The 57671-nt window shown below is 65.6% G+C and carries 46 protein-coding genes and 1 pseudogene (2 of these 47 running past the window's edge); 19 read left to right on the top strand and 28 right to left on the bottom strand.

The window, feature by feature from the left end; genetic code table 11:
• Positions 1-25 (top strand): annotated as a pseudogene (locus tag CR156_RS22575) (DEAD/DEAH box helicase) (its annotated part extends 1037 nt beyond the left edge of the window); the annotation flags it as partial.
• A gap of 41 nt (positions 26-66) precedes the next feature.
• Here CR156_RS22575 and rfbD read toward each other — a convergent pair.
• Genes rfbD through rfbB form a run of 4 tightly spaced genes read right to left on the bottom strand, consistent with a single transcriptional unit; the run spans position 67 to position 3474 of the window.
• Positions 67-966 carry a dTDP-4-dehydrorhamnose reductase gene (rfbD, locus tag CR156_RS22570; RefSeq protein WP_100554681.1) on the bottom strand — a complete coding sequence of 300 codons (900 nt, stop codon included), beginning with the start codon at positions 964-966 and terminating at the stop codon, positions 67-69.
• Positions 963-1520 (bottom strand): dTDP-4-dehydrorhamnose 3,5-epimerase, encoded by a 558-nt coding sequence (gene rfbC, locus CR156_RS22565; RefSeq protein WP_100554680.1) that lies wholly within the window; start codon positions 1518-1520, stop codon positions 963-965. Before rfbC ends, rfbD begins: the two co-directional genes overlap by 4 nt.
• Entirely contained in the window at positions 1517-2404 is an 888-nt protein-coding gene (gene rfbA, locus CR156_RS22560) for a glucose-1-phosphate thymidylyltransferase RfbA (protein WP_100554679.1), read from the bottom strand. The genes rfbC and rfbA overlap by 4 nt, the downstream gene beginning before the upstream one ends.
• Positions 2405-2418: 14 nt before the next feature.
• A complete protein-coding gene (gene rfbB, locus CR156_RS22555; RefSeq protein ID WP_100554688.1) occupies positions 2419-3474 on the bottom strand; it encodes a dTDP-glucose 4,6-dehydratase in 1056 nt (351 codons plus the stop codon).
• 279 nt (positions 3475-3753) lie between these two features.
• On the opposite strand from rfbB, the gene CR156_RS22550 reads away from it, so the two are divergent.
• From CR156_RS22550 to CR156_RS22530, 5 genes are all read left to right on the top strand, one after another.
• On the top strand, positions 3754-4500 hold the full coding sequence (locus CR156_RS22550; protein WP_019660968.1) for an electron transfer flavoprotein subunit beta/FixA family protein: 747 nt from the start codon (positions 3754-3756) through the stop codon (positions 4498-4500).
• The gene (locus tag CR156_RS22545; RefSeq protein ID WP_100554678.1) at positions 4500-5441 is read left to right on the top strand and encodes an electron transfer flavoprotein subunit alpha/FixB family protein; all 942 of its coding nucleotides are present in this window, start codon (positions 4500-4502) and stop codon (positions 5439-5441) included. Before CR156_RS22550 ends, CR156_RS22545 begins: the two co-directional genes overlap by 1 nt.
• Positions 5442-5585: 144 nt before the next feature.
• Entirely contained in the window at positions 5586-6944 is a 1359-nt protein-coding gene (locus tag CR156_RS22540) for a phosphohexomutase domain-containing protein (protein WP_100554677.1), read from the top strand.
• Positions 6945-6958: 14 nt separating this feature from the next.
• Positions 6959-8368, top strand: a complete 1410-nt coding sequence (locus tag CR156_RS22535) for a mannose-1-phosphate guanylyltransferase/mannose-6-phosphate isomerase (protein WP_100554676.1) — start codon at positions 6959-6961, stop codon at positions 8366-8368.
• Between the two features lie 3 nt (positions 8369-8371).
• Complete coding sequence (locus CR156_RS22530) at positions 8372-9802, top strand: UbiA family prenyltransferase (protein ID WP_279324091.1); 1431 nt, start codon at positions 8372-8374, stop codon at positions 9800-9802.
• 45 nt (positions 9803-9847) lie between these two features.
• Here CR156_RS22530 and CR156_RS22525 read toward each other — a convergent pair whose 3' ends face one another.
• The 15 genes from CR156_RS22525 to CR156_RS22455 form a co-directional block, all read right to left on the bottom strand.
• Positions 9848-10984: a glycosyltransferase gene (locus CR156_RS22525; protein WP_100554674.1), complete on the bottom strand. Its 1137-nt coding sequence runs from the start codon at positions 10982-10984 to the stop codon at positions 9848-9850.
• Between the two features lie 2 nt (positions 10985-10986).
• Positions 10987-11337, bottom strand: coding sequence for an EamA family transporter (locus CR156_RS22520; RefSeq protein ID WP_100554673.1), 351 nt, complete (start codon positions 11335-11337; stop codon positions 10987-10989).
• A gap of 62 nt (positions 11338-11399) precedes the next feature.
• On the bottom strand, positions 11400-13640 hold the full coding sequence (locus CR156_RS22515; RefSeq protein ID WP_133120135.1) for a hypothetical protein: 2241 nt from the start codon (positions 13638-13640) through the stop codon (positions 11400-11402).
• A gap of 54 nt (positions 13641-13694) precedes the next feature.
• A complete protein-coding gene (locus tag CR156_RS22510) occupies positions 13695-14597 on the bottom strand; it encodes a GDP-mannose 4,6-dehydratase (RefSeq protein ID WP_100554671.1) in 903 nt (300 codons plus the stop codon).
• Positions 14581-15618, bottom strand: a complete 1038-nt coding sequence (gene gmd, locus CR156_RS22505; protein ID WP_100554670.1) for a GDP-mannose 4,6-dehydratase — start codon at positions 15616-15618, stop codon at positions 14581-14583. The genes CR156_RS22510 and gmd overlap by 17 nt, the downstream gene beginning before the upstream one ends.
• Positions 15615-19295, bottom strand: a complete 3681-nt coding sequence (locus tag CR156_RS22500) for a glycosyltransferase (protein ID WP_100554669.1) — start codon at positions 19293-19295, stop codon at positions 15615-15617. Before CR156_RS22500 ends, gmd begins: the two co-directional genes overlap by 4 nt.
• A complete protein-coding gene (locus CR156_RS22495) occupies positions 19292-20713 on the bottom strand; it encodes an FkbM family methyltransferase (protein WP_100554668.1) in 1422 nt (473 codons plus the stop codon). The genes CR156_RS22500 and CR156_RS22495 overlap by 4 nt, the downstream gene beginning before the upstream one ends.
• A gap of 9 nt (positions 20714-20722) precedes the next feature.
• A complete protein-coding gene (locus CR156_RS22490; protein ID WP_100554667.1) occupies positions 20723-21985 on the bottom strand; it encodes an ABC transporter ATP-binding protein in 1263 nt (420 codons plus the stop codon).
• A complete protein-coding gene (locus tag CR156_RS22485) occupies positions 21982-22776 on the bottom strand; it encodes an ABC transporter permease (protein WP_100554666.1) in 795 nt (264 codons plus the stop codon). Before CR156_RS22485 ends, CR156_RS22490 begins: the two co-directional genes overlap by 4 nt.
• A gap of 37 nt (positions 22777-22813) precedes the next feature.
• Complete coding sequence (locus tag CR156_RS22480; protein ID WP_165781038.1) at positions 22814-24073, bottom strand: glycosyltransferase family 4 protein; 1260 nt, start codon at positions 24071-24073, stop codon at positions 22814-22816.
• A gap of 47 nt (positions 24074-24120) precedes the next feature.
• Positions 24121-25293, bottom strand: coding sequence for a cystathionine gamma-synthase (locus CR156_RS22475; RefSeq protein ID WP_100554664.1), 1173 nt, complete (start codon positions 25291-25293; stop codon positions 24121-24123).
• A 123-nt stretch (positions 25294-25416) separates the two neighbouring features.
• Positions 25417-26787: a pyridoxal-phosphate dependent enzyme gene (locus tag CR156_RS22470; RefSeq protein ID WP_100554663.1), complete on the bottom strand. Its 1371-nt coding sequence runs from the start codon at positions 26785-26787 to the stop codon at positions 25417-25419.
• 303 nt (positions 26788-27090) lie between these two features.
• Positions 27091-27327: a YdcH family protein gene (locus tag CR156_RS22465; protein WP_025878453.1), complete on the bottom strand. Its 237-nt coding sequence runs from the start codon at positions 27325-27327 to the stop codon at positions 27091-27093.
• Between the two features lie 323 nt (positions 27328-27650).
• Positions 27651-28535, bottom strand: coding sequence for an OmpA family protein (locus CR156_RS22460; RefSeq protein WP_100554662.1), 885 nt, complete (start codon positions 28533-28535; stop codon positions 27651-27653).
• Positions 28532-28897: a DUF4398 domain-containing protein gene (locus tag CR156_RS22455; RefSeq protein ID WP_089238584.1), complete on the bottom strand. Its 366-nt coding sequence runs from the start codon at positions 28895-28897 to the stop codon at positions 28532-28534. Before CR156_RS22455 ends, CR156_RS22460 begins: the two co-directional genes overlap by 4 nt.
• Before the next feature lie 121 nt (positions 28898-29018).
• Between CR156_RS22455 and CR156_RS22450 the strand changes: the two genes are divergently transcribed.
• The 3 genes from CR156_RS22450 (at position 29019) to CR156_RS22440 (ending at position 33015) form a co-directional block, all read left to right on the top strand.
• On the top strand, positions 29019-30146 hold the full coding sequence (locus CR156_RS22450) for a PilT/PilU family type 4a pilus ATPase (protein WP_100554661.1): 1128 nt from the start codon (positions 29019-29021) through the stop codon (positions 30144-30146).
• A 132-nt stretch (positions 30147-30278) separates the two neighbouring features.
• The gene (locus CR156_RS22445) at positions 30279-31562 is read left to right on the top strand and encodes a putative DNA modification/repair radical SAM protein (protein WP_100554660.1); all 1284 of its coding nucleotides are present in this window, start codon (positions 30279-30281) and stop codon (positions 31560-31562) included.
• A gap of 1 nt (position 31563) precedes the next feature.
• Positions 31564-33015 (top strand): UdgX family uracil-DNA binding protein, encoded by a 1452-nt coding sequence (locus CR156_RS22440; protein WP_243382195.1) that lies wholly within the window; start codon positions 31564-31566, stop codon positions 33013-33015.
• Positions 33016-33048: 33 nt separating this feature from the next.
• Here the strand turns inward: CR156_RS22440 and maiA are convergent, their stop codons facing one another.
• Positions 33049-33717, bottom strand: coding sequence for a maleylacetoacetate isomerase (maiA, locus tag CR156_RS22435; RefSeq protein WP_100554658.1), 669 nt, complete (start codon positions 33715-33717; stop codon positions 33049-33051).
• Between the two features lie 14 nt (positions 33718-33731).
• Positions 33732-34721 (bottom strand): fumarylacetoacetate hydrolase family protein, encoded by a 990-nt coding sequence (locus CR156_RS22430; RefSeq protein WP_100554657.1) that lies wholly within the window; start codon positions 34719-34721, stop codon positions 33732-33734.
• Between the two features lie 962 nt (positions 34722-35683).
• On the opposite strand from CR156_RS22430, the gene CR156_RS22415 reads away from it, so the two are divergent.
• On the top strand, positions 35684-37105 hold the full coding sequence (locus CR156_RS22415) for a DEAD/DEAH box helicase (RefSeq protein WP_089238573.1): 1422 nt from the start codon (positions 35684-35686) through the stop codon (positions 37103-37105).
• Positions 37106-37646: 541 nt separating this feature from the next.
• Here CR156_RS22415 and CR156_RS22410 read toward each other — a convergent pair.
• Both CR156_RS22410 and CR156_RS22405 read right to left on the bottom strand, forming a co-directional pair.
• Entirely contained in the window at positions 37647-40241 is a 2595-nt protein-coding gene (locus CR156_RS22410; RefSeq protein WP_100554654.1) for a M14 family zinc carboxypeptidase, read from the bottom strand.
• Between the two features lie 64 nt (positions 40242-40305).
• The gene (locus CR156_RS22405; RefSeq protein ID WP_100554653.1) at positions 40306-42933 is read right to left on the bottom strand and encodes a TonB-dependent receptor plug domain-containing protein; all 2628 of its coding nucleotides are present in this window, start codon (positions 42931-42933) and stop codon (positions 40306-40308) included.
• Between the two features lie 195 nt (positions 42934-43128).
• On the opposite strand from CR156_RS22405, the gene queD reads away from it, so the two are divergent.
• Entirely contained in the window at positions 43129-43491 is a 363-nt protein-coding gene (queD, locus tag CR156_RS22400) for a 6-carboxytetrahydropterin synthase QueD (protein ID WP_100554652.1), read from the top strand.
• Positions 43492-44060: 569 nt separating this feature from the next.
• Here the strand turns inward: queD and asnB are convergent.
• Positions 44061-45962: an asparagine synthase (glutamine-hydrolyzing) gene (gene asnB, locus CR156_RS22395; protein ID WP_100554651.1), complete on the bottom strand. Its 1902-nt coding sequence runs from the start codon at positions 45960-45962 to the stop codon at positions 44061-44063.
• 345 nt (positions 45963-46307) lie between these two features.
• On the opposite strand from asnB, the gene CR156_RS22390 reads away from it, so the two are divergent.
• Together CR156_RS22390 and CR156_RS22385 are read left to right on the top strand one after the other, a co-directional pair.
• Positions 46308-46997, top strand: coding sequence for a winged helix-turn-helix domain-containing protein (locus CR156_RS22390; protein WP_099821602.1), 690 nt, complete (start codon positions 46308-46310; stop codon positions 46995-46997).
• The gene (locus tag CR156_RS22385; RefSeq protein WP_100554650.1) at positions 46994-48337 is read left to right on the top strand and encodes an ATP-binding protein; all 1344 of its coding nucleotides are present in this window, start codon (positions 46994-46996) and stop codon (positions 48335-48337) included. Before CR156_RS22390 ends, CR156_RS22385 begins: the two co-directional genes overlap by 4 nt.
• On the opposite strand, the gene CR156_RS22380 is transcribed toward CR156_RS22385, so the two are convergent.
• A complete protein-coding gene (locus tag CR156_RS22380; RefSeq protein ID WP_100554649.1) occupies positions 48334-49806 on the bottom strand; it encodes a sensor histidine kinase in 1473 nt (490 codons plus the stop codon). The genes CR156_RS22385 and CR156_RS22380 overlap by 4 nt on opposite strands.
• Positions 49803-50522, bottom strand: coding sequence for a response regulator transcription factor (locus CR156_RS22375; RefSeq protein ID WP_100554648.1), 720 nt, complete (start codon positions 50520-50522; stop codon positions 49803-49805). The genes CR156_RS22380 and CR156_RS22375 overlap by 4 nt, the downstream gene beginning before the upstream one ends.
• 144 nt (positions 50523-50666) lie before the next feature.
• Between CR156_RS22375 and msrB the strand changes: the two genes are divergently transcribed.
• The 4 genes from msrB to CR156_RS22355 all read left to right on the top strand — a co-directional run bounded on the left by msrB (position 50667) and on the right by CR156_RS22355 (position 55419).
• Entirely contained in the window at positions 50667-51242 is a 576-nt protein-coding gene (msrB, locus tag CR156_RS22370; RefSeq protein WP_100554647.1) for a peptide-methionine (R)-S-oxide reductase MsrB, read from the top strand.
• A 2-nt stretch (positions 51243-51244) separates the two neighbouring features.
• Positions 51245-53011, top strand: coding sequence for a cytochrome c biogenesis protein DipZ (locus CR156_RS22365; RefSeq protein ID WP_100554646.1), 1767 nt, complete (start codon positions 51245-51247; stop codon positions 53009-53011).
• 14 nt (positions 53012-53025) lie between these two features.
• A complete protein-coding gene (msrA, locus tag CR156_RS22360; protein WP_100554687.1) occupies positions 53026-53763 on the top strand; it encodes a peptide-methionine (S)-S-oxide reductase MsrA in 738 nt (245 codons plus the stop codon).
• Positions 53764-53976: 213 nt separating this feature from the next.
• On the top strand, positions 53977-55419 hold the full coding sequence (locus tag CR156_RS22355) for an aminotransferase-like domain-containing protein (protein ID WP_100554686.1): 1443 nt from the start codon (positions 53977-53979) through the stop codon (positions 55417-55419).
• An 82-nt stretch (positions 55420-55501) separates the two neighbouring features.
• On the opposite strand, the gene bioD is transcribed toward CR156_RS22355, so the two are convergent.
• Positions 55502-56188: a dethiobiotin synthase gene (bioD, locus tag CR156_RS22350; protein WP_100554645.1), complete on the bottom strand. Its 687-nt coding sequence runs from the start codon at positions 56186-56188 to the stop codon at positions 55502-55504.
• 67 nt (positions 56189-56255) lie between these two features.
• Between bioD and CR156_RS22345 the strand changes: the two genes are divergently transcribed.
• Positions 56256-56738, top strand: a complete 483-nt coding sequence (locus CR156_RS22345; protein WP_100554644.1) for a GAF domain-containing protein — start codon at positions 56256-56258, stop codon at positions 56736-56738.
• Entirely contained in the window at positions 56735-57097 is a 363-nt protein-coding gene (locus tag CR156_RS22340; RefSeq protein ID WP_100554643.1) for a TfoX/Sxy family protein, read from the top strand. Before CR156_RS22345 ends, CR156_RS22340 begins: the two co-directional genes overlap by 4 nt.
• A 33-nt stretch (positions 57098-57130) precedes the next feature.
• Here CR156_RS22340 and CR156_RS22335 read toward each other — a convergent pair whose 3' ends face one another.
• Positions 57131-57671: the 3' portion of a histidine phosphatase family protein gene (locus tag CR156_RS22335; RefSeq protein WP_089238474.1), read on the bottom strand. The gene runs 38 nt beyond the window's last position; 541 of the gene's 579 nt are visible here — the last part of the coding sequence; its start codon lies beyond the right edge, outside the window; it ends in the stop codon at positions 57131-57133.

Below are 57671 nucleotides of genomic sequence, written 5' to 3'. Positions count from 1 at the left end.
GCGCAGGGTACTGCGCAGATCCTGAGTTGCAATCCCGGCAATGCAGGCAGACAGGGCTGAAATTCTTCAGGCTGGCGCAATCTCCGCCATTACCCGCTTCAGGCCGTCCTGCCACGTCGGCAGCGCGATGCCGAAATCCTGCTGCAGCTTGCGGTTGTCCAGTACCGACCATGCCGGGCGCTGAGCCGGCGTCGGATACTCGGAGCTGGGAATCGCCTCGACGGCCGGCACCTTCGCCAACACGCCGGTAGCCAGCGCTTCGGCGAAGATCGCTTCGGCAAACCCGTGCCAACTGGTCTGCCCATCGGCCGTCAGATGCCAGGTACCGGACAACGATCCCGGATGCTGCAGCGCTTGTGCGGTGACATCGGCGATCAACGCCGCAGGGGTCGGCGTACCGATCTGGTCGACCACCACCCGCAGCTGATCGCGTTCGGCACCCACGCGCAGCATCGTGCGCAGGAAGTTCGCACCATGCGAGGCATATACCCACGCAGTGCGGAAAATCAGGTGGCGGCCACCGGCAGCGCGCACGGCATCCTCCCCATCGCGCTTGCTGGTGCCATACACGCCCAGCGGCGCGGTCGGCTCGTCTTCGCGGTAAGGCACACTACCCTGGCCATCGAACACGTAGTCGGTGGAGTAATGCACGAAAGGCACGCCATGCGCCGCACACCAGCGCGCGATCACGCCGGGAGCCTGCGCGTTGGCCGCGAACGCGGCCTCCACGTCCTGCTCTGCGCGATCGACAGCGGTGTACGCGGCCGCATTGACCACGACCGACGGCTGCAGGCGATCAAGCAATGCTGGCAGGCTGTCGGGCTGGCTGAAGTCAGCCACTTCGCAGGCGCTGCCATCGGGAAGCTGGCCGCTACGGGTCGTCGCAATCAACGGGCCCAGCGGGGCCAGCGCGCGCAGCAGTTCCTGACCGAGCTGGCCGTTGCCACCGAACACCAGCATGCTCATGGCATGTACACCGGCAGGCGATCTTCGGTGATGTCCTTCAGGAACGGTGCGTTCTCGTCCTTGGCTGACAGCGTCGGGGCGCTGAGCGGCCAGTCCACGGCGATGTCGGCATCGTTCCAGCGTACGCCGGCGTCCACTTCCTTCACGTAGACATCGGTGCACAGATAGTGGAACAACGCCGTATCGGACAGCACGGCAAAGCCGTGCGCGAATCCTTCCGGAATCCAGAACTGTCGTTTGTTCTGCGCACTCAGGACCACCGCCTCCCACTGGCCAAAGGTCGGCGAACCGCGGCGGATATCCACGGCTACGTCATAGACCTCGCCTTCCAGCACGCTGACCAGCTTGCCCTGCGGTCGCGGCCACTGGTAATGCAGCCCCCGCAGCACGCCCTTGCTGGACGAGGAAACATTGCTCTGCACGAAACGATCCGGCAGCCCCAACCCACCAAATCGAGCAGCGTTCCAGCCCTCGAAGAAGAAGCCGCGCTCGTCTCCGAACACTGCCGGCTCGATCACCACGCAACCGGGCAGCCTGGTTTGAATCACTTTCACGGAACGACTCCACGTAGAGCGAGCTTGTGCAGGTATTGGCCATAGCCATTCTTGATCAGCGGCGCAGCCAGTGCTTCCAGCTGCTCTGCGCTGATCCACCGCTGACCGAAGGCGATTTCCTCCGGGCAGCAGATCTGCAGGCCCTGCCGGGTCTGGATGGTCTCGATGAAGTTGGATGCTTCCAGCAGCGACTGGTGGGTGCCGGTGTCGAGCCAGGCGTAGCCACGACCCAGCGCTTCCAGGTGCAGGTTGCCTTCGGCAAGGTAGCGCTTGTTGAGATCGGTGATCTCCAGCTCGCCACGCGGTGACGGCTTGAGCTCGGCGGCGTAGTCGCTGGCCCTGCCGTCATAGAAATACAGGCCGGTCACCGCATGGTTCGAACGCGGATTCTCGGGCTTTTCGACCAGATCGAGCACCTTGCCGGACGTATCGAATTCGGCCACGCCATAACGTCCCGGATCGTTCACCCAGTAACCGAACACCGTCGCCCCGTGATCGCGGGTATCAGCCCGCCGCAGCATTTCGCTCAGCCCATGGCCGTGGAAGATGTTGTCACCCAGCACCAGGCAGCTCGGCTTGCCGCCGACGAAGTCCTTGCCGATCAGATAGGCCTGCGCCAGTCCATCGGGACTGGGCTGCACGGCGTACTGGATATCCATGCCCCACTGCGAACCGTCACCCAGCAACTGCTGGAACAACACCTGTTCGTGCGGGGTGTTGATGATCAGCACTTCACGGATGCCCGCCAGCATCAGCACGCTCAGCGGGTAGTAGATCATCGGCTTGTCGTACACCGGCAGCAGCTGCTTGCTGACGCCTTTGGTGATCGGATACAGCCGGGTGCCGGAACCGCCGGCGAGGATGATGCCCTTGCGTTGGGTCATGTCGTGTCCTTGGTTCAGGCCGTGGTGCCGATGCGCTGCAGGCGATAGCTGCCGTCGAGCACGCCGTTCACCCATTCCTGGTTGTCCAGGTACCAGTCAACGGTGAAGCCGATTCCCTGTTCAAAGGTGTAGGCCGGTTCCCAGCCCAGGTCGTTCTTCAGCTTGGAGGCGTCGATCGCATAGCGGCGGTCATGGCCCGGGCGGTCGGTGACGTAAGTGATCTGGCTGCTGCGCGGCTGGCCATCCGCACGCGGGCGGCGCTGGTCCAGCAGCGCACAGATTGCCTGCACCACTTCGATGTTCTGCTTTTCCGAGTTGCCGCCGACGTTGTAGGTCTCGCCGACCCGGCCCTTGGCCAGCACGGTACGGATCGCTTCGCAGTGGTCGGACACGAACAGCCAGTCACGCACCTGCTTGCCGTCGCCGTACACCGGCAGCGGCTCGCCGGCCAGCGCCTTGGCGATCACCAGTGGGATCAGCTTCTCGGGGAAGTGATAGGGGCCGTAGTTGTTGGAGCAGTTGGTGGTCAGCACCGGCAACCCGTAGGTGTGGTGGAACGCACGCACCAGGTGGTCCGAGGCTGCCTTGGATGCCGAGTACGGCGAATTGGGGGCGTACGGGGTGGTTTCGCTGAACTTGCCGGTCTCGCCCAGGGTGCCGTACACCTCGTCGGTCGAGACATGCAGGAAGCGGAAGGCTGCGCCCTGTTCAGCCGGCATCGCCTTCCAGTAATCGCGTACCGCCTCGAGCAGGCCGAGGGTGCCGACGACATTGGTCTGGATGAACGCGCCGGGGCCATCGATGGAGCGGTCAACGTGGCTTTCAGCAGCGAAGTTCAGCACCGCGTCCGGCTGGTACTCGGCCAGCAGGCGGGCAACCAGCGCGCTGTCGCCGATGTCACCATGCACGAACACGTGGTTGGGATTGCCGTCCAGGCTGGACAGGGTCTTCAGGTTGCCGGCGTAGGTCAGCGCATCGAGATTGACGACCTTGACGCCGCGGGCGGCAGCCTCGAGAACGAAGTTACCGCCAATGAATCCGGCGCCGCCGGTGACAAGCCATGTGGGCACTACCTGGTTCTCCTGTTCAATATGCACCTCGGCGCTGGGCACTCCGGCAACCTGAAAGGATACATCGGGCGCTCGTTCAGCACTGCTTCCCGGCCGTGAACAGCGCGCAGGGATCCCCTTGGAATGCGGCGCCGCAGCAAAACCATACGCATTCGCATGGTCGCCTTCGGCCAGTTAGAATCGGGGTCCCACCCCCGAACCGGTTGCTGTCGCAGAGCCGGACGTTCTCCAGCAACTGTGAGCCGGCCAGCGACCGGCACTACAAGGATCTCGTACCAGATGAAAATCCTCGTCGCGTACAAGCGCGTGGTGGACTACAACGTCCGCATTCAGGTCAAGCCGGACGGTTCCGGCGTGGTCACCGACGGCGTCAAGCTGTCCCCCAATCCCTTCGATGAAATCGCCCTGGAAGAAGCGTTGCGCCTGCGCGACAAGGGCATCGCCAGCGAAGTCGTGGTTGCCACCATCGCGCCGGCCGACGCCCAGGCGCATCTGCGCAACGGCCTGGCCATGGGTGCCAACCGTGCCATCCACGTGGTCACCGACCAGGCCATCCAGCCGCTGACCGCCGCCCGCACCCTGCTCAAGCTGATCGAGAAGGAACAGCCGGATCTGGTGATCCTGGGCAAGCAGGCCATTGACGACGACGCCAACCAGACCGGCCAGATGCTGGCCACCCTCTGGGGCCGTCCGCAGGCGACCTTCGCCAGCAAGCTCGAGATCGCCGACGGCAAGGCCACGGTGACCCGTGAAGTCGATGCTGGCCTTGAAACGCTGGAAGTCGATCTGCCCGCCGTGGTCACCACCGACCTGCGCCTGAACGAGCCGCGCTTCATCAAGCTGCCCGACATCATGAAGGCCAAGGCGAAGCCGCTGGAGACCCTGCAGCTGGCCGACCTCGGTGTTGAAGCCGCCGATACCTTCAAGACCACCCAGTACGCCGCGCCGTCCAAGCGCAGCAAGGGTGTGATGGTCAAGGACGCGGCCGAACTGGTCGCCGCACTCAAGCAGAAGGGGTTGCTGTAATGAGCAAAATTCTTGTCATCGCCGAGCACCATGACGGCAAGCTCAACGCCGCCACCGCCAAGACCGTCAGCGCTGCGGCCGCCATTTCCGGCGCCAGCATCGATGTGCTGGTGCTGGCTGCCGACCCGACCGCCGTTGCTGCTGAAGCGGCGAAGATCGCAGGCGTCGCCAAGGTCCTGACCGTGGCCAACGCTGCCAACGCACAGGCGTTGGCCCAGGTACTTGCCCCGCAGATCGCGCAGCTGGCCAAGGGCTACACGCACGTGTTCGGCCCGTCGACCACCTTCGGCAAGGACCTGATGCCGTGCGTGGCCGCCCTGCTCGGCGTCAACCAGGTTTCGGACCTGATGGCCGTCGAAGGCAGCCACACCTTCAAGCGCCCGATCTACGCCGGCAACGCGATCATCACCGTCGAAGCGCCGGCCGACCAGATCGTGGTCGCCACCGTGCGTGCCGCGTCGTGGCCGGAAGCCGCCCAGGGTGGCAGTGCCTCGATTGAAGCCGCCAGCGTCGATGCGGCCCTGCCGAGCCACACCCGTTTCGTCGGCCTGGCCGCCGGCGCCAGCGACCGCCCGGACCTGCAGAGCGCCAAGCGCGTGGTCTCCGGTGGCCGTGGCGTCGGTTCGGAAGAGAACTTCAAGGTCATCTTCCAGCTGGCCGACAAGCTCGGTGCCGCCGTCGGTGCCTCGCGCGCCGCGGTCGATGCCGGCTACGTGCCCAGCGATCTGCAGGTCGGCCAGACCGGCAAGATCATTTCGCCGGAGCTGTACGTGGCCGTCGGCATCAGCGGTGCGATCCAGCACCTGACCGGCATCAAGGATGCCGGCACGATCGTGGCGATCAACAAGGATGGCGACGCGCCGATCTTCGAGATTGCCGATATCGGCCTGGTCGGGGATCTGTTCACGATCCTTCCGGAGCTGGAAAAGGCGCTGGCCTGAACCAAGCTCGGAGATGCCATGTAATCAAAGGGTTACATGGCATCCCTGATCGTATTGAGGCTCGCAGGGACGCGGCGCCGGATCACCCGTCCATGCAGCGCCTGTCGTTATAATCCGGGGTCAACCCGTGTAAGGACTGCATTGATGACGCTTCCGTGTTTCAAGGCCTACGACATCCGCGGCCGCGTCCCGGATGAGCTGGATGAGCGCCTTGCCCGGCGCATTGGCGCTGGTACGGCAGGACTGCTCGGCCCGGGACCGGTGGTTGTGGGGCACGACATCCGGCTGAGCAGCCCGGCCCTGTTGCAGGCAGCCATTGAAGGCTTGACCGCCAGCGGGCGCGAAGTCATCGACATCGGCATGTGTGGCACCGAGGAAGTGTATTTCCAGACGTTCCACCGCAAGGCGGCGGGCGGGATCATGGTAACGGCCAGCCACAATCCAATGGATTACAACGGGATGAAGCTGGTGCGCGACAGCGCCAAGCCGATCAGCGGCGACACCGGCCTGTTCGATATCCGCGATTTTGCTGCTTCCGACGCCCCGTTGGGCGACGGCAAGGGAACCGTCTCCAGCGATACCGACAAGACCGCCTATATCCAGCACCTGCTGGGTTATGTCGATGTAACCGCGTTGAAGCCGCTGAAGATCGTCACCAATCCGGGCAACGGTGGTGCCGGCATGATCATCGACGAGCTGGCCCCGCACCTGCCCTTCGAGTTCATCCGCATCCAGCATGAGCCCGATGGCAGCTTCCCGAACGGCATTCCCAATCCGCTGCTGCCGGAGAACCGCGCAGCTACCCGTGACGCGGTGCGCGCCAACGGTGCGGACTTCGGCATCGCCTGGGATGGTGATTTCGACCGTTGCTTCTTCTTCGACGCCGACGGCAATTTCATCGAAGGCTATTACCTGGTCGGCCTGCTGGCCACGGCACTGCTCGCCCGCCAGCCCGGCGGCAAGATCATCCACGACCCGCGCCTGACCTGGAACACCGTGGAGATGGTCGAGCAGGCCGGCGGCGTGCCGGTGATGAGCAAGACCGGACATGCTTTCATCAAGGAGCGCATGCGCGCCGAAGATGCCATCTATGGCGGCGAGATGAGCGCACACCACTACTTCCGCGAGTTCGCCTACTGCGATTCGGGCATGATCCCCTGGCTGCTGATCGCACAGCTGGTGTCGAGCAGCGGAAAGTCGCTGGGCGAACTGGTCGCCGACCGCATGAAGGCGTATCCCTGCAGCGGTGAAATCAACTTCCGCGTCGAGGATGCCAAGGCGACCGTGGCACGCGTGCTGGCCCATTTCGAACCGCAGCACCCGGTGCTGGATCGTACCGACGGGGTCAGCGCGGATTTCGCGGAATGGCGCTTCAACCTGCGCAGCTCCAACACCGAGCCGCTGTTGCGCCTGAACATCGAAACGCGCGGCAATGAGGCCCTGCTGCAGGACCGCATCCGTGAACTGACCGACTTGATCGGCGGCACGCCGGCAAATCACTGAGTAAAGGACGCATCATGACTCCCATCGTTCCCGTCATTCTTTCCGGCGGCTCCGGCACACGTCTGTGGCCGCTGTCGCGCGAGGCATACCCCAAGCAGTTCCTGCCGCTGGTCGGCGATGACACGATGCTGCAGGCCACCTGGAAGCGCGTCGCTTCCATTGCTGGTGCCGCGCCGATCGTGGTCGCCAACCAGGAACATCGTTTCATGGCTGCCGAGCAGCTTCGCGAGTGCAAGGTCCTGCCGCAGGCGTTGATCCTGGAGCCCGTGGGCCGCAATACCGCTCCGGCCATCGCCATCGCGGCCCTGCAGGCGCTGGCCGGTGGCAATGATGCATTGCTGCTGGTGTTGCCTTCCGACCATGTCGTGCGTAACGAAGCAGCCTTCCATGCGGCCGTGAAGCAGGCCGCAGTAGCCGCCGAAGCCGGCAAGCTGGTGACCTTCGGCATCGTGCCGACTGCTCCGGAAACCGGCTATGGCTACATCAAGGCCGCCACCGGCGAAGGCGTACGCGCGGTCGACCGGTTCGTGGAGAAGCCCGACCAGGCCACTGCCGAGAAGTACGTCGCCTCCGGCGAGTACTACTGGAACAGCGGCATGTTCCTGTTCAAGGCCTCGCGTTACCTGAAAGAGCTGGAGACCCTGCAGCCTGCGATCCTTGCGGCCTGCCGCGCCGCACTCGACAAGGCCGCCCGTGACAACGACTTCATCCGCCTGGATGCGGAAGCCTTCGCCGCCAGCCCGAACGACTCGATCGACTATGCGGTGATGGAAAAGACCGCCGATGCCGCGGTGGTTCCGCTGGATGCCGGCTGGAACGACGTGGGCTCGTGGTCCGCACTGTGGGAGGTATCCGACAAGGATTCCGACGGCAATGCCTGCCACGGCGACGTGATCGCGCTGGACTGCAAGGACAGCTATGCCTATGGCAGTCGACTGATCGCGATGGTCGGCCTTCAGGACGTGGTCGTGGTGGAAACCGATGATGCCGTGTTTGTCGGCCACAAGGACCGCGTACAGGACGTCAAGGAAATCGTTGGCCAGATCAAGCGCGATGGGCGCAGCGAAGCCGCCGCGCACCGCAAGGTCTACCGTCCATGGGGCGCGTATGACTCCATCGACAATGGTGCGCGGTTCCAGGTCAAGCGCATCACCGTCAAACCGGGCGCGACCCTGAGCCTGCAGATGCACCATCACCGTGCCGAGCACTGGATCGTGGTCAGCGGCACGGCCGAGGTTACCCGCGGCGACGAGGTCATCCTGTTGTCCGAGAACCAGAGCACCTACATCCCGCTGGGCGTGACCCATCGCCTGAAGAATCCGGGCAAGCTGCCGCTGGAACTGATCGAGGTCCAGTCGGGCAGCTATCTGGGTGAGGACGACATCGTGAGGTTCGAAGATCAATACGGCCGCGCGGGGGCCTGATCGGTGAGCGCATCCGGTGCCGGCCAGACAAGGCCTTTGTGTATTGACCTGGACGGCACCCTGCTGCTCAGCGACCTGCTTTACGAGACCTTCCTGCGGATGCTTGCACGACGGCCGTGGATGCTGTTCTTGTTGCCGGTCTGGTTGTTGCGCGGCAAAGCACACCTCAAGCATCAACTGGCCGTATACGGCGCTGGCGATCCGGCACTGCTTCCCTACGACCCGCGCGTGGTGGAGTTGCTGCAGGCCAGCAGCAATCGCAGGCGCGTACTGTGCACAGCATCCGACGCGGCGCTGGTGGAGCCGATCGCGCGCCACCTTGGCGTGTTCGACGACGTGTTCTGCAGTGACGGGCAAACCAATCTGGCTGGCCATCGCAAGGCCGAACTGCTGGTCAAGCAGTTTGGTGAGCGCGGCTTCGACTACATGGGCAACGCCCGGGTCGATCTTGCGATCTGGAAACACGCCCATTCGGCCTGGGTGGTCAATGCCAGCGCAGGCGTGGCGCGTGCGGCGGCCGGCTGCTCGCAGCTCGCCGCACACTGGCCCCGCGAAGGAGGCGGCCTGCGGGCGTGGCTCAAGGCAATGCGCATTCACCAGTGGCTGAAGAACCTGCTGGTGTTCGTGCCGCTACTGGCCAGCCACCGCTTTCTTGAACTGGAGACCTCGCTCGAGGCGGCAATGGCGTTCCTGGCGTTCGGGCTGTGTGCGTCCGGCGTGTATCTGTTCAACGATCTGCTTGATCTTGATTCGGACCGCCAGCACCCGCGCAAGCGCAAGCGCCCCTTCGCCTGTGGCAGGTTGGACCTGCGCTCTGGACTGCTGGCCACGCCGGTGCTCACCCTGGCCGGCTTCGCATTGGCTGCGGTGGTGGCGCCGTCGTTCCTGCTGGTGCTGGGCATCTACTTCTGCCTCACTCTGGCCTATTCGTTGCGGCTGAAGCAGGTGGTGATGATCGATGTGGTGATGCTGGCTGCGCTCTATACCATCCGCATCGTCGGTGGTGCGGCAGCGATCGACGTCACCCTGTCGTTCTGGCTGCTGACATTCTCGATGTTCATCTTCCTCAGTCTGGCCATGCTCAAGCGCTACACCGAGCTGCGCCTCACCCTGGCCAGTGGCAAGCAGAAGCCCAGCGGGCGCGGCTACCACGTCGAGGACCTTGGCCTGGTGCAGAACCTGGGCACCGCTTCGGGCCTGGCCTCGGTGCTGGTGCTGTGCCTGTACATCAACGCACCGGAAAGCCAGAACCTGTACGGGCACCCACTGTTCCTGTGGCTGCTGTGCCCAGTGCTGCTTTACTGGATCTGCCGCACCTGGCTGCTGGCCCATCGTGGGCAGATGCACGATGACCCCGTCGTGTTCGCGGTCAAGGATCCCGGCAGCCTGGTGACCGTGCTGGTGGGTGGTCTTTCGGTGTTGGCCGCGATCTGAGCGGCCTTGGCCCGCCCGGCTGGAGAAGGCACGCCGGGCTGCGGCTCAGCGTGCCTGAGCGTCCCGTGCGCTGTTCAGCAGCATGGCTTCCTGCAGATCGAAAAAGCGCCGCAGTGGGTAGGCCCGCAAGGCCTGTTCGCGCACGCCGGCCCGGCTGAGCACCCCCTGGCTTGCCATCAGACGCTGCATTGCCCCGGCCAGCGCCACGGCATCGCCAATCGGCACGACCTCGCCATTGCCGGTGTTCTGCACGATGGTCCGGACGCCGGGCAGGTTTGAAGCAATCACCCGCGCGCCGCTCAGCATCGCCTCCAGCTGCACCATGCCGAATGCTTCGTAGCGGTTGACGCTGGGCAGGACCAGTACGTCCAAGTCCGCATAGAACGCCTGCAGCTCCTGCTCGCTGACGCGACCGCGCACTTCCACGGCATCACCCAGCGCTGCGATGCTGCCGTGGATGGCATCCATTATTCCGCCGCCCGCGATGTTGTGGGTATCGCCAACCAGTACCAAGCGAACACGATCGCCATGTTGGGCATGGACCTGGGCGAATGCGTCCAGCAGCACGGGCAGGCCTTTCTCGACCACGAATCGCCCGACGAAGCCGAAGCGGAACACGTCGTCCGTGGGGGCCTGGACTTCACTCCAGGGCATTGCCTTCATCGGCGCCAGCACCTCGTGCTGTTTGTCGCGGATTCCGGACAACCACGCCGACGAACTGGCGTAGTCATGGGTGAGGACACCGACGTCGCGAGCGCGCCGAGTAGCCAGCCAGCAGGATATGCGGGTGACATTGACCGCCAGCCGATCCAGCAGCCCCCCCACCACGGCCATGTCGCACTGGTAGTTCACCACCAGCTTGCGACGCGGAACCAGCATCGCCAACACGCCGGATTCAAGCATCGGCATGTGAAGGTTCACCACATCGTGCTGCTTGGCAAGCTGCCGGAACCAGGTGATGAACTTCCAGCTCAGCACGCCCTTGTGCATGCGGGCGAAGACCGGAGCGCGCACCACACGTACGCCATTGAGCGTTTCCTCCACCGGCAGCGCCACATCGTGCTGGGTAGTCAGCACGGTGACCTCATGCCGATGGGCAAGGTCTTCGGCCAGCATTCGCGCGAACTCGGTCACGCCGCTCATATAGGGCGTGTAGTAGGTCAGAACGATCAGGATCTTCATGCTCAGCTCGCGCTCACCAGAACCACACCCAGCACGATCAGGCCGATGCCGGCCATGCGCAGCGGGCCCACCTGCTCACCCAGGAACAGCACGGCCAGTACCGGCGTCACCACGTAGGTCAGAGCAATCATCGGCTGCAGCTTGGTGAGCGGCATGAACTTGAGCAGTACCACCCACGACACCAGCGGAATCATCTGCAGGATGAATCCGCTCACCAGGGGGGCATTCTTGACCGCCGAGAGCAGCATCGGCATCAGGCCGTCGGCGTAGGTCACGCGTTCGGCCCCCACTTTGAGCAGCACCGTGCCGCATGCACCGAGAAGGACGAGTCCGAAGACAAGAAGGAGTTGCATGGAAGACCTCTTGCGCCGCAGTCATTGCTGGGCGCTGTTCGATGGATGCTGCCAGGGGCCAGTCATTCTGCCTGACGGGCCGGCACGTTGCAGCTGATGCGCGCCCGCGAGACGTCAGCAAACAGGGGGCGGGAGTCGCCGGAAATGCCCAGCGACTGCGGCGACGCAATCTGCCAGTCCGGTACCAGGGTTATGACGGAACTACCCTTCGGCAGGTCCAGGCTGATCTGACCGGTCTCCAGGCTCTGCAGCGTGGGGCCCTGTCTGCCGTTGACCGTTACCTGGATCCGCCCCGCTCCAGGGGGGTGCAGCAACCTCAGGTCGACCTGCAGGCGGGCACCGGCGCAGTCCTTCGGCACAAAGGTTTCCAGGCTGAAGCGCCCCTGGGTCCAGCAGTGATCCTGCTCGCAGGTATGCCAGCCCCTGCCCGCCTGTGCCAGCGGCAGCTGTCCTGACTGCAGCGAGTAAAGCGCGAAGGTTGGATCCTCTACCACGGGCGCCGCGCCAAGCTGCAACGCCGGCGCCGCACCCGGGTGCTTCAGCACCAGTAGCCAATCCGGCGAATCCGCACGGCGCAGGCTGTCGTTGAACAACGCATCGCTGTAGCCCACAGGATCACGGCCGCGGTCGGCCATGCGTGCACGCGCACCACGGCGGTGCAGCTCCAGGATGGCGAAGTCCTGCTTCACGTACTGATCAGGCCCGACCACCGCGGAAACATCGATGATCACCTCATCGCCGGCCTGCGGCAGTCTGAGCGCTGCGGACAGCGTGTGGGAAATTCCAGACGGCACGTGTGAGACCAGGATCGCGCGGGACCGCACGGCATAGGCCGCCGACAGCGCGGCCAGGATGGCCATGAGCAGAATGACCCCACCCATGCGTCCCCGGCGTCGTGAATGCCGCAGCAGCAACCAGGCCAGCAGGGCGCCCCAAGCGGGCCCAAGGACCTGAACCAGCTTGTGCTCGCCATACTGGTAGCCGTGGCTCTGCACATAGATGACCAGCAGTCCGCTGGCGGCCAGCAAGCCGACGAAGAAGCGCCAGCGCTGTTCACGGATCGACAACCAGCCCGTGGCCGCCATCAGCAACAGGCCCAGCATCACCGCTTCGGGGTTGACCGCGGGCTGTGCGGTCATCAACAGACCGGCAAACGGCGCAGCCAACCACCAGCCCCAGAACGATTGCTGGATGTACCAGCTCGGCCAGGAGGACTGCGCCACGATGCCGCTGACCTGCGTATAGGAGGCGATGAGCTCGGGCAGCATCCGGTTGAGCACCACGGCACAGGCCACCATTGCCATCACGCCGCCGAGCAGGAACACGCGCCAGGAACGCATCCACAGGGCCGTGGTCACCACCGCCAAGGCCACCACCAGGCAGGCGTGGACTGCTGCTTCGCCATAAACAATGCCGACGCAGCCCGCCGCCGCACCCAGCATGATCCATTTCACGAGCGGCGATGGCATCGGGCTGAGCGCCCACAGCACGATCATCATGAGCACAGCGCCGGCCATCGCCGTTCCGATGTTCTCGTTGATTACCGACAGCATCATGCCGGTGCCCGCCATGCACAGCACCGCCAGCAGGAACGCCACCACGCTGCCACGCGGAACCCGATGCCCACCGCCGAAGCGGCCGGCCATCGATGGCAGCATGCCAATCACCGGGAACAGCGCGGCGCCGCCGATCATCGCCCGCACCTGGTTGGGACCTGCGTCAGGCACGAAGCTGGATGCCAGTGCCAGCAGGGTGTACGCGCCATTGCGCTGTACGACGCAGCCATTGCCGATGAACTGCATGCCCTGGCCACATTGCCCCAGCGACCACTCGCGCACAACGGTCGCCTGGTCAACCGACAGCGGATGCTGCATGGCCCATTTGGCACCGCCGTAGAAGAACACCAGATCATGGTTGGTGCCTTCAAGCATCCACAGATGGCGTGTAGCGAAGGCCAGGTCCCAGCAGGCGACCACCAGCGTTCCGGCCAGCACGCTGATCGTGAACGCCCAGATCGATGCATGCGCCAGTGGATCGGCACTGCCCCGGCGCAACGCCACTGCAATGCCAACCACGCCTGTGACCAGGAACACCGGGAAGACGATATAGCCTGGCAACCAGGCATTGGCGTTCATCAGCAGCGCCAGCACGCACACCAGCGCCAGCAGCAGCGACTGCACCGGCCCGATCGACCTCACGCGCTGGCTCCAGCGGTTGCCCAGCGACGCCAGCAGGGTGGACGTACCGATGATTGCCAGGCACATCGCCAGCGCCGGCGCGATCAGTTGCCAAAGATGATGCACTAACGTCTCTCCCCTGCCTGAAAAGCCTGACCCAGCAAGTGGATCAGGCCTCTGTCAGGCCGTTGTACCGGCCTGGTAAATCCAACGAAGCGTCTCGCTCAAATCAAATTCCGGCAGTGGACCCACCGCGGCAAGCAGCTTGCCATTGTCGCCGCGCAACGACTTGACCTCGTTGGCGCGTACGAATGCGGGATTGACCTTCACTTCGATATCGCGACCGGAGATCCGGCGCATGCGTTCAATGACCTCCTGCAATGAATGCTCCTGGCCGGAACACACGTTGTATGTCTGGCCACTGCCGTCCATCGCCAGCAGTCCTTCATAGGCAGCAGCAACACCGCGCACGTCGTTGAAATCGCGTGAAACGTCGGTGTTGCCCAGTTCGATCACATCGGCGCCGCGGCGGAAATGCGCCACGATCTTCGGGATCAGGAACTTCTCGTCCTGGCCCACGCCGGTGTAGTTGAACGGACGCACCAGGGTCAGCGGCAGACGATCGGCCCACAGGGCAGCCATGGCCTCCATCGCCATCTTGCTGACCGCGTAATCGTTCTGCGGCGACAAGGGGGCCTGCTCATCCAGTACGCCGGAAGCATTGCCGTAGACATTGGCACTGCTGGCCAGCAGCACATTGGCCGGCATCTGCTCCAGCGAAGCCAGTGCCTCCAGCAGGTTGCGCGTGCCCACCACGTTGACCCGGTAGATCTCGTCAGCGTCGCCATGGGCGACGAATGAGATTGCGGCCAGGTGCACCACCCGCTGCGGCCGTACTTCGGCGATGCGCTGCTTGATGGCAGCGCGGTCGAGCAGGTTGACCGGCGCCCCGGCATCGCCGGGACTCAGGTCGTGCACTTCGCAGCCGGCAACCCGCAGGCGCTCGATCACGTAGCGACCGGTGAACCCGGACGCCCCGGTGACCAGCACGCGCTGGCCCGACAACTCAGAACGAGAAGCCACGCTCGTTCCTCTTCAGGTCGGCCTCGACCATCATCTGGCACAGCTGCTCCAACGAGGTCTGCGGCTTCCAGCCGAGGATACGCTCAGCCTTCTCCGGATTGCCGATCAGCAAGTCGACTTCGGCTGGGCGATGGAACTTTGGATTGATACGCATCACGGTCTTGCCGCTGGCGGTATCGATGGCGACTTCATCGACGTCCTGGCCCTTGAACTCGACATTGATGCCAGCACCCTTGAACGCCATGCTGACGAAATCACGCACGGTTTCGGTGCGGTTGGTGGCGAGCACGAAGGTATCCGGCTGATCGACCTGCAGCATGCGCCACATGCCTTCCACATACTCCTTGGCAAAGCCCCAATCGCGCTTGGCGTCGAGGTTGCCCAGTTCCAGCACATCCAGCTGGCCCAGCTTGATCTTGGCCACCGAGTCGGTGATCTTGCGGGTCACGAACTCACGGCCGCGCAGCGGGCTTTCGTGGTTGAACAGGATTCCGCTGGAACCGAAGATATCGTAGCTCTCACGGTAGTTCACGGTGATCCAGTGCGCGTAGAGCTTGGCCACGCCGTACGGGCTGCGCGGGTAGAACGGGGTGTCCTCCACCTGCGGCACGGCCTGCACCTTGCCGAACATCTCCGAGGTCGACGCCTGGTAAAAGCGAATCTTCGGGTTGACCAGGCGGATCGCTTCCAGCAGGTTCAACGCGCCCACACCGGTGATCTGCGCGGTGGTGCTCGGCTGGTCGAAGCTGACGCCGACAAAGCTCTGCGCAGCGAGGTTGTAGATCTCATCCGGCTGGATCTTCTGCACCATCGCCAACGAGGCGCCCAGATCGGTCAGGTCGTACTCGACCAGGTGCAGGTTCGGGTGGTTGGTCACGCCCAGCTCATCCAGACGCCAGAAGTTGACCGAACTGGTGCGACGGTAGGTGCCGTGCACTTCGTAGCCCTTCTCCAGCAGAAGTTGGGTGAGATATGCGCCGTCCTGACCGGTGATGCCCGTGATGATCGCTTTCTTCGTCATTGCTTCTCTTCCAGATGATTGAACATGTTCGGAACCGGGCCCTGCCGGCGCTTGCGCACGAGTTGGCGCGCCATGGAATCCAAGCGGCGGGCCAGCGCAGGATACCGATGTTCGGCCCGCCATTGTGCGGCGCGGTGCTGTACCTCGGCCACGGCCGGAGTGTCTTCACGGCTGGCACGGAGCAGCTGCGTGAGGCCGGCCGCCAGATCGGCGGGTGAAGTGCCTGGCAGCCGATGCACGACATCGCCGACGTTGTCGAAGATGGCCAGCGGCGTTACCGCCACCAGGCGGCCCGATGCAAGCCCGTAGCGGACGGCCGCACTGGATGATTCGCCCGTGCCCTGGTAGGGGAACACCACCACATCGGCCTGGACCAGCTCCTGCATGCTTTCCTGGTCGCGCAGGAATCGCGTGACCATACGCACTCGCGATTGCAGTCCATGCTGGACCACGCGCGCCGCAGCCTGCTCGATCTGTTCACGCGAGACGCTGACCGGATACTCGGCATTGATCATGGCCAGTTCAACATCCACGCCCTGCCCTGCCATCAGCGCGACGGCGTCGATCAGCTCCAGCAAGCCCTTGTGCGGCAGGAAGAAGCCATAGGACACCACGCGCAGACGCGCTCCGACTGGCCGGGCCGGTGTTTCGGCCGGTTCCAGGATGCCGTGCGGGAACATTGCCGTATTGTGCTCGACGCCGATGTCCTTGAGCCGGTTGAGGTCATGGATCGAATGGACCAGCACCCGGTCGCAGCGCGCCAGCATGGGCGCCAGATCGCGCAGGCGCTTGCGCGGATTTTCCGCAGCGTCGACCGTGGCATGCATCATCAGGATGATCACGCGTCCTGCCGCCTGCTGACGATCCAGGAACGCCGCAAACGCCGGGAAATCGAAGAAGCCATATTGGAACTGGATGATCAGCGTGTCCAGCTTCAAACGCTCGACCTGCTGCTCCAGGCGCTCCAGCATGTCACCTTCACCCTGGCGCCAGCAGCGCACCACTTCCGGACCATCCTTGAAGGTGCGGTCCTCGGCCTCGGCCGCCAGGATCGCGGCGGGAGTACCGCCACTTTCCACCAGGTAGCTGGCGTAGCTGGCAACGCCGCAGCGGGTGTTCCAGCTGGTGACCCAACCGATCCGTGCCTCGGGCAGCGTCGGCTGGGCAGCGAAGGTACGTACATCGTGTTCCAGGCGCTCAGCGGCATCGGACCACTTGAAGCGGGACAGCAGCAACCGGCGCGCCGCGTCGACCTTTGCCTGGATTCGTGCCGGATCGGCGCTGCGTACCTCGCGCATTGCAGCGGCCAGCGCATCGACATCAGGCTCGGCCCAGACAGAATTGCGCAGGTTGAAGTGCGTCGCCGCCTGCACGAACCGATAGTCCACCATCCAGGCGGTATCGTCATTGCAGAAGTCCCGCTGTCCGCCCCAGTTGGTGGTGATCACAGGCAGCCCGCCCAGCATCGCCTCGGCCAACGGCAGGCCGAAGCCTTCGGCCCTGCTCGGCGCAAGCAGTGCATCGCAGGCGGCGTACAGGTGCTTGAGCTGGGCGTCGCTGACATCGTCCTCGATGATGTGCACATCGGGATAGCGCGGATTGCCGCGGCGCGCATCCGCCAGCCAGCGGTGCACCTCATTGTGCGGGTTGGCGAAGGTCTTGATGACCAGGCACACGTCATCATCGGCGCTGAACGCCTTGCCATAGGCCACCAGCATCGCATCCACGCCCTTGCGCGGGAAGCATGAGGAAACGTGCAGGAAGCGGAAACCGTTGCCGGGAACCGGATAGGTCATATCCGCCACGACCTGTTCCCAATGGTCCACGCCGTTCCAGCAGACGCCCAACGGTACCGACACACCGTTGTCGATCATGATTTTCTCGACATGGTGTGAAACGCAGGAAATGCCCTGCAGGCTGTCGTTGAACTCCTCCACCCAGTCCTGCGGGAAGCCACTCTCCTCCCACGGGTAGGCATGCAACAGGTTCATGCGTGCACGCGCGTCGGCCACCCGCGGCGGATACAGCAACCGGCTGGTGACATCCACCTTGTCCTCGGCCATGGCGACCACGGCTTCATGCAGCGCAGCCACACGGGGATTGCGCGCGAGAAAGTCCGCCGACGGCTCGAAATCGCCCGGGCCTTCGGTGGAATGCAGGCCAACGCGGTGCCCACGCTCGACCAGTGCTTCGGCCAGGCAGCGGTTGACCAGGGCAAGGCTGTAGCTGCTGTCGAAAGGCCCCTCCACGCGCCAGGCCAGAGAGGCAGGCAGCTCACCGCCCCGGGCAAGCGCTTCGTTGGTTGCCATGGCCGAAGAGATGAACGCCGCCGCCTGCTGCAGTTCGAACGGCTCGGGCTCACAGCCAACGTCCAGCCCACCCACCGACTGCACCAGGGCGCGATAGCTGGCGTCGAGCGCGGGGCGCGAGGTGATCCAACGGCGATCACGCGAAGATCGTTGCGAGGCGACGGCTTCCATCGCCTGCAACGCCGCTTTGGCCGAGTTGTCCCATGAAAACGATGCCGCCTGGCGTGGTGCATGAGCACGCAGCTCGTCAGCGAACGAGGTGTCTTCCAGCACCCGCTGCATGGAGCGGGCAATGGACGCAGGTTCCTTCGGATCGAACAGCGCGTCCTCGCGCCCGATGACCTCCGGCACACTGGTCGTGCCTGAACCGATGGTCGGCGCGCCACAGGCCATGGCCTCCAATGCCGGCAGACCAAACCCTTCGTGCAGCGACGGGAATACGAACGCCGCCGTCGCGCTGTACAGCGCGATCAGTTCCTCATCGGTGATGTAACCGGTGAACACCACCTGGTTGGCCACCCCCAGCTGCCCAGCCAGGACATCGAAGTTGCGGCGATCGTGCTCGGATACCTTGCCAGCGATGACCAGCTGGGTCGATGCACGCACAGCCGGGTCCATCAACGCGAAGGCGCGCAGCAGGCCATTGGCATTCTTGCGCGGCTCCATCGCGCCGCTGTACATCACGTAACGTCCACGCAGGTTGAAGCGCTCGTGCAGCATCGCCCGCTCGCGGTCACCGATGGCCATCGGCACGAAGTGCGGGGAGATGGCCGAGGAGATGTTGACCACGCGCGCCGGATCGATGTCCAGCGCCTGCAGGGCTTCCTGGCGGGCATGCTGGGAGATCGACAACAGCAGGTCCGCGCGCTTGAGCGACTCGACTTTGTCCATGTACCAGGAGCGCACCCAATCCGACGCCAGGTAGACCTCGGGGTTGAGCAGCGGAATCAGATCGTAGAGGGTTACCGCCGTGGCAGCCTGCACACCCGGCAGCTTTCCGATCGAGCCCACGGCGCCACCCTGCGAGCCCTCGAAAAGACTCGAGACATGCACAAAATCAGGCTGCAACCCATCCAGGAAAGCTTCCCACATCAACTCGGAACTACTGCGGCGCCACGCATTGCCCGCATTCGGCCAGCCGACGCGACTGAAGGTCTCGAACTGGCGGATGCGTTCTTGTGGCACCAGGCCATCCAGGGCCTGCCGGATTTCGCCGATACCATCGGGGAAGGTACCGTTGACCGCCACCCATATTTCGTGGTCGCCAGCGTTGCGGGCCATGGCTTCGGCCAGTGAGGTCGAATAGCGGCCGATGCCACGGAAGCGGCTCTCGGTCTGTGCACCCTGCAGGTCGATCAGAACTCTCATCGGACGGCCCTTTCATTCCTTGAACGCTTCAGGTCTTCCAGCACCCGCCAGGCGCGGCGGTCCAGGTGAACGACCGTGACATCGTGCTCATTGCCTTCCATCGCTGCCAGGTGCCCGCGTTCAATCTCGAACAACTGCTCGTGGATGGCGATCTTCTGCAGGCGGTTGTAGAGGAAGGGAACACGCGCCACCAGCGGCTTGGCCACTCGCCGCAACCAGGGCGCTGCCATGGCGAACTTCAGCGCGCGCACCGTCAACGGGCGCAGCGCGCGCTTCATGCGGCCCAGAACGCTCGCGGACAGCCGGCGACGCACAGCACGGAATGGCCGGGTCAGCTGCCAGGAACGGCTGCTCTCGATCGTATTCAACTGCGCAAGAAGCTGTTCGTGCGCGAGCCACCAGCGATGGGCTTCCTGCTTGCCTTTCGCGACCTGTGCGATCAGCTCATGCAATTCGCCCAGGGCCTTCTTGTCCAGCAGCGTTCGTTCACGCTCATGTTCGGCCACCAGCGTCTGCTGCGCCACCGCCATTGCATGGACCGCACCGTCATACTCGCTGCGCAGCTTGTCCAATGCCCTGGAATGCTGGTCTGCGGCTTCGGCAAGCTGTATCCGTTCGTTCTCCAGCTCCTCGTCCAGTGCACGGATGCGGGCATCCAGCTCCTGTTCGCGCTGGCCGGAAACCATCTGTAGGTCGTGGTATGCAAGGTTGAGCTGCGAACAGAACTGCGAGCTGGAGCTGAGACTGAATTCATCGAATACGTTCGGACCGCTTTCGAATGCTGCATCCAGCTCGGGATGCTGTGGGCTTGCATAGAAACGGTTCAGCCCATCGAAATACACGAAGCGATAGCCCTTGCCCAGCAGAATGGGTTCCCACTGCTGGTGGGATTGTTCGGAGCTCAATGGCCGGGTGCTTTCCACCACGACCAGCCAGGGCAGGCGGTCATCATGCTGCCAGCCGCGCAGCACCAGTTCCTCGGCACCCTCCACATCGACCTTCAACCAGTGGATTTCGCTTGCGACCACCTGCTCCAGCACGGCATCGAGCGTGAGTGCCGGCACGCGCACGTCGGACACGCTGAACCCTGCATCACGGTGCTCGGCGGCGATGAGCGGATCGGTGGTGCTCAGGCCAGTATCGGCGATGTTGAAGAACTGCAGGATGCCCGGCTGGTCGCTGACTGCGACCTGCAGGACCACTTCCTCCGGCCGACGTTCGCGCAGAAGGTTGGCGTACTGAGGAGTGGGTTCGACATGCACGCCGCGCCACCCATGTTCGTAGAACATGCGGCTGACCGAATCAGTATCCGGACTCTGTGCGCCGACGTCGACATAACAGCCGTTGGGCACGTGCGACAGCGCGCGCCACAGCATCACGTCTTCAAAGTTCTGCGCGTATGAAATCAGCTTTGACATGATTGTCCGTCAGTCCGCCTGCGCGCCATTGGCCAGAGCGTGGCCGCGCTCGACACTGAAGTGTGCGTCAAGCCAGTTTGATCCGATGAAGGTGGTCTTGTCGGCATTCATCACCTCGAACACCAGCAGGTTGTCCACCCACTCGAAGTTGTCGACCATGTGGGTCTCGGTACTGACCAGTGCCGGCGAAACCGAATAGGATCCTGGACCCAGCGTGCAGGTGAAGTCGAGGTGGTAGACCAACCTTTCACCTACGCGCACGTCGCGCTGGACCTGACCGGTGTGCCAGGTGTTGCTGCCCCAGATGATCTGTCCCTGCTTGTCGCGCATCATGAAGCCCAGCACCAGGCTCGGCAGGTCTGAACCGACCTCGGCTTGCAGCTGCAGGCGCAGCTTCTGGCCTACCGTTGCCAGCTTGACCTCCTTGCCGGTCTCGCGATCAAGCAGCTCAAGCGACGCCACGCGTGCCTGGCCGGTCCCGCTGCGGGTGGTCACCCAGCCTGATTTGCTGCGGCGCTGCTCCACCGAAAGCATCTCGTTTTCCTTCTTGGCGATCAGCGCGTTGTAGAAGTCGATGACTTCGTCCGGCTCACCGTCCTTCAGCACCCGGCCCTTGTCCAGCAGGATGGCACGGTCGCACAGTGCCTTGACGTCACTGAGGCTGTGCGACACCAGCATGATCGACGTGCCCTGCTGGCGGAAACGGCGCATGCGGTCGAAGCTCTTGTGCTGGAAGTAGCTGTCACCAACGGACAAGGCTTCATCGACGATCAGCAGGTCGGGCGTAAACGCGGTGGCGACAGCGAACGCCACACGCACCTGCATGCCACTGGAATAGGTGCGCACCGGCTGGTCGAAGTACTCGCCCACCTCGGCGAACGCTTCGATCTCCGGCATCGCCGTTTGAATCTGCTCCTGCGAGTATCCCATCAGCCCGGCGGAGTGGAATGCGTTCTGGCGCCCGGTGAGATCCGGGTTGAAACCCATGCCCAGCTCGAGGATGGCAGCAACCCGCCCGGTGCGGGTCACCACGCCCTCGGTGGGCTGGGCGGTGCCGGTGATCAGCTTGAGCAGGGTGCTCTTGCCAGCGCCATTCTGTCCGATCACGCCGACGGCCTCACCGGGCGCGATGGTGAAAGACACGTTGCGCAGCACCCAGTTCTCTTCCTTGGGCCGGGTCGGCACGCCGAACCAGCTGGCCGCGCGGAGCCATTCGCTCCTCCAGACGCGATACGCCTTGCCAACGTTGTCGACCTTCAGTTCACCACTCATAGCGCATCCACCATTTCCGGGCTGGCACGACGGAACATCACCAGCGAGGCCAGAGCCAGTACCAGCGTGGCAACCATCAGCCACATCAGATCGCCCCAGACCGGCGGCTTGTCGAAGACCAGAACGTTCTGGTAGCTGGTCACCAGTGGCAGCAAGGGGTTGAGTCGGAAGATCGTCTGCACGCGCTCGGGCAGGATGGTGATGTGGTAGACGATCGGGGTCAGCCAGAACAACGCCTGCAGGACCACAGGTACAACCTGGCCGATATCGCGCATGAACACATTGAGCACGCCCAGCAGCAGACCCAGCGACATCGAGAAGCCCAGCGTCAGCAGCATCAGCGCCGGCAGCCACAGCACTTCGGCGGTGGGCATGTGGCCCATCACCGCAAACACGGCAAAAATGGCGACCAGCAGCAACAGGTTGTTCACCAGCATCGTTCCACCGGCGATGAAAGGCAGGCAGATACGCGGGAACGACATCTTCTTCATCAAGTTTCCGCTGTCGACGAACAGGTTCACCGACTTGCCGATGGTCTCGGAAAACAACGTCCAGCACAGCGTGCCGGACATCAGGTAAAGCGCATACCCGTACTTGTCATTGATGCCCGGCAGCTTGGCGGACAACACCTCGGACAGGATCGTGGCAAAGATCAGCACCTGCATCAGCGGGTGGATGATCATCCACAACGCACCCAACCGACTGCGGATGAAGCGCAGCCTGAGCTCGTTCTTGATCGAGGAGAAAATGAAGTAACGGTAGTACCACAGGGCTTTCAGCATACCCAACATGTCGAATCCTCGTGCCCGGCGGAAGTGGTTCTTGCGTTCATCGTTCTTGTCGTTCTAAAGACTGCAATCGTGCCTGCATCGCCGTCGAGGCAGCCTGCAAGCTCATGGTTTCCAGAATGTCGCGGCGCGCCTGCGCACCGATCCGCTGCGCCAGGCCGGGCTCACGCACGAGCCGGACCATCCACGCCGCCGCCGCAGGCACGTCAGCCTCGGCCCACATGCCACCGTCGACGAAGGGGTACTCCCCCGCCCCGATCGGCGTTTTGCGGAAAGGCACCAGGCAGCTGTTGCCATCGTTCATGAAGTCGAGATTTCCCGACCATGCCGTGGCGATCACCGGCTTGCCCCGGGCCATGCTTTCGGCCAGGCCCAGGCCCAATCCTTCGGCGCGATGCAGCGAAACATAGGCATCGGCCGTTTCCTGCAATGCATGCAACTGGTCATCGTCAAGCACCTGGTCGCGCACCAGTATGCGTCGATCACCGGCGGCCTGCTTGAGGAGTTCACGCAGCAGCTGCGGGTAACGGAACCCATTGCTGCACTTCATCATCAACTGCACGTTGTCCGGCGCACCGTCGAATGCCGCGCGGAACGCAGCCAGCACGGCCCAAGGGTTCTTGCGATGGATCGACGAATTGAAGTCGAAGCTGCACAGGAACACGAATGCATCGCTGTCCAGGCCGAAGCTCGATCGTGGCAGAGCGGCGCCCGGTTGCGGCACGATCGGATGCGGAATGCGGATGACCGGCTTGTCGGTCGCGCGCTTGAATGCTTCCTCGACGAAACTGGTGGACACCCAGACTTCGTCGACCTGTTGCAATGTGTGCATCCATGCGCTGGGCACGATATCCAGTTCCCAGAACCAGAATCCGATGGTGTAGGCATCCTGCGGCAGGCGTGGAGCGATTTCTGAAAACCGATCCGGGTTCACGAAGGCCAGGGTATACGGATACGGGGCACCACGGCCCAGCTGGTCGGACAGACTCTGGTCATTGCAGGCATGCGCGATGTCGATTCCGGCATCGTTGACGGCGACCGGATACCCCTCATCCAGCAACGCACGGGCATACATCCGCGCGGTCTGTCCCAGGCCGAACTGACCATGGATGTAACCGTAGAGATTGACACCCGGGCCCAAGGCCGGATCCGTCGGAGGAAATACCAGCGCATCCCCGGCCGCGTCCCGCCCGTTGCCCACAGGCAACGCCGTAAAGCGCGCCTGTTCCAGCCCGCGCGCCAACCACCAGCGGCGCAGTCCCCCCACGCGAGCGCGCAGGGCGCGGACCAGCCGGCTCAATGGCCGAACTTTCCCGTCGCTCCCGCCGTTGGCTGCCATTGCGCGACTCAACCCAGCGCCCGTTCCAGATCCACCTGCAGATCCCCCAGGTCCTCGACACCCACGCTCAACCGCACCAGCGCATCGCTGATGCCCAGCTGCTCGCGACGTGCCACCGGGATCGAGGCATGGGTCATCACCGCCGGGTGGTTCACCAGGCTTTCCACGCCGCCCAGCGACTCGGCCAGGGTGAACAGCTCGGTCTTCTCGCAGAAGCGCTTGGCGGCCTCGAAACCACCCTTCAGCACGATCGAGACGATGCCGCCGTAGCCGGCCATCTGCTTGCCCGCCAGCGCATGCTGCGGGTGCGAGGCCAGGCCCGGGTAGATCACCTTTTCCACCGCCGGGTGCTTTTCCAGCCACTGTGCCAGCGCCATCGCGTTGGCGCAGTGCGCCTTCATGCGCAGCGGCAGGGTCTTCAGGCCGCGCAGCGCCAGGAAGCTGTCGAACGGGCCCTGCACGCCACCCACCGAGTTCTGCAGGAAGGCCATCTGCTCGGCCAGTTCGGCGTTGTCACCGACCACGACCATGCCACCGACCATGTCCGAGTGGCCATTGAGGTACTTGGTGGCCGAGTGCAGCACCAGGTCCGCGCCCAGCTCCAGCGGACGCTGCAGCATCGGCGAGGCGAAGGTGTTGTCGACCACCACGATCAGGCCATGGCGCTTGGCGATGGCGGCGACCGCAGCGATGTCGACGATCTTCAGCATCGGGTTGGTGGGGGTCTCGATCCACACCATCTTCGTCTTCGACGTGATGGACGCTTCAAACGCCGCCAGATCGGTCAGGTCGACAAAGCTGAAATCCAGTGCGGCTGTGCGGCGACGCACACGCTCGAACAGGCGGAAGCTGCCGCCATAGATGTCGTCCATCGCCACCACGTGGCTGCCGGCATCCAGCAGTTCGATCACCGTCGAACTGGCGGCCATTCCCGACGCAAAGGCGAAGCCGCGGGTGCCGCCTTCCAGCGAGGCCACACAACGCTCGTAGGCGAAGCGGGTCGGATTGTGCGTGCGCGAGTACTCGAAGCCCTGGTGCTCGCCCGGACTGGACTGCGCATAGGTCGAGGTGGCGTAGATCGGCGGCATCACCGCGCCGGTGCTCGGGTCGGGCGACTGGCCGCCATGGATGGCCAGGGTGGCCAGCGCCAGCGCGCGGTCCGGGGAAGAAGCGTTGGACATGTCGTTTCCTGATTGGCGCCGATGACCGGCGCCGTCGAAGGAGCGGGAGTCTATCAGCGCGGCCTTAACGAGCTTTGACGCGGATAAACCGGGATTCAGCAGCGATCTGCGGCGATAAACGCCTTACTGAACGCGCCGACGCAGGTAATTCAGCAGATCGATGCGGGTGATCAGGCCGAGGAAGGCATCACCGTCCATCACGATGGCCACCTGGCCACGGTCGAACACCGGCAGCAGCGCCTCGATGGGCGACTTCACATCCAGGCGGTCCAGCTTGCTGACCATGGCGGTGGCCACCGGGTCGCGGAAGCGTGCTTCATCGCCATAGACATGCAGCAGCACGTCGCTTTCGTCGACGATGCCGACCAGCTGGTCGCCATCCATCACCGGCAGCTGCGACACGTCGTACAGCTTCATGCGCTGGTAGGCGGTGGTCAGCAGGTCGTTCGGGCCGATCACCACGGTGTCGCGCTGGCCATACGGGCGCAGGATCAGGTCGCGGAGATCACCGTGCTGCGGGCGCTGCAGGAAGCCGTTGTCCAGCATCCAGTAGTCGTTGTACATCTTCGACAGGTACTTGTTGCCGGTATCCGGCACCAGCACCAGCACCTTCTTCGGCGTGGTCTGCGCCTTGCAGTACTTCAGCGCCGCCGCCAGCAGGGTGCCGGTGGAAGAGCCGCCAAGGACGCCCTCCTTGGCCAGCAGCTCGCGCGCGGTGTGGAAGCTCTCGGCGTCGGTGATGGCATAGGCCTTGGTGACGCGGCTGAAATCGGAGATCGAAGGCAGGAAGTCCTCGCCGATGCCTTCCACCAGCCAGCTGCCCGACTTGTCGTTGAGCACGCCGTCGTTGATGTATTCGGCCAGGATCGAGCCGACCGGGTCGGCCAGCACCAGCTCGGTCTTCGGCGACAGCGTGGCGAAGGCGCGCGACAGGCCGGTCATGGTGCCGGAGCTGCCGCAGCCGAACACGATGGCATCCAGATCGCCGCCCATCTGCTCGAGGATCTCCGGGCCGGTGCCGAATTCGTGTGCGGCCGGGTTGTCCGGGTTGCCGAACTGGTTGATGAAGTACGCGCCCGGGGTCTGCTCGGCGATGGTCTTGGCCAGGTCCTGGTAGTACTCCGGGTGGCCCTTGGCCACGTCCGAGCGGGTCAGGCGCACTTCGGCACCCATCGCCTTCAGGTTGAAGATCTTCTCCCGGCTCATCTTGTCCGGCACCACCAGGATCAGCTTGTAGCCCTTCTGCTGGGCCACCAGTGCCAGGCCCAGGCCGGTGTTGCCGGCGGTGCCTTCGACCAGGGTGGCGCCGGGCTTCAGGTCGCCGCGCTTTTCTGCCGCCTCGATCATCGACAGGCCGATGCGATCCTTGATCGATCCGCCCGGGTTGGCGCTTTCGAGCTTCAGGTAGAGCTCGCAGACGCCGGCATCCAGGCGCTGGGCCTTGACGATCGGGGTCTGGCCGATGAGTTCGAGGACGGAAGAATGGATGGGCATTCGGGGGACTTCGGTTCGCGCCACGCAGGGCCGGACCGATGATTATCCGACGGATGGCGACGAAAGTCAGGCCGGTTCGATGCCAAGGCGGCGGACCGCGGAAAAAGGGATGCGGACGGCCCCGGATCGACGAGGAGACCGGTACCGCCCGCATCGGGGGACGTGCCTGCAGGGCCAAGGCACCACCGCGTGTGGTGCCTTGGCGCGACGCCGGCGTTCAGCGGCGCCGCGTTGCCAGGTCAGGAGTGCCTGGCGGGGCCATCGATGGCCGGGTCATGCCATTCCGGGCACGACAGGGGTGCGTCAATGCGTGGGGGACGACGTTGCGAGCGGTGTTTCATACATTCGCAGAAGGCGTTGCTTGGCCAGCAGCTTCTCGCGCTTCATTCGACCCAGGGTGACATCATCGATCGGGAGTACACCCAACTCCGCATCCATGCACTTCTTGTTCAACTTGCGGTGCTGGTCATGGAGTGCCCGGAACTCCGGATCGCGCGCGCGACGGGCGTCGATCTCGCTCTGGGGCTGATCTTCAAACATGATGGACCTCCTTCGACAGATACACGAACGCCCCGGCCGCAAGGCACGGGGCGTTGTTCATGGAGGAGTGCCGGTCGATGCCCACATGGGTGCCCACAACGACATGCGGCACTGGCCTGCGCACGTCGATCTGCTGCGGTTCGCGCCCTGCTTGCATCGGCCCGGCCCTCCCATCGTCCGGTCCGCGTTATTGCGTCCCGGACAATTGACCCTACGCTTGCTCTGGACCGGGTTCAAGCCCCTGCGGCAAAAAGACCGAACCCCGCCGAGGCGGGGTTCAGGCTGAATACTCAACACAACGAAAAACAAACGATATCAAGCAATTACGGGGCGATCACGACCTCGGCCGAGCGGGCCCGGGTCGAAGCGGCCTTCTTGCCAGCGACCTGGATCCGGCTGCTGGCGACGCCGGCCGAGACCAGCGCGTCGCGCAGTGCCTCGGCGCGCTTCTGGCCTACGCCATTGGCACTGTCGTAGGCCTCGATGCGGATCCTGCCCTTCTTGCCGATGTTCACGTACTCGGCCAGGGCCTTGGCCTGGTTGCGGGCGCCACCGGACAGGCTCGAGGCCCCGGCAGCGTAGGCGTCACCGGCAAAGGTGAAGACCTCGCCGCGCCCATCGAACTTCGAGCCCGGCAGCTTCTGCCCGGACACCAGCTCGGCTTCCTCACGGGCCAGCTTGGCCGCGTTCTGCTGGGCCGAGCTGAGGCGCTGCTGCTGCTTGCCGGCCACGCTGGTCAGGGCGTTTTCGGCATCCTGGCGGGCCAGGGTCTCGGCCTCGGCCGCCTGGCGCAGGCGTTCGGCCTCTTCTGCCTGCATCTGCGCCTGCATGCGCAGCTGCTCGGCTTCCTGGCGGGCGCGGGCGGCATCGCGGCGGCTGGCTTCGATCAGCAGGTCGCTGCGGGTGCGTTCCAGACGGTCCACCTCGCGCGCGGCCAGCGCAGCCCGCACGGCGGTCTCGGCGATCTCGACCCGGCGCTCGGCCAGATAGGTAGCCAGTTCCTGGTCGCGGCGCTTGGCCTTCTCCAGGGTCGCAATGGCCTGCTGCGCCTGCATGCGCTCGAAGGCGCCCAGCTCGGCGGTGTCCGGATTGGCCTGGATCGACAGCAGGCGCTGGCTCAGCTGGCCGACCATCGGGTTGTCCGCGGCCAGGGCCAGCGTCGGCAGGGCCAGCAGTGTGGCCAGGGTCAGGGCGGAGATCGTCTTCATCGGCGGTCCTCCCCGGTCGACAACTGGCGTTGCAGCTGGTTGACCTCGTTGCGGCGCAGCTGCAGCTGTGCGGTCGCCGTGGCTTCCTCGCTGCGGGCGCGGGCCAGATCGGCGTCAACGGCAGCGCGCAGGGCCATGGCCGGTGCGTTCTTGCGCTCGCGGCGGTCGCCTGCGGCACGCTGGGCCTGCTCCAGTCCCTGGCGGGCCAGCCCGATCAGGTCCGGGGCGTACTGGTCGGCATCGGCCTGGGTGGCTTTATCCACCGCCTGCCGGGCCTGCGCCAGTTCCAACGCGCCGTCCTGCGCCCAGGCGGGGGCAGAGAGTGCGAATGCAAACGCCATCACATACAGGCTGTGGCGCATTCGTGCGAAGCTAAGTCGTTTCATTGGGGAGGCCGTACCGGTTGTCGGTTCGCGGCCATTGTCGTCAAGCCGGTACCGTGCTTGCAACGGGCACCGGCAGTTTCGTTGGGGAAAATTCGCAATGGATATCGGCTACTTCCTGAAGCTGATGACCGAAAAGAACGCTTCGGACATGTTCTTGACCACCGGCGCGCCGGTCTACATCAAGATCGAGGGCAAGCTGTATCCGCTCGGCAATACCGGCCTGCCGCCGGGAATGGTGAAGAAAATCGCCTACTCGCTGATGGACGAGGGCCAGGTGCCCCAGTTCGAGCGCGAGCTGGAGCTCAACATGGCCATCGCCCTGGCCGATGCCGGGCGTTTCCGCGTCAACGTGTTCAAGCAGCGCGGTGAAGTGGGCATGGTCATCCGCGCCATCCGCAGCCGGATTCCGAGCATCGAAGAGCTCAACCTGCCGCAGGTGCTGAAGGACGTCATCATGACTCCGCGCGGGCTGGTGCTGGTGGTGGGGTCCACCGGCTCCGGCAAGTCCACCTCGCTGGCGTCGATGATCGATCACCGCAACAGCACCACCACCGGTCACATCCTCACCATCGAGGACCCGATCGAGTACCTGCACAAGCACAAGATGTCGATCGTGAACCAGCGCGAGGTCGGGCTCGATACCCACACCTTCCACGACGCGCTGAAGAATGCGATGCGTGAAGCACCCGACGTGATCCTGATCGGCGAGATCCTGGATGCGGAAACGATGGAGGCGGCGATCGCCTTCGCCGAAACCGGCCACCTGTGCCTGGCCACCCTGCATTCCAACAACGCCGACCAGACCATCGAGCGCATCCTCAACTTCTTCCCGGAAAGCGCGCACAAGAACGTGCTGATGAACCTGGCGCTGAACCTGCGTGCGGTGGTCAGCCAGCGCCTGGTGAAGAACAAGGAGGGGCGCCGCCTGCCGGCCACCGAAGTGCTGATCAACACGCCGATGATCCGCGACCTGCTGCGTCGCGGCCAGGTGCACGAGATCAAGGCAGCAATGGAGGCGTCGCTGGAAGAAGGCATGGAGAGCTTCGACCAGTGCCTGTTCCGTCTGGCCAAGAACGGCACCATCGACCAGGAAGAGGCACTGCGTGCGGCCGACTCACGCGATGGGCTGGCGCTGAAGTTCCGCCTGTCCGAAGGCGGCAGCGGCGAGCATGATCCCTATGCGGACTTCTCGGCCGGCGCGCCGAGCATTACCCACGGGTTCTGACCGCACGCCCGCCGGGCATGGCTAGGCGCTACCACCACGCGTCCGGTAGCGCCGGGCCATGCCCGGCGTTGTTTGCTGAATTGTTCACCGGCTGTCTCATCCAATGAGACCCCTCGTGCGTAGGTTCCTTCAATGGAAACCATACGCAAGCTGGCCATCCTTGCCGACGCCGCAAAATACGACGCGTCCTGCGCCTCCAGCGGCGCGGGCAAGCGCGATTCGCGCGCCTCCGGCGGCGTCGGCAGTACCGAAGGCATGGGTATCTGCCACAGCTACACGCCCGATGGCCGCTGCGTATCGCTGCTGAAGATCCTGCTGACCAACTTCTGCGTGTACGACTGCGCCTATTGCGTGAACCGGGTGTCCAGCAACGTGCAGCGCGCGCGTTTCAGCGTGGACGAAGTGGTCACGCTTACCCTGGACTTCTACAAGCGCAACTACATCGAAGGCCTGTTTCTTTCCAGCGGCATCATCCGCAATGCGGACTACACGATGGAACGCATGGTGGAAGTGGCACGACGGCTGCGCGAGGAACATCGGTACGCCGGCTACATCCACCTGAAGACCATCCCCGAGGCATCGCCGGAGCTTCTGGCCGCTGCGGGTCGTTACGCCGATCGCCTGTCGATCAACGTTGAACTGCCCACCGAGGCGGGCCTGGCCACCCTCGCCCCGGAAAAGACCAGCACATCGATCCGCGGCGCGATGGGTGAGCTGCGCTGGCGTATCGAAGAGGCCAAGGAGGCCCGCAAGGCGCCGGCGGTGATCGCCCCGGTATCCACCCGCAGCGCACGCCCTCGCCCTCCCCGCTTCGCACCCGCCGGGCAGAGCACGCAGATGATCGTCGGTGCCGACGGTGCCAGTGACCAGCAGATCCTGACCAGCGCCGACAGCCTCTACGGCAACTACCGCATGCGCCGGGTGTACTACTCCGCCTTCAGCCCGATTCCCGATGCGAGCCGCCAGCTGCCGCTGCAACCGCCCCCGCTGCAGCGCGAGCACCGGCTGTACCAGGCCGACTGGCTGCTGCGTTTCTACGGCTATGGCGTGGAGGAGATCACCGACACTACCCAGGGCGGCATGCTGGACCTGGACATCGATCCGAAGATGGCCTGGGCGATACGGCATCCGGAGCGCTTCCCGGTGGACCTGAACCTTGCACCGAAGGAGCTGCTGCTGCGGGTGCCCGGGCTGGGCGTGCGCAACGTCAAGCGCGTGCTGATGGCACGCCGCCACGGTCGCCTGCGCGTGGCCGACCTGGCCCGGCTGAAGGCACCGATGAGCAAGCTGCTGCCGTTCGTGCAGCTGGCCGACCACCATCCCCGCAACGCGCTGGATGATCCGACGGCGCTGCGCGCGAAGCTGGCCCCACCGCCGCGCCAGGGCTCGCTGTTCGATGCCGCGCCCGCTGTCTGAGATGCAACGCTGGTCTTTGCGGGTGGACCCGCCGTGGTCACTGGACGCTTGGCGCAACGCGGCGCGGGAGGCGTTGCTGCGCGGCGTGCGCCCTGAGCAGCTGGACTGGCTGATGGATTCCGAGTCGTCATTGCTGGATGCGCCAGCGGTGCAGCAGGCGCCGTTGCCCGACGGTGCCACCGCACCGAACGTGCCGCGCGACTTCGTGGAACTGGCCGCGACCTGCCTGTGCCATCGCGATCCGCAGCGCCTGCCGTTGCTGTACCGCCTGTTGTGGCGCATCGCCCACGGCGAACGTACGGTGCTGTCCAATCCTGCCGATGCCGATGTGCTGCGTTTGATGGCGCTGGCGCAGGCGGTGCGCCGCGATACGCACAAGATGAAGGCCTTCGTGCGCTTCCGCGAGGTGCCCGGCGAGACCGACGCGTTCATCGCCTGGTTCGAGCCCGATCACAACATCGTCGACCGCGTTGCACCGTTCTTCGCCCGCCGTTTCGCCGGCATGCGCTGGGCGATCCTGACGCCCACGCGCAGCGTGCAGTGGGATGGCAGCGCGCTATGGTTCGGCGATGGCGGCACCCGCCAGGATGCCCCCGCCGAAGACGCACGCGAAACGCTGTGGCAGACCTATTACGCCAGCATCTTCAATCCGGCGCGGCTCAACACGCGGATGATGCAGCAGGAAATGCCCGCCCGGTACTGGAAGCACCTTCCCGAAGCACAGCTGTTGCCTGGCCTTGTGCGCGATGCGGCCAACCGCGTGCAGGAGATGCACGATCGCCCGGCGCAGGCGCCGCAACGACGTATTCCAGCGCGGCAGAACGATGCCACTGATGCCGCTGCGGACGATGGCAGCCTGCAGGCACTGCGCCAGCAAGCGGCCGTCTGCCGGCAGTGTCCGTTGTGGGAGGCATCCACCCAGACCGTGTTCGGCGAAGGTCGTGCCGATGCACGCATCATGCTGGTGGGCGAACAGCCCGGTGATGTCGAGGACCTGAGTGGTCGCCCCTTTGCGGGACCGGCCGGCAAGTTGCTGGACCGCGCGCTGCAGGAACTGGGCATCGAACGCAGCACGCTGTACCTGACCAACGCGGTGAAGCACTTCCACCACGAACGGCGCGGCAAGCTTCGCCTGCACAAGCGCCCGGAGAGCCGTCATGTACACGCCTGCCGGCCGTGGCTGCAGGGCGAGATCGCACGGGTGAAACCGAAGGTGATCGTCTGCCTGGGTGCCACGGCAGCGACCGCGTTGTTCGGCAGCGACTTCAACCTGATGCGCGACCGTGGCCGCTGGCACGTGCTGGACGATGGCACCCGTGGTTACGCCACGGTGCATCCGGCCTGGGTGCTGCGGCAGAAGGATGAAGCGCGGCGCGAGGACGCCTACAGGCTGTTCCGCGATGACCTGCGGCAGCTGCTGGTGGCCGATTCCGCGCGCGCCGGAGACCGGTAGCGCCGGGCCATGCCCGGCGAGCACAGCGGCACGTCAGGCGGCGTCGATCTGGTTTTCCGGGCGTGCACCGGTGAATGCGTCCAGCTGCTGGCAGGCGGTCTCGATCCGGCGGAGGATCGGGTACGGCGCCAGATCCAGACCGAAGCGGTGCGCGTTGTACAGCTGCGGCAGCAGGCAGATGTCAGCCAGGCCCGGGCGGTCACCGTGGCAGAACGTGCCTGTCTCCCCACTGGCTGCCAGCATCGCCTCCATCGCCGCGAAGCCTTCGGCCATCCAGTGCAGCGTCCATTGCGTGCGTGCATCGGCCGGCAACTGCAGGTCGCGCTCGAGGTACTGCATCACCCGCAGGTTGTTGATCGGGTGGATGTCACAGGCCACCAGTTGCGCCAGCGCCCGCACCCGTGCACGGCCAGCGGCATCGGCCGGCAGCAGCGGCACCTGCGGGAAGCGCTCTTCCAGATACTCCAGGATCGCCAGCGACTGGGTCAGCACGTGCCCGTCATGCAGCAGCGTCGGCACCAACTGCTGCGGATTGAGCCCGCGGTAGGCGTCATGGTGCTGCTCACCGCCCTCGCGCACCAGGTGCACCGGTCGTGCTTCGAAGGCCAGGCCTTTCAATGCCAGGCCGATGCGCACGCGGTAGGCGGCGCTGGATCGCCAGTAGGTGTACAGCACGATGCCGTCGTCGACCGGAATCTCCATCGCCGCCTCCATGCTCAGGGCTTGGCCGCCTGTTCGATGCGCTGCTCGATCGCACCGAAGATGCTGTTGCCGGCGGCATCGAGCATTTCGATGCGGACCACGTCGCCGAAGGACATGAACGGCGTGCTCGGCTTGCCGTCGCGCAGGGTCTCCACCACGCGCTGCTCGGCGAAGCAGGAAGCGCCCTTGCTGGTGTCTTCGTTGGCGATGGTGCCCGAGCCGACGATGGTGCCGGCACTGAGCGGACGCGTCTTCGCTGCGTGTGCGACCAGCTGGGCGAAGTTGAACTGCATGTCGACACCGGCTTCCGGCGCGCCGAACCACTTATCGTTGATGTGGGTCAGCAGCGGCAGGTGCACCTTGCTGTCCTGCCAGGCAGCGCCCAGCTCATCGGGGGTGACGAACACCGGCGACAACGCCGAGCGCGGCTTGGACTGCAGGAAGCCGAAGCCCTTGGCCAGCTCGCCCGGAATCAGGTTGCGCAGCGAGACGTCGTTGACCAGACCGACCAGTTGGATGTGGCCGGCGGCCTGCTCCGGCGTGGCCGCCATCGGCACGTCGTCGGTGATGACCACGATTTCCGCTTCCAGATCGATGCCGTAGTCCTCGCTGACCACCTTGACCGCATCGCGCGGCCCGTAGAAACCGGCACTGGTGGCCTGGTACATCAGCGGATCGCTGTAGAAGCTCTCCGGCACCTCGGCGCCGCGGGCGCGACGGACGCGCTCGACGTGCGGCAGGTAGGCGCTGCCATCAACGAATTCATAGGCGCGCGGCATCGGCGCGGCCAGGGCCTGCGGCTCCAGGTCGAACACGCCATCGGCGTCACCGGCATTGAGCGAGTCATACAGGGCATTCAGGCGCGGAGCCAGATGGCTCCAGTCCTCCAGGGCCAACTGCAGGGTGGCGGCGATGCCGGTGGCGCGCACGCCGTGGCGCAGATCACGCGAGACGACGATGAGGGTGCCGTCGCGGCCGCCTTCCTTCAAGGAACCAAGCTTCATGGTGGATGTCCGGAGTCGTGGGCAAACAAGTTTCAAGTGTAATCAAATATGCGGCGGCGCCAAGCTGCAGCGCGGCATCGGGCCACCCTACCGTAGTGGGGGGTGTCAGGCAGGGCTGCGCCCTGCACCTGCAGATGCTTTCAAGCCACAGCCGGAGCAACATCCAAAGCGGCATTGCGTGGGATGGCGGGGCGGTGTCGGATTGCGGGGACGCCGTAAACCCATCCTTGGGGGCTTGGCCGCGGCATCCATGCCGCGGACACCCCGCAGTCCGACACCGCCCCGCCTTCGACAGTTTCCCGGTGGCCAGTAGATCCACGCCATGCGTGGATGGATCACCATCGAAATCAAATATTTCGACAAGTGAACGTAGAACATCCACGCATGGCGTGGATCTACCGTGTCGACCAAGGTCGACACCCACCAAGCGCAGGCCATGCCATTCCGACAGATTGCGGAGATCTGTCGAAGGCGGGGTGGGTCCGGTTGCGGGGGTGTCCGCGGCATGGATGCCGCGGCCAAGCCTACAGGGACGTACTTGCGGCGTCCTCCGCAACCGGACCCACCCCGCCATCCCACAGGAACCCGGCTTTTGCTTTTGCCGTTGCCGTTGCCGTTGCCGTCGCCGTTGCTGTTGCCTTGGCCTCGGCGGGTGCAGGGCGCAGCCCTGCCGGAAACCCCAACCTGAACAGCCTGTTTTGCGTGAGGTCTGATCCTTCCGCTAGACTATGCGGGTCTGCAGCGGCCGTCCGTTTCCCTCCGGGATCGCCGGCGACAGGGGTCCGCCCCATCGCCCGCCCCCACTCCGACGCCGTTCGTCACGCATTCCAGCCTGCGCTTCGCGTTGGCTGCACCCAATTCTCGCAGCGCGGTTCACGGGAACGCTCCGAGTCAGCCGATCAGTTTGATCTGCCCCCGTCTGTCCGTTCGGACAGGCGTTAACTGTACTTGGAGCAATCTCGATGTCTTTTGAATCCCTGGGCCTTGCGCCCTTCCTGCTGCGTGCGCTCGCCGAGCAGGGCTACGAAACCCCGACCCCGATCCAGCAGCAGGCGATCCCGCTGGTGCTGGCCGGTCGCGACCTGCTGGCCGGCGCACAGACCGGCACCGGCAAGACCGCCGCGTTCGGCCTGCCGCTGCTGCAGCACCTGGGCACCGCTTCGCAGGAAGTGCGTACCGGCCCGCGCAAGCCGCGCGCGCTGATCCTGGCACCGACCCGCGAACTGGCCACCCAGGTGCATGACAGCCTGCGCGGTTACAGCAAGTACCTGCGCATCCCCAGCGCCTGCATCTACGGCGGCGTCGGCATGGGCAACCAGCTCGACATCCTGCGTCGCGGCGTGGACCTGCTGGTGGCCTGCCCGGGCCGCCTGATCGACCACCTGGAGCGTCGCAGCATCGACCTGTCCGGCATTGAACTGCTGGTGCTGGACGAAGCCGACCGCATGCTGGACATGGGCTTCCTGCCCTCGATCAAGCGCATCCTGGCCAAGCTGCCCAAGCAGAACCGCCAGACCCTGCTGTTCTCGGCCACCTTCGAGGACAACATCCGCCAGTTGGCGCTGGAGTTCATGCGCAACCCGGAACAGATCCAGGTGACGCCGAAGAACACCGTGGCCGAGACCATCACCCACAAGGTGCATCCGGTCGACGCCAGCCGCAAGCGCGACCTGCTGCTGCACCTGTTGGCGCAGGACAGCCGCGAGCAGACCCTGGTGTTTGCCCGTACCAAGCACGGCAGCGACAAGCTGGCCGCGTTCCTGGAAAAGTCCGGCATCAAGACTGCGGCGATCCACGGCAACAAGAGCCAGGGCCAGCGCCTGCGTGCGCTGGGTGACTTCAAGGCCGGCCGCGTCACCGTGCTGGTGGCCACCGACATCGCCGCGCGCGGTATCGACATCAACGAGCTGCCGAAGGTGATCAACTTCGATCTGCCGATGGTGGCCGAAGACTACGTGCACCGCATTGGCCGTACCGGCCGCAACGGTGCTACCGGTGAAGCGATTTCGCTGGTTGCGCAGGATGAAGTGAAGCTGCTGCGCGCGATCGTGCGCCTGCTCGGCCGCGACATGGACATCCGCGATGTGCCGGGCTTCGAGCTGCAGACGCCGATCCGCTGGGGCAACAGTGCACCGGGCAAGGCCGAGGCCGATACCGGCGAGCGCGTGCCGCGCAAGACCCACGCCCGCCGTCCGCACGGCGATGCGCCGCGTCATGCACATGCAGGCCCGAAGAAGGCCGGCGGTGGACGCCGCGAGGGCGCTGGCAACGGCCAGCAGCGCGCGGGCGCAGGTGCCGGTCAGGGCCAGCGTCGCGGTGGCGGTGCCAATACGGGTGGCGGCCGTGGCCGCGGCCAGGGTGGCGGCGGCGGTCGCGCCAGCTGATCCCAGCTGACAGGGATGGCGTCGCCCGCTGCGCGGGGGCTGCTTATCGGGGGACGACGCTAACGCGTCGTCCCTTTTTTGTTGCTGGCTGCCGGGTGGTTTGAGAGCTGGCGGTGGGTTTCGTGTGGGCGCTGGGGAGCGAGGTCGGCGCAAAACACGCCGCAACCCATCCATGGGGGCTCGTAGGCGCCATCCATGGCGCCTGCGGTTTTGCGCCGACCCCGCTCCCCAGCGCTTCAGACATTTCCAGCGCCTACTTGTCCCGCCGGGTAGCCGGGAGAAGAAGGATCAAATTCAAATTCAAATTCAAATTCAAAGACAAAAGCCGGAATTCCAGCTTTTGCTTTTGATTTTGCCCTTGCTCCCGCCTTGGGTTTGCTGCATCCGCGCCCGCAGGAAACTGTCTGGGGAGGACGGATGGGCCGCGCAGGACCGCAGGCGCCATGGATGGCGCCTACGAGCCTACAGGGACGTACTTGCGGCGTGTCCTGCGCGGCCCATCCGTCCTCCCAATCCCAGCGTCAGTTCGGCGCGTAATGCCTCAACCCCGCGCTTTACTCGGATTCACCAGATTCCCAAAGAAGATCGCATTGATCAGCAACCGGTCCGTGCCATGCCAGTACTTGCGATGCGCCGGATCATCCGCAAACAGGATCACGTTGCCCTGCCCCTGCGCCGACACCAGCAGCCACGCACTGCCCGCCACGCGACTGCGGTTGCGCTCGGACAGATACCCGTTCACCCGTGGCGTGTCATCGATCCGCACCACCGTGGAAAACCCGTTCGCGCTCGGCTGCAGGATGACCGTGTTCTCCTTGTTGATCGCCAGCTGCCGGCGCGGCACGCCGAATGCCAACGGGTGGCTGGGATCGACGTCGGCGCTGAGGATGTTGCCGCTGACACGCTCGATCGCGGCGATATCACGCTGGTCACCGAAGGCGCGGCGCGCGGTGTCTCCCGCGTCCTCTTCCTTGCCCAGCTTCTCGCCGTCGGCGAGCTTCTGTTCGATCGCCCACTTTGAAGCGCTGCCATAGGTGACCAGTGAGCCGCCGGCCTGGATCCAGCGTTTCAATGCCGCTACCGCGGTTGCGTCGATGCCCGTGTAGGTGCCGCCGGAGAGCACGATCGTGGTGTAGCGGTCCAGCGATACCTTGCCCAGCTGCTGGGGGTCCAGCTTGCTGGCCGGCAGGCGCAGCTGCTGGTCGAGCAGGAACCAGGCCGAACCGATTTCGGTGGCGGCCACGCCCTCGCCCATCACCAGCGCCACTGCTGGCTTGCGCAGTGCCTTGACGCCGTCACTGCCAAGGTCGATGCCATCGCGGCTGCGGCCACTGGACAGCGCATGCACCTGCACGTCGGCTGCCCGCGCTGCGGCGGCGACCGCTTCCTGCAGCACCGCGCCCTGCAGTGGCTGCCCGGCCACCGGTACCACGATGCTGCCACCGGCAAAGGCCACGTCACCCTGTGCGGTGCTGGCGGTGAACGGCTGGAAGGTGGCACGTGTGGACAAGCCCTTGGCCTGCAGGCCGGCCAGTGCGCGGCCCGCGTTGTAGTCGCGCCAGTCGATCACGTAGGCGAAGCCCGCTTCACCACCAATCACCCCGCCCTGTACTTCGGGAACCTCGAGCACGCGGGCGCCGCCGTCGATGCGGCTGCGGCTGCCGGCAGAGGCCACGCCGTAGGCCGGGGCGATCGCATAGCTGGTGCTGCCGTAGAACACGTCGCCCTTGATCGGCGGGGTCTCGGCGAAGATCGAATGGACCAGCCGGAACTGCGCCTGCTGCACCGGCACCACGTAGGCGCTGCCCGCTTCGAAACGCTGGCCATCCACGGTGACGGCGCGATCCAGCGCATGCACTTCAATCCTGTGCAGCAACAGCAGTTCCAGCAGGCGTCGGGTCAATGCCGGATCATGCGCGTCGCCGAATACGAAGCTCTTCACCGGCTGTTGTGCGGCCTGCTTCAGCGCGCTCTGGAAGAACTGCTTCTGCAGATCGAACAGGGCGTTGCGTTCGGTCACTGCACCGCGCACCGTGCCCAAGCCGGTGGCAACCTGGTTGCGGATGGTGAACGGGAACGTCAACAGGCCATTCACCGATTCCTGCACGCGACCACGCGAGCTGGCCTGTTCGACGGTGACGCCGACCGCGCCGTGGAAGTCCGGATAGGTCGAGCCGTACACGGGCGAGAAATTGTCGAAGTTCTCACCGGTGTAGTACAGCGAACCCAGCGCATCGAGCGCCTGGGCGTGGTACTTGGCCAGGGTCTTGTTGAACTCGTACGATGCCGCCGGGATCAACGGACTATGCATGCTCTTCGGCGATGGCTCGAAGTAGTACGTGCTGTCCTTGCCCATCTCGTGGAAGTCGATCTGCACGTTCGGGTACCACTGGTGGAACTGCGCCACCTTGGGCCGCGAATCCTGCTGGGTCAGCGCCAGCCAATCGCGGTTGAGATCGGTGAAGTAGTGGTTGGTGCGGCCCTGCGGGAACGGTTCTACGTGCTCCTTGTCAGCCGGATCGGCCGAGGCCGGATCTGACGCCCAGGCGTTGTGCCAGTTGGCGGCGCGGTCGCGGCCATCGGGATTCTGCGCCGGATCGAACAGCACCACCGCCTGCTGCAGCCACTGCTGCGTTTCCGCGCTGCGATTGGCCACCAGGTAGTACGCGGTCAGCATCGCCGCTTCGCCGCTGGAGGTCTCATTGCCGTGCACGCTGTAGCCCAGCCACACCACCACCGGACTGTCACCGGCAGCGCTGCGCGGCTGTGCCGGATCGACCAGGGTCGCGTGCTGCTGGCGGATCTGTTCCAGCCGCGCGTGGTTGCCGGCAGCGGTGACCGTGGCAATCAGCAGCGGGCGGCCTTCATAGCTGCGACCGATCTCGCGCACGCTGATCCTGTCCGAGTGCTTGGCCAGCTCCTGGAAGTAAGCCACCAGCTGGTCGTGGCGGGTGTAACGGCTGCCGATCGGATAGCCGAGGAACTGCTCCGGCGTGGGAATGGCGGTATCGAATGCCGCTGCATCGGTAGTCTTCGGGAAGAAATAGGCGCTCTGCGCATGCACCGCAGACGGCAGCGATACGGCGGTGGCGACGGCAAGCAACAGCGGGAAAACAGCACGGCGGTGGAAGGACACGGTGACTCCCCAGAAACATGGCAACACGGCCGGCCACACGGGGTGGTCGGCCGCGGCGGGTGGATCAGAAGCGGTAATCGAAGCCCAGCGTGAAGTAGCGGCCACGCAGGTCGTACTGGCTGAAGTCGTACGGCGCACGGATGCCCGGGAACGACGCGTCGTACGGCGGCGTCTTGTCACCCAGGTTCTGCACCTTGGCATACACGGTCAGGTTCTCGATGCCGGTGTAGCCCAGGTACAGATCGAACTGGTTGTAGGCATCGACGCGGCTCTGCACCGCGGCGGCGGCGGTGCTGGCCTTCTGGTCGTAGCCACTGGTGTAGTACCAGGTCACCGCAGCGGTGTAGTCGCTGTACTTCCAGTCGAGGGTGGTGGTGGCCTTGTTCTTCGGCAGGGTGGCGCCGAGGTTGCTGCCGGCATAGTCCACCAACGGGCCGCCGACCACGGTCGGGCGCCGGTAGTCGCGTACGTGGGTGTAGGCCGAGGTCAGGGTAAAGTCACCGAAGGCGGTGGTCGGGATGCGCTGGCGCAGCTCGACGTCGATGCCCGAAGTCTTCAGCTCGCTCAGGTTCTGGTAGCGGTTGTAGACCGCCTGCAGCTTTCCGCGCTCATCGCGCTGCACGGCACCGGCGACGTTGTCGTTGACCAGGGTCTGGGTGTTGTTGGTACCGACCAGGTTGTCCAGCTGGATGCGGTAGTAGTCGATGCTCAGGTTGGTGTTCGACCACGGCGACAGCACCACGCCGAAGTTCACGCTCTTGGTACGCTCCGGCTTCAGGTCGTTGTTGCCGACGGTGAAGAAGGTCGGGTTCTGCCGCGAGCCCGGCACGTCCGGATCACGCGGGTCGACCACGCTGCCGTAGGCGATGCTGGTGCTGTTGGAGTTCTCCGACAGCGACGGCGCACGGAAGCCCTTCGACGCCGAGGCTCGCACCAGCAGGAAATCCAGCGGCTGCCAGCGCAGGCCGAGCTTGGGCGAGAACGCGTCGCCGAAATCATCGTAATGATCGGCGCGGGCGGCGGCGGACAGCTCCAGGGTCGATGCCAGCGGCACGTTGACCTCGGCATAGGCGGCGCTGACCTTGCGCTCGCCGTGCACTTCGGCAATCGCCGGGCGCACCTGCAGGCCGGCGTCGATCTGCCACGGGTTGTTCGAATCGAGCTTCTCGCGGCGCCATTCGGCACCGGCGGCGAAGCCGATGTCGCCGGCCCAGGTGTGGCCGAGGCTGCCGGAGATCTTCGCATCGATGCCCTGCAGCACCGACTCGGCTGGACGCAGGGTGGCGATGTTGATCGAATCGCGTACCGACTGCGGCGTGGCCGCCGGGTTCAGCAGGTTGTAGCTGCCGGTCGCCAGTGCGTTGGCCAGCGCCCAGCGGTTGGCGAAGCCGCCGGAGACAGTTTCGCGCTCGCTGCTGCGCGCGCCGAATGCGGCCACTTCCCAGTCCCACTTCTCGGTGTTGCCACGCAGCCCGAACACACCGCGATAGGCGGTGGAGCGGTTGGTCTTGATGGTGCCGCCGAGGTCGAAGAAGGTGTATTCGATCGGAATCGCGCGGCCGTACGGGTTGTACGGATTGCCGGCCGGCAGGTTGGACGACACCGGCTCGGCCAGGCCGGTCTGCGCGTTCAGTGCGAAGCGACCGCTTTCCAGGGTGAAGAACGGGCTGCTGCCGAACCAGGCAGCGCTCTTGATCTGGCTGTACAGCACTTCGCCGAACGCTTCGACGTTGTCGCCAAGGCGGAAGGTGCCGTTGGCGTAGGCCTGGTAGCGCTTGGTCGAGGGAATCAGGGTGGTGAACGGGGCCTGGTTGAAGCCGCAGGTATCACCGGCCAGACCGTCGATCGGCGCGCTGGCCACGCGGGTGGTGCCGGTGGGGCAGTTGCCGTTGGCATCGAGCATCGGCACGGAGGTGCCATTGACCAGATAGCGTGCGCCCTTGGCCGACCAGCCGTTCCAGCGGCCGCCGGGCTGGTCGCTGTAGATGCCGCTCTTGGTCAGGTTGCGCTCGTCCTGGTCCAGTCGCTCGCGGTTGTAGGCCTGCAGGCTGAAGAGGATGTTGTAGCCATCCTTGTCGATGTCGCCCAGACCGCCGACGAACTTCAGGTTCTGCTCGTGCAGGCCGCCCTGGTCGGCGCCACCGAAGCTGCCGCCGATCTCGGCGCCTTCGAAGTTCTGCCGGGTGATGATGTTGACCACGCCGGCCACTGCATCGCTGCCGTACACCGCGGATGCACCGTCCTTGAGCACTTCGATGCGTTCGACAGCCACCAGCGGCAGCGCGTTGAGATCGACGAAGGTGTCCGACAGGCCGCCGGCCGGGAAGCCGTAGTTGGCCAGGCGCCGGCCGTTGAGAAGCACCAGCGTGTTCTTCTGCGAGAGGCCGCGCAGACCGATGCCGGCCGAGCCCGATGCCCAACCGTTGTTGGTGGTCTCGTTGCTGGCGTTGCCGGTGTTGGCCGAGATCGAGCGCAGCACATCGGCCACGGTGGCCTTGCCGGTCTGTTCCAGCTGCTGGCGGCCGATCACCTGCACGGGGTTGGAGGCTTCGGTATCGGCGCGCTTGATGTTGGAACCGGTGACGCGCACGGCAGCCAGGGTACTGGCGTCGGCGGTGGTTTCGGCGGCGGCAGACAAAGGCGCGGCCAGAGCGACGGCCAGGGCCGCCACGAGCAGGGTGTGCTGGGGCATGACGATGTGGGGGAGGTAGTGGAAGGACGAGGTAAGTTCCGCAGTAATCCATGCCTGGCCGGGCTGCGGCCAATAACATCTCTTCATACGGATATAAGAGAAACTATCATCTCTTCATCCGGATGGAAAGAATTTCTTCACGAAAGGACAACGCGGGACCGGGCTGATCGGGCGCCTGCGGCGTACAATCGCGACATGGAAATCTTCAAAGTCTTCATGCTCGAGGCGGCGCACCGCCTCCCCAACGTGCCGCCGGGGCACAAATGCGCGCGCCTGCACGGCCACTCCTTCCGGGTGGAACTGAAGGTGGAGGGCGAGCCGGGTGCGCAGACCGGCTGGATCATGGATTTCGGCGATGTGAAGGCGGCTTTCCAGCCGATCTACGACCGCCTGGACCACCACTATCTCAATGACATCCCCGGCCTGGAGAACCCGACCAGCGAGAATCTGGCAGTGTGGATATGGAACGAGCTCAAGCCCGTCCTGCCGGCATTGAGCGAGATCACGGTGCACGAAACCTGCACCTCGGGCTGCCGCTACCGCGGCCCTGCCGCCTGATCAACCCACTGATCTGAAAGGAATCCAGGCGCCGGAAACGGCGCCTTCATATTTTTTGTTGCAATGCCGCATGATCGGCGTATGCTGCATTGCATCAATACAAATGCACGGCGGATGCGACTGGCAACAGCCACTGGCGCGACGCCCACGCTCATTGCATGGGTCCCTCCCCCCATGCAATCCGGACCCGGCAGATCCCTCCCTCTGCCGGGTCTTTTTTTTCGCCTCCGCCAGGCAGGCTTCTTCGCCTGGATCAGCCGCGACCGGATGGGCCTCGCCGTGTCCGGTAAGGGTTTGGACAAATGTCCCCCGGCGCCGGCCTGCGGCCGCCCCCTCCTCCTTTACTTTGTCCAAACCCTTACCGGCCACGACGACGCTCGGCTTGCGGGGCCCAGGCGCGCAGATCGCTGCTTTTCCCGAGGCCACCGAAGATCTCCCCATGCAGGGCGGAGGCCCTTGCGTGCGAAGTAAAGGGGGAGGTGACGGCCACCGGCCGGCGCCGGAGGACATTCGCACGCAAGGGCCTCCGCCCTGCGCCGCGCAGAATGAGTTCGTCGCGCAAGGAATACTCAGCGCCCGCGGTTGCCGTGCCAGTGCTGGTACCACGCTTGGAACATCAACACGTTCCACAGGTGCGTATGCCATTTGCGCTCGCCGCGCAGGAACGCCTCCCAGATCGCGCGCACGCGCACCGCATCGAAGCAGCCCTGGTTGCGCAGCAGTTGCGGATCGAGCAGTGCTTCCGCCCAGTCGCGCAGTGGGCCGGCCAGCCAGCGCGCCATCGGCGGGCCGAAACCGCGCTTGGGACGATAGACCAGCGGTGCGGGCAGATAGCGCGACAGCAGATGCTTGAGGATCCGCTTGTGCTCACCGTCGTGGTATTTCAGGTGCTGCGGCAGGCGCCAGGCCAGGCGCACCACCTCCATGTCCAGCAGCGGCGAGCGCGTTTCCACGCCGGCCGCCATGCCTGCACGGTCGACCTTGGCAAGGATGCCTTCGGCCAGATCCATGCGGAAATCCAGCAGCTGGATGCGTGCTTCTGCCGGCAGTGCGGTGTCCTGCTGCTGGAAGATCGTCGCCGGCTCGCGTGCGCCCAACACCACCTGGGTCGGCTGCCGCCAGCGGGTGACGCGCTGCAGGTAATGCCCCTCCACATCGTTGGCCGCCACTTCGGCCACCAGTGCCCGCCAACCGCCAAGCCGCCCCCGCTCCACGTTCAAGCGGCTGCTGCCACGCCGCGCGAGATCACGCACCCAGTCCGGCAGGCCACCGCACAGGCGCGCATTGCGCAACGCGCGGCCGTAGCTTGGGTGGCCGAAGAACAGTTCATCGCCGCCGTCGCCGGTCAACGCCACCGGCTTGCGCGCGCCGAGCAGCTCGCTGGCCAGCAAGGTGGGCAGCTGCGAGGCATCGGCGAACGGTTCGCACCAGACCTGCGGCAAGCGCTGCAGCAGATCCAGACCCTGCCGGCTGTCCATCCTGTGCAGGTGGTGATGCACGCCCAGATGGCGGGCGACCTGCGAGGCCCAGTCGCTCTCGTCGTGACCGGGGTCATCGAAACCCACCGTCCATGCTTCGACCGGCAACGCCGATTGCGCCTGCATCATCGCCACCACCAGCGACGAATCGGTACCGCCGGACAGGAACGCACCGCAGGCCACGGGTGAATGCATGCGCGCGGCGATCGCCTGCTGCAGCACCACCTCCAACTGGTCGGTGGCCTGCTCCAGGCTGGGCGCCGGCTGCAACGGCTCCTGCAGCGCTGATTGCATCGCATCGCGCGCGCACCAGTAGCGATGGCCTCCCTGCGTCGCCTGCGTTGATCCGCCGGCGGCATGGTCGTTGAGGTCCACGCGCAGCATCGCCCCGGCCACCAGCTTGTGGATGCCGCGATAGATGGTATGCGGCGCAGGCACATAGTCATGGCGCAGCAGCAGGCTCAATGCATCCTGGTCGATGCTGGGAGCGAACCCGGCGAAGGCCTGCAGCGCTTTCAACTCCGAAGCGAACAGGAACTGGCCCTGGTACCACCCGTAATACAACGGCCGTTCGCCGACCGGGTCGCGCGCCAGCCAGAGTTCATGCGCATGGCGGTCCCAGACGCTGAACGCAAACGCCCCTTCGATGCGCGACAGCGCACGCTGCACGCCCCACTCGACGATGGCCTGCAGCAGCAGGCGTGCATCGGTGCAGCTGCGCGGCAGATCGCGCAGCTGCGACTGCAGCGCCGCCCTGTTGTAGATGCGGCCATCCAGGCACAGCACGTAACGCCCACAGCTGGAACTGAGCGGCTGCAACGGCATGTCGGTCGGCGCGCGGCAATGACCAAGGGCCAGTCCTGCGTCGGCATCGGTCCAGTAACCGATGCGACCGCGGCCGCGCTGCTGCAGCGCCCGCAGCATCGGCGCCAGCTGCTGCAGCAGCTGCTCGTCGTCGGCAGGCGGCAGCCAGGCCCCGACCACGCCGCTCATCGCTGGCCTCCATGGCAATGGCAATCAAGGGAAAGCACGGGACAGGAGGCGGACGGCATGAGGGCGGCACGCGGATGGGGAGAGCTGCCATGCTCCGCCCCGCCGCGCGCCACGTCAGTCGTAGCGCTGTCAGCGACCGTCACCGCAGGCGCGCCTTGCGTAACGTTTTGTAACAACCGGATTGCTACCCTGCAGCCAAGTCATTGCCCGGCCTGAGGCCCGGCCCGTGCGCCAGCAACCCCGGCTGAATGGCGCCCGCCCCCAGGACCCGGGCGGCCCGACAGCTGGGATAGCATCGCCGCGCTCGTGCCACGGCGGTACGGAAGCGCCCCGGAGGCCTTGTAAATGCTGGATATCGTACTGGTTGAAGACGACGCTCGGCTGGGCACGATGGTCAGCGACTACCTGCAGCGCCACGGTTACCAGGTCGCCCATGAGCGCTGCGGCCAGCGCGCGATCGCCCGGATCCTCAGCGAAAAGCCGGCGCTGGTCCTGCTCGACATCGGCCTGCCGGGCCAGGATGGTTTCGAAGTGTGTCGGCAGATCCGGCCCCACTATGACGGGATCATCTGCGTGCTGAGCGCCCGTACCGACAACATCGACCAGGTGCTGGGGCTGGAACTGGGCGCCGACGACTACATCGGCAAGCCGATCGAACCGCGGGTGCTGCTGGCCCGGCTGCGCGCCCATCTGCGCCGCCACCGTCGGGTCGAGCCACGCGATGAAGCGCTGCGTTTCGGTGAACTGAGCATCGATCCGTCCACCCGCAACGTGCACCTGCAGGGCCGCCTGCTGGAGCTGACCACCGCCGAATTCGACCTGCTGTTCCTGCTGGCCGGCAACGCGGGCCAGATCCTCGACCGCGATGCGCTGCTGCGCGGCCTGCGCGGCATCGCCTTCGATGGCCTGGACCGCTCGATCGATGCACGCATCTCGCGCCTGCGGCGCAAGCTGGGCGACAACCCGGAACAGCCCGAGCGGATCAAGACCGTGCGCGGCCGTGGTTACCTGTTCAGCCGATCGGCATGGGGATGAAGCACCCATCTTCGGCCATGCGTGGCCACGCCTTCCACTTCCTGCGCTACGGCATCGGCTTCCTCGTCGTCCACCTTCTGCTGATCGTCGCCGGGTTGTGGGCCTGGGATGCGCTGCTGGAAGATCGCACCGAGGCCAGCCTGCAGGCGGAAATGCGCGGCCCACATGCGATGCTGCAACATCGCTTCGCCGAAACGCCGCCGGCGCAGTGGCCAGCCCTGGCACAACAGCTGGACAGCGATTTCGCCTATCCGCTGCAGCTGATGCCGCTGACCGAGGCTGCCGCGATACTGCCGGCGAAACAGCGCAAGGGCTTGCTCAACGGACACGTGCAGATCGAGCTGGACAGCATGCGCAGCCTGCAGCGCGTCGGCAACAGCAGCAGTGCGCTGATCCTGGGACCGTTGGACCAGGCCCTGCCCGAGGAAGGCTGGCAGGACAGCGAAGCCTCCGGCGTGGCCATCATCCTGCTGATCCTGATGGTGGCGGTGGCGCTGCCGATGTATGTGATGGTCTACCGGCTGTGGCGGGATGTCTCGCAACTGGCGCAGACCGCGCGACGGATGCGCGATGGTCAGCTCGACAGCCGTGCGCCGCGCGCCGGTACCGCGCTGGTGCGCCCGTTGGCCAAGGCGTTCAACCACATGGCCGAACAGCTGCAGTTGCTGCTGGAAAGCCAGCGCGTGCTGGCCCAGGCGGTGGCGCACGAAGTACGCACGCCGCTGGCACGGATGCGCTTCGGCCTTGCAGACCTGGAAGAAACCGGACTGGATGATGCCCAGCGCGATGCACTGTCGGGGCTGCGCATCGATGTGGACCGGCTGCAGCACCTGACCGACGCCGGCGTTGAATATGCGGCACTCGGGCGCTGCCATCAGCTCACCCGTCAGCGCCTGCAACTGGCCGCACTGGTACGCGGGGTGGTCGACCAGTTCGCACCACTGACGATCCCGGTGCAGCTGGACCTGTCACCCGCAGGGCTGGTCAACGTCAACCGGCACATGCTGGAACTGGCGCTGCGCAACCTGCTGGGCAACGCGCTGCGTTATGCGCGTCGGCAGATCCGCATTGTCAGCACGCTCAACGAGGGATGGCTGTGCCTGCAGGTGGAGGACGACGGCCCCGGCATCGCTGTTGAACTGCGCAGCCAGGTATTGCAGCCCTACGTGCGGCTGGACCAGGCCAGCCCGGGTTTCGGGCTGGGGCTGGCGCTGGTGCAGGTGGTGGCGGACAAGCATCGCGGCCACGTGGAAGTGGCTGATTCGGCGCTCGGTGGTGCCTGCATCCGGCTGCTGCTGCCGATGGAAAGCGGTGTCGCGCCACCGGCAGAAGACGTCTAGTTCGTCTCCGCATCCGCGCGTGGCAAGGCGAACACGAACAGCGCACCCTGCTCGCTTTCGCGCAGATCGATGCGGCGGCCGTGCAGCTGCACGATGCGCTGCACGATCAGCAGGCCGAGCCCGCCGTTTTCGCCACGCCGTGCCCCCAGTGCCGCCGGCGCCTGGAACAGCTGCCCACGCAGCGCTGGCGGCACCCCGGGGCCATCGTCCTGTACCGCCACCTGCACACTGTCGGGCAGTGCGTACAGCTGCACCTGCACGCGGCCACCGTCCGGTGCATGCCGCAGCGCGTTGTCGAGCAGGTTGGTCAGCACGCGCTCCACAAGGCCAAGATCGGCGCGTACCAGCGGCAGGCCCGGCGGGAACTCAGCATGCAGGCGCTGCCCGCGTGCCTGTGCGGCCAGTTCGAATTTCTGCAGCACGTCCTGCAGCAGTTCCGGCAGCGCGAACACTTCCCACTCCAGCCGCACTTCGCCGTGTTCCAGCCGCGCCAGTTCGAACAGTGCGCGGGCAAGACGGCCGACCTTGGCGCTCTGCGCCAGCGCGATACCGAGATAGCGACGGCGCTCCTGCGGCGACAGCGTGGCTTCCTTCAGCGCCAGCGTTTCCAGGTAACCGTGCAGCGAGGACAACGGCGTACGCAGGTCGTGCGAGATGTTGGCCACCAGTTCGCGGCGCTGCAGGTCCTGCTGGCGCAGCTGCTGCCACTGTTCGCCCAGCCGTTGTGCCATCTGTGCATGGGCATGTTCGAGGATCTTCAGTTCATCGCGCTCGCCCGCGCGCAGCGGTACCGGCGCGGGCAGCGGCGTCGGTGCGTCGATGTCGAAGGCCTGTATGCGCCGGGTGACCTGGCGCAGCGGTCGGGTCACCCAATAGAAGGCCACCAGGCCGGCAAGCAGGCCCAGCCCGCCTATCAACAGCACCGACCACAGCGTGGTGTGCCATTGACTGCCGGCGGCCAGATCATCGGCCAGCATCTGCCGGTGTTCGCCCACCAGCACCACGTACACGTAGCCGGCCTGGCGCCCCTGCACCACCAGCGGCGCGACACTGAACACCTTGCGACCATCGGTGCTGCGCGGATCGTCACCGAGGATCGGCAGCGCCGCGCCGGACAACAGGCGCCGCAGCGGTGCCACGTCCACCTGGCTGCGCATCAGGTGGCCGCTGGGCGCATCGTGGCCGAGGATGCGGCCCTGGTCGTCCAGCAGGTACACCTCGACACTGGGGTTGACCGCCATCAGCTGGCCGAACAATGCGCGCACCGCCGCATCGCGCATGCCGCTGGTGTCCATCAGTTCACTGCGCTGGGCAATGTGCTCGGCCAGCCCCAGCGACAGGCGCTGCACCACTTCCTGCTCATGCCGGGTATTGGTGCGCATCTGCCAGGCCAGCAGCGCCATGCAGCACGTCAGCATCAGCGCTGACATCACCAGCGCCAGTTTCTGCCACAGGTTCGGCTTGATCATGCTGCCGCCCCGGCCGGGTCGACCAGCTTGTAGCCGCGCCCCCATACCGTCAGCAGACGCCGTGGGTTGCCCGGGTCGGTTTCGATCTTGCTGCGCAGGCGGTTGATGTGGGTGTTGACCGTGTGCTCGTAACCATCGTGCTGGTAGCCCCAGACCTGGTTGAGCAGTTCCATCCGCGCAAACACCTGGTCCGGGTGGCGGGCAAAGAACAGCAGCAGTTCGAACTCACGCGGTGTCAGTTCCAGTGCATTGCCATCGACGGCGGCAGTACGCGCGACCGGGTCCAGGCGCAGCCCGCCAAGTTCGATCGCCCCGGCATCGATGCGCGCGTTCTGTGCCATGGCTTCGGCGCGGCGCAGCAGCGCACGCACGCGTGCCACCAGCTCCGCCATCGAGAACGGCTTGGCCAGGTAGTCGTCCGCGCCCAGTTCCAGGCCGACGATGCGCTGGGTTTCGCTGCCGCGCGCACTGATGATGATGATCGGCACATAGCGCGCCATCGCGCGTGCACGCTGGCAGACCTGCAGGCCATCCACGCCCGGCAGCATCACGTCCAGCACCAGCGCATCCCACGGGCCTTCCTGTTCGATCAGGCGCAGGCCGGCATCGCCGCTGGCGGCGTGCGCGACTTCATAGCCCTCATCACCCAGGTGCATGCGCAGCAGGTCGGCGATATGGGCATCGTCTTCAACGATCAGGACACGTTTGGCGGACATCGGCAGGTTCGGGCCAGTGGGGAGGCTGCCCGCATTGTGGCGCGGGAGCGGCGTGGATACCTCACGAAAAATTGAATCCTGCGTGAGGATTCGTTGACCGGAGGGGGCGCAGCATGACCCCGTCGCCCCTTCCCGGAGTCCACCATGTCCCTCACCCGCCGCCATCTGCTGGGCCTGGGCGGTGCTGTCACCGCCGCCGGCCTGCTGGGCCTGGGCGCGTGCAGCCGCGCTGCCCCCGCCGCTGCCGAGGCACGGCCTTCGCGACAGTTCGAGGTGGCCCGCAGCGATGCCGAGTGGCGCCGGCTGCTGAGCCCGGCGCAGTATGCCGTGCTGCGCCAGCAGGCCACCGAACACCCCTGGAGCAGCCCGCTGAACAAGGAACACCGGCAGGGTACGTTCGCCTGCGCCGGCTGCGCGTTGCCGCTGTTCTCGTCGTCCACCAAGTTCGAGAGCCACACCGGCTGGCCCAGCTTCTGGGCGCCGCTGCACAACGCCATCGGCGAGGACCGTGACACCACCTTCGGCATGTTGCGGGTGGAAGCACATTGCCGTCGTTGTGGCGGCCACCTCGGCCACGTGTTCAACGACGGCCCGCGCCCGACCGGACTGCGCTACTGCATGAACGGCGCCGCGATGGCGTTCATTCCCGGGGCTGCACAACAGGACGCCGCCGGCGACTGGCGCGTGCCGCTGGGTTCTTCCCCTACTTCGGGAGCGTGATGATGCTGCTGTTGCTGCTTGCCTATCTCGGGGGCGTGCTGACCCTGCTCAGCCCGTGCATCCTGCCGGTGCTGCCGTTCGTGTTCGCACGCGCCGATCGTCCTTTCCTGCGCAGCACCCTGCCGCTGCTGCTGGGCATGGCGCTGACCTTCACCGTGGTTGCCAGCCTGGCCGCGGTCGGCAGCCAGTGGGTGGCGCAGGCCAACCAGATCGGCCGCTGGGTGGCACTGGTGCTGATGGCCGTGTTCGCCATCGCGCTGCTGTGGCCGACACTGGCCGACCATCTGCTGGCGCCGTTCCAGCGCATCGGTGCGCGCCTGAGCGCGCGTGCCGACGCCGCTGATGCGGCCGGCCGTGGCGGCGCCAGGACTTCGCTGCTGATCGGCATCGCCACCGGCCTGCTGTGGGCGCCCTGCGCAGGCCCGATTCTCGGCCTGGTGCTGACCGGCGCCGCCCTGAACGGCGCCAGCGTCGGCACCAGTTCGCTGCTGCTGGCCTACGCGCTGGGCGCAGTCACCGCGCTGGCGCTGGCGGTGTGGGTGGGTGGCCGCGTGTTCCGGGCGCTGCAGGCCCGGCTCGGCCTGGGCAATGTGGTGCGTCGGGTACTGGGCGTGGCCGCGCTGCTGGCGGTAGTGGCGATCGGCCTGGGCTGGGACACCGGCCTGCTGACCCGTCTGTCCGCGGTCAGTACCGCACGCATCGAACAGGGCCTGCTGGATGCCGTGCCCGACGCGCAACCAGCAGCAGCACCGCCGATGATGATGATGGCGGCCGGGCAGGCAGGCGCGCCGCTGCCGGTGGAAGGCACACTGCCTTCGCTGAGCGGCGCCACCGGCTGGCTCAACAGCCCACCGCTGAGTGCCGAGCAGCTGCGCGGCAAGGTGGTGCTGATCGATTTCTGGACCTACTCCTGCATCAACTGCCTGCGCGCGATGCCATTCGTGCACGAGTGGGCGCAGCGTTACCGCGACCATGGCCTGGTGGTGGTCGGCGTGCATACGCCGGAGTTCGCGTTCGAGCGCGACCCGCGCAACGTGATGAAGGCCGTGCAGCAGCTGAAGGTCGAGTACCCGGTCGCGCTCGACAACCAGTATTCGATCTGGCGCGCGTTCAACAACCGCTACTGGCCGGCGCACTACTTCATCGACGCGCAGGGCAACATCCGCGGTCACCAGTTCGGCGAGGGCAACTACGCGCACTCCGAACAGGTGATCCGTCGTCTGCTGGTGGAAGCCGGCCAGACCGACCTGCCACCGCCTGCAGACCCCGCTGCGGCCGACCTGCAGGGCGTAGCCACGCAGGCCGACATGGGCAACCTGCGCTCGCCGGAAACCTACCTGGGCCACGCACGTGCCGAGCAGTTCGCCTCGCCGGGCGGGCAGCGCGTCGACGCAGCTTTCGGCTACGCGTTGCCGTCCACCCTGGCGCTGAACCAATGGGGCCTGTCCGGACAGTGGCGGGTCGACGATGAAGCGGCACAGCTGCAGCAGGCCGGCGGCCGCATCGCCTTCCAGTTCCATGCCCGCGACCTGCATCTGGTGCTGGCACCGGGCGAGGACGGAACGCCGGTGCGCTTCCGCGTGCTGCTTGATGGTAAGCCACTGCCAGCGGCCGATGCCGGCGCCGACGTGGCGACCGATGGCACCGGCACCGTCAACGAGCACCGCCTGTACCAGCTGATCCGCCAGCGCGGCACGATCGGCCCGCATCGTTTCGAGATCGAATTCCTCGACGCAGGCGTGCAGGCCTACGCCTTCACCTTCGGTTGAACCGGGAGCACATGATGAAACTCTCCTTCGAACAGGGCATTGCCGCCGGCGTCGCCGGCCTGGTTGCCACCGCGCTGGTCGCGGGTGTGCTGCTGGTGGACCACGGCGCGGTGGCCGCAGCAGCCGAGCCCACGGCGCAGGTGCAGGCGTTGCCTGCGCCCAGCGGCGATGCGGCCTTCCGCGATGACGCCAGCCATGCCAGCGTGGTCTTTGCCGGTGGGTGTTTCTGGGGCGTGCAGGGCGTGTTCCAGCACGTCAAAGGCGTGAGCAACGCGGTGTCCGGTTACATCGGTGGCAGTGCCACCGACGCCCGCTATGAGCGCGTCAGCGGTGGCCGCACCGGCCACGCCGAAGCGGTGAAGGTGGACTACGACCCGCGCCAGGTCAGCTATGGGCAGCTGATGCAGGTGTTCTTCTCGGTGGTGCACGACCCGACCCAGCTCAACCGGCAGGGGCCCGATCACGGCAGCCAGTACCGCTCGGCGATCTTCGTCGATGACACGCGCCAGCTGGCAGCAAGCCGCGCCTACATCGGCCAGCTCGGCCAGGCGGGCAGCTACCGTGCGCCGATCGTTACCCAGGTGGGCAGTGGCCAGCGCTTCTACCCGGCCGAGAGCTACCACCAGAACTACATGAGCAACTACCCGCAGGCCGCGTACATCCGCTACTACGACGCGCCCAAGCTGGCCGCGCTGGGCAAGCAGTTCCCGGCGTTGTACCGCCGCGATCCGGCGCTGGTGCCGATGCGGTGACACCCCTCTTCTGTAGAGCCGAGCCCATGCTCGGCTGCTCTTCCGCCAACAGCAGCCGAGCATGGGCTCGGCTCTACACACAACAAAAAAAGACGCACGGCCACAGGGCCGTGCGCTTGGGAAGTATCGACCCGGCCCCGATCAGGCCCGGCCGACACCGACATGCTAGGCTCGTCGGCATCATGGGTACAGAGCCAGATGCGGGTCGAGTCGATGGATACAGAAGACACCACCACGATGATCCCGCCCCGCTACCAGCGGCTGTCGGACGAGCTGGCTGAAGCCATCCACGGCGGACGCCTGCCGGTCGGCAGCCGGTTGCCGTCGCTGCGGCAGATGGCTTCGCAGCGCCAGCTCAGCCTGAACACCGTGATTGCGGCCTATCGCCAGCTGGAGGACGCCGGACTGGTCATTCCGCGGCCGAAGGCCGGCTTCGAAGTCGCGCCGCGACTGTCGGCACCGCAACGTTCGCTGCGCGATACACCGTCAGCACCCACTGCACCGCTGCAGCAGGTGCTGATGGCCCGCGTGCTGGAAGCACAGCGCCGCCCCGGCGTGGTCGACCTGGCCTTTGCCGGCCCGCGCGGACGACAGTTCTACCCGGGCGCGCAGCTGGCCCGGCACACCGCGCAGGTGCTGCGCCATGGCCAGCAGACCGTGGAGACCTATGCGCGCCCCAACGGTTCGCAACGCCTGCTGGCGCAGATCGTGCGGCGTGGGCCCCGGCTGGGCCTGCATACCCATGCCGAGCGCCTGCTGCTGACCCATGGCGCGATGGAGGCACTGCAGCTGGCCCTGCGCGCGGTCACCCAGGCCGGTGATGCCGTCGGCATCGAGGCGCCCTCGTACTTCAACCTGTACCCCTTGCTGACCACCCTCGGCCTGCAGCCGATCGAACTGCCCACCCATCCGCAGCGCGGCCTGGACGTGGATGCGCTGGAAGCACTGCTGGAGCACACACCGCTGGCGGCGCTGGTGGTGATGCCGACCGTACACAACCCTCTGGGCTGTACGATGCCGATCGCCGACAAGCAACGCTTGGCCGAGCTGGTCAACGCACGCCAGCTGCCGCTGATCGAAGATGCGGTGTACGCCGAACTGCAGTTCTGCGAGCCGCCGGCGCCCTTGCTGAAGGCGTTCGACCGCGATGGTTGGGTGATGGTGGTCGGTGGCTTTTCGAAGACGCTGGCACCGGACTACCGGATCGGCTGGCTTGATGGCGGACGCTTCGCCGAGCGCATCGCGCTGCTCAAATTCCAGTCCACCGGCGGCGAACCGCAGCTGCTCGGTGATGCGGTGGCCGCTTACCTGGAAGCAGGCAGCTACGAGCACCACCTGCATCGCATGCGCCGGTTGTACCGCGAGCAGGTCGGTCGCCTGCGGCAACTGGTCGCCGAACATTTCCCGGCCGGCACCTGCGCCACCGAGCCGCAGGGAGGATTCCTGTTGTGGCTGGAGCTGCCGGGCGTGGACACCCGTGAACTGTTCGAGCGCGCACTGGCAGAGGACATCGTGTTCATGCCGGGCCAGGTGTATTCGCGTGGCGCGCGGTACCGGCATTGCCTGCGGTTGTCGTGTTGCCAGACCCTGGACGCGCGCTTCATCGGTGCGGTGGAACGGTTGGGTGCGATCGCGCGGGAGCTGGTGGCGCGCTGATGGATCGGTAGCGCCGGGCCATGCCCGGCGGCTTCTCTGCCTGCCGCGCTGAGCGCTCGCCGGGCATGGCCCGGCGCTACCCTCACGCGTCGTGCAGGTGTGTGCTCAATGCTTCGCCACCGGCTTCCGGCAGATGCGGCAGCCGTCCCCAGCAGGGCATCGGCAGGCGCTGCTGCAGGGTCGCGAAATTCTCGTCCTGGCGCTGCATCGACGGATCGATGTGGTTGCCGATCCAGCCCAGGCAGTCCACGCCGCTGGCCTGCAGCGATTGTGTGGTCAGGCGCGCGTGGTTGACGCAGCCCAGGCGCAGGCCGACCACCAGCACCACTGGCAGCCGCAGCGCTCGCACCAGATCAAGCTGGTCCAGCTGCGCCGACAGCGGCGCCAGCCAGCCGCCCACGCCTTCGACCACTACCACGTCGGCCTGTGCGCGCAGGCGTTCGAAGGCCGCCACGATCGGGGACAGTTCGATGCGCACGCCATCTTCTGCCGCCGCCAGCTCCGGCGCCAACGGCTGGCGCAATGCGTAGGGGTTCAGATCGGCATAGTCCGGCACCGGCAGGCTGGCGGCCTGCAGTGCCAGCGCGTCGTCGTTGCGCAGGCCCTGCCCCAGATCGTGGCTGCCGCTGGCCACTGGCTTCATGCCGACCGCGCGCAGGCCGCGCCGGCGCAGCGCATGCAGCAGCGCGGTACTGGCGGCGGTCTTGCCGATCTCGGTATCGGTGCCGGTGACGAACAGGGCCGTCGGCAACGTGGCAGGCAGGGACATCACAGGCTCCAGCAGGGCAACAGAGCCTGCATTATCGCTGGCCCGGCACGCTTGCTAGACTGCGGCCATGTTCGCCAACGCCTCGCTCACCGGCAGCAAGCCGGAACAATACGCCCAGCTGCTGGAACAGGCCCGTGGCCTGGTCTACGGCGAGTCCGACCGCATCGCCAATGCGGCCAACCTCGCTGCTCTGGTCTACCACGCCCTGCCCGACCTGAACTGGGTGGGTTTCTACCTGTATGACGGCAAGGAACTGGTGGTCGGTCCGTTCCAGGGCCTGCCGGCCTGCGTACGCATTCCGCTGGACAAGGGCGTGTGCGGTGCGGCCGCCAGCCAGCGCGTGACCCAGCGCATCGAAGACGTGGAGGCCTTCCCCGGCCATATCGCCTGCGATGCCGCATCGCGCTCGGAGCTGGTGGTGCCATTGGTCCGGGGTGAGGAGCTGATCGGCGTGTTCGATATCGACAGCCCCATCGTCAGCCGCTTCGATGCTGAAGACCAGGCCGGTCTGGAAGCCATCGCCCACGTGTTCGTCGGGGCGTTGAAGTGAGCGCGGTCAAGCTGCGCAACATCGGCCCGAAGAGTGCGGCGTGGCTGCGCCAGGTAGGCCTGCGCAGCCGCGAGGATCTGGTCGCCATCGGTGCCGTCGGCGCCTTCGTCAAGGTCAAGCGTGCCGGCTTCAAGCCCAGCCTCAACCTGCTGTATTCGCTGGAAGGTGCGCTGCTGGATTGCCACTGGCAGGAACTGAGCGAACCGCAGCGCACCGCGCTGGTGCAGGACTACGAAGCACGTATCGCCGTGCATCCGCTGAAGGCGGCAGGCCCGGCATCAGGCCCGGTGCATGAGCAGCGCTTCGGCGCCGAGGACGACGGCGAAGAAGGCGCGGCCGAAAGCACCGACGAGGATTGATCGGTAGCGCCGGGCCATGCCCGGCGAGCGCGCTCAGGGCTGCTGCAGCTCCAGCAGCTCACCCACCAGCCCGGCTTCACCGCGCTCGACCCACACGCGCAGGCGCGTGCCGTGGTCGATGCGCAACGCCCAGCACAACGACATCGGCAGGCCACATACCTGCGACAGCACCATGCGCAGCGGACCACCGTGGCTGACCACTACCGTCGGCGCCGGGTCGTCGTCGTCCAGCAGTCGATCCAGCGCGCGTGCGATGCGCCGTTCGAAATGGCCCCAGCTCTCGCCATGCGGCGGCGGAAACGCGTGCGGATCCGCGTGGAAGGCGGCCAATGCGTCTTCCGGCAGGTCGAACAGCGATTGGCCATCCCAGTCGCCGAAATCCAGCTCTTCCCACTCCTCGTCCGCCTCCACGTCCAGCGCGCGCGGTGTGGCCAGTGCCATCGCCGTATGCAGCGAGCGCAGGCGCGGCGAACTGATCACCCGTTCCCACGACTGCCCGGCATAGGCATCGACCAGCTCCTGCGGCAGGCGGGCCAGCTGCGGCGGATCGCTGCGGCCATCGAGGAACTCATCA

The sequence above is a fragment of the Stenotrophomonas lactitubi genome, assembly GCF_002803515.1.
GTDB lineage: Bacteria > Pseudomonadota > Gammaproteobacteria > Xanthomonadales > Xanthomonadaceae > Stenotrophomonas > Stenotrophomonas lactitubi.
This window is presented reverse-complemented; position numbering and strand designations above follow the sequence as displayed.

Excerpts from the sequence above, each read along its gene's own strand:
- rfbD (WP_100554681.1), bottom strand. The coding sequence starts at position 966 with ATGAGCATGCTGGTGTTCGGTGGCAACGGCCAGCTCGGTCAGGAACTG.
- rfbA (WP_100554679.1), bottom strand. The coding sequence starts at position 2,404 with ATGACCCAACGCAAGGGCATCATCCTCGCCGGCGGTTCCGGCACCCGG.
- CR156_RS22550 (WP_019660968.1), top strand. The coding sequence starts at position 3,754 with ATGAAAATCCTCGTCGCGTACAAGCGCGTGGTGGACTACAACGTCCGC.
- CR156_RS22545 (WP_100554678.1), top strand. The coding sequence starts at position 4,500 with ATGAGCAAAATTCTTGTCATCGCCGAGCACCATGACGGCAAGCTCAAC.
- CR156_RS22540 (WP_100554677.1), top strand. The coding sequence starts at position 5,586 with ATGACGCTTCCGTGTTTCAAGGCCTACGACATCCGCGGCCGCGTCCCG.
- CR156_RS22535 (WP_100554676.1), top strand. The coding sequence starts at position 6,959 with ATGACTCCCATCGTTCCCGTCATTCTTTCCGGCGGCTCCGGCACACGT.
- CR156_RS22525 (WP_100554674.1), bottom strand. The coding sequence starts at position 10,984 with ATGAAGATCCTGATCGTTCTGACCTACTACACGCCCTATATGAGCGGC.
- CR156_RS22520 (WP_100554673.1), bottom strand. The coding sequence starts at position 11,337 with ATGCAACTCCTTCTTGTCTTCGGACTCGTCCTTCTCGGTGCATGCGGC.
- gmd (WP_100554670.1), bottom strand. The coding sequence starts at position 15,618 with ATGACGAAGAAAGCGATCATCACGGGCATCACCGGTCAGGACGGCGCA.
- CR156_RS22500 (WP_100554669.1), bottom strand. The coding sequence starts at position 19,295 with ATGAGAGTTCTGATCGACCTGCAGGGTGCACAGACCGAGAGCCGCTTC.
- CR156_RS22495 (WP_100554668.1), bottom strand. The coding sequence starts at position 20,713 with ATGTCAAAGCTGATTTCATACGCGCAGAACTTTGAAGACGTGATGCTG.
- CR156_RS22490 (WP_100554667.1), bottom strand. The coding sequence starts at position 21,985 with ATGAGTGGTGAACTGAAGGTCGACAACGTTGGCAAGGCGTATCGCGTC.
- CR156_RS22485 (WP_100554666.1), bottom strand. The coding sequence starts at position 22,776 with ATGTTGGGTATGCTGAAAGCCCTGTGGTACTACCGTTACTTCATTTTC.
- CR156_RS22475 (WP_100554664.1), bottom strand. The coding sequence starts at position 25,293 with ATGTCCAACGCTTCTTCCCCGGACCGCGCGCTGGCGCTGGCCACCCTG.
- CR156_RS22470 (WP_100554663.1), bottom strand. The coding sequence starts at position 26,787 with ATGCCCATCCATTCTTCCGTCCTCGAACTCATCGGCCAGACCCCGATC.
- CR156_RS22465 (WP_025878453.1), bottom strand. The coding sequence starts at position 27,327 with ATGTTTGAAGATCAGCCCCAGAGCGAGATCGACGCCCGTCGCGCGCGC.
- CR156_RS22460 (WP_100554662.1), bottom strand. The coding sequence starts at position 28,535 with ATGAAGACGATCTCCGCCCTGACCCTGGCCACACTGCTGGCCCTGCCG.
- CR156_RS22455 (WP_089238584.1), bottom strand. The coding sequence starts at position 28,897 with ATGCGCCACAGCCTGTATGTGATGGCGTTTGCATTCGCACTCTCTGCC.
- CR156_RS22450 (WP_100554661.1), top strand. The coding sequence starts at position 29,019 with ATGGATATCGGCTACTTCCTGAAGCTGATGACCGAAAAGAACGCTTCG.
- CR156_RS22445 (WP_100554660.1), top strand. The coding sequence starts at position 30,279 with ATGGAAACCATACGCAAGCTGGCCATCCTTGCCGACGCCGCAAAATAC.
- CR156_RS22440 (WP_243382195.1), top strand. The coding sequence starts at position 31,564 with ATGCAACGCTGGTCTTTGCGGGTGGACCCGCCGTGGTCACTGGACGCT.
- maiA (WP_100554658.1), bottom strand. The coding sequence starts at position 33,717 with ATGGAGATTCCGGTCGACGACGGCATCGTGCTGTACACCTACTGGCGA.
- CR156_RS22430 (WP_100554657.1), bottom strand. The coding sequence starts at position 34,721 with ATGAAGCTTGGTTCCTTGAAGGAAGGCGGCCGCGACGGCACCCTCATC.
- CR156_RS22415 (WP_089238573.1), top strand. The coding sequence starts at position 35,684 with ATGTCTTTTGAATCCCTGGGCCTTGCGCCCTTCCTGCTGCGTGCGCTC.
- CR156_RS22405 (WP_100554653.1), bottom strand. The coding sequence starts at position 42,933 with ATGCCCCAGCACACCCTGCTCGTGGCGGCCCTGGCCGTCGCTCTGGCC.
- queD (WP_100554652.1), top strand. The coding sequence starts at position 43,129 with ATGGAAATCTTCAAAGTCTTCATGCTCGAGGCGGCGCACCGCCTCCCC.
- asnB (WP_100554651.1), bottom strand. The coding sequence starts at position 45,962 with ATGAGCGGCGTGGTCGGGGCCTGGCTGCCGCCTGCCGACGACGAGCAG.
- CR156_RS22390 (WP_099821602.1), top strand. The coding sequence starts at position 46,308 with ATGCTGGATATCGTACTGGTTGAAGACGACGCTCGGCTGGGCACGATG.
- CR156_RS22385 (WP_100554650.1), top strand. The coding sequence starts at position 46,994 with ATGAAGCACCCATCTTCGGCCATGCGTGGCCACGCCTTCCACTTCCTG.
- CR156_RS22380 (WP_100554649.1), bottom strand. The coding sequence starts at position 49,806 with ATGATCAAGCCGAACCTGTGGCAGAAACTGGCGCTGGTGATGTCAGCG.
- CR156_RS22375 (WP_100554648.1), bottom strand. The coding sequence starts at position 50,522 with ATGTCCGCCAAACGTGTCCTGATCGTTGAAGACGATGCCCATATCGCC.
- msrB (WP_100554647.1), top strand. The coding sequence starts at position 50,667 with ATGTCCCTCACCCGCCGCCATCTGCTGGGCCTGGGCGGTGCTGTCACC.
- CR156_RS22365 (WP_100554646.1), top strand. The coding sequence starts at position 51,245 with ATGCTGCTGTTGCTGCTTGCCTATCTCGGGGGCGTGCTGACCCTGCTC.
- msrA (WP_100554687.1), top strand. The coding sequence starts at position 53,026 with ATGAAACTCTCCTTCGAACAGGGCATTGCCGCCGGCGTCGCCGGCCTG.
- CR156_RS22355 (WP_100554686.1), top strand. The coding sequence starts at position 53,977 with ATGGATACAGAAGACACCACCACGATGATCCCGCCCCGCTACCAGCGG.
- bioD (WP_100554645.1), bottom strand. The coding sequence starts at position 56,188 with ATGTCCCTGCCTGCCACGTTGCCGACGGCCCTGTTCGTCACCGGCACC.
- CR156_RS22345 (WP_100554644.1), top strand. The coding sequence starts at position 56,256 with ATGTTCGCCAACGCCTCGCTCACCGGCAGCAAGCCGGAACAATACGCC.